The 57,671-nt window shown below is 71.8% G+C and carries 47 protein-coding genes and 1 tRNA gene (1 of these 48 only partly in view); 27 read left to right on the top strand and 21 right to left on the bottom strand.

The features are described from left to right. The 3 genes in view from ACFW3L_RS07075 to ACFW3L_RS07065 are tightly spaced (each overlapping or abutting the next) and all read left to right on the top strand, a layout consistent with a single transcriptional unit that may run on beyond the window. On the top strand, positions 1-124 hold the end of the coding sequence (locus ACFW3L_RS07075) for a toll/interleukin-1 receptor domain-containing protein (RefSeq protein WP_378737314.1). Its footprint begins 671 nt before the window's first position; only the last 124 of its 795 coding nucleotides appear in the window; its start codon lies off the left edge, out of view; the stop codon is at positions 122-124. Then, complete coding sequence (locus ACFW3L_RS07070; RefSeq protein ID WP_378737312.1) at positions 121-2,217, top strand: hypothetical protein; 2,097 nt, start codon at positions 121-123, stop codon at positions 2,215-2,217. The genes ACFW3L_RS07075 and ACFW3L_RS07070 overlap by 4 nt, the downstream gene beginning before the upstream one ends. Beyond that, the gene (locus ACFW3L_RS07065) at positions 2,214-3,395 is read left to right on the top strand and encodes a hypothetical protein (protein ID WP_378737310.1); all 1,182 of its coding nucleotides are present in this window, start codon (positions 2,214-2,216) and stop codon (positions 3,393-3,395) included. The genes ACFW3L_RS07070 and ACFW3L_RS07065 overlap by 4 nt, the downstream gene beginning before the upstream one ends. 127 nt (positions 3,396-3,522) lie before the next feature. Here the strand turns inward: ACFW3L_RS07065 and ACFW3L_RS07060 are convergent, their stop codons facing one another. Then, on the bottom strand, positions 3,523-4,821 hold the full coding sequence (locus ACFW3L_RS07060) for a helix-turn-helix domain-containing protein (protein WP_378737309.1): 1,299 nt from the start codon (positions 4,819-4,821) through the stop codon (positions 3,523-3,525). A 320-nt stretch (positions 4,822-5,141) separates the two neighbouring features. On the opposite strand from ACFW3L_RS07060, the gene ACFW3L_RS07055 reads away from it, so the two are divergent. After that, positions 5,142-6,188 (top strand): hypothetical protein, encoded by a 1,047-nt coding sequence (locus ACFW3L_RS07055; RefSeq protein WP_378737307.1) that lies wholly within the window; start codon positions 5,142-5,144, stop codon positions 6,186-6,188. A gap of 5 nt (positions 6,189-6,193) precedes the next feature. On the opposite strand, the gene ACFW3L_RS07050 is transcribed toward ACFW3L_RS07055, so the two are convergent. Then, positions 6,194-6,517: a DMT family transporter gene (locus tag ACFW3L_RS07050; protein ID WP_378737305.1), complete on the bottom strand. Its 324-nt coding sequence runs from the start codon at positions 6,515-6,517 to the stop codon at positions 6,194-6,196. 138 nt (positions 6,518-6,655) lie between these two features. On the opposite strand from ACFW3L_RS07050, the gene ACFW3L_RS07045 reads away from it, so the two are divergent. Together ACFW3L_RS07045 and ACFW3L_RS07040 are read left to right on the top strand one after the other, a co-directional pair. Further along, positions 6,656-7,021 (top strand): DMT family transporter, encoded by a 366-nt coding sequence (locus ACFW3L_RS07045; protein ID WP_378737303.1) that lies wholly within the window; start codon positions 6,656-6,658, stop codon positions 7,019-7,021. 43 nt (positions 7,022-7,064) lie between these two features. Further along, positions 7,065-7,637, top strand: a complete 573-nt coding sequence (locus ACFW3L_RS07040) for a TetR/AcrR family transcriptional regulator (RefSeq protein ID WP_378737301.1) — start codon at positions 7,065-7,067, stop codon at positions 7,635-7,637. A gap of 13 nt (positions 7,638-7,650) precedes the next feature. Here ACFW3L_RS07040 and ACFW3L_RS07035 read toward each other — a convergent pair whose 3' ends face one another. Beyond that, on the bottom strand, positions 7,651-8,859 hold the full coding sequence (locus ACFW3L_RS07035; protein ID WP_378737299.1) for an ROK family transcriptional regulator: 1,209 nt from the start codon (positions 8,857-8,859) through the stop codon (positions 7,651-7,653). 175 nt (positions 8,860-9,034) lie between these two features. Between ACFW3L_RS07035 and ACFW3L_RS07030 the strand changes: the two genes are divergently transcribed. The 3 genes from ACFW3L_RS07030 (at position 9,035) to ACFW3L_RS07020 (ending at position 12,207) form a co-directional block, all read left to right on the top strand. Beyond that, a complete protein-coding gene (locus ACFW3L_RS07030; RefSeq protein WP_378737297.1) occupies positions 9,035-10,396 on the top strand; it encodes an extracellular solute-binding protein in 1,362 nt (453 codons plus the stop codon). Between the two features lie 60 nt (positions 10,397-10,456). Further along, on the top strand, positions 10,457-11,293 hold the full coding sequence (locus ACFW3L_RS07025) for a carbohydrate ABC transporter permease (protein WP_378737295.1): 837 nt from the start codon (positions 10,457-10,459) through the stop codon (positions 11,291-11,293). Between the two features lie 80 nt (positions 11,294-11,373). Further along, entirely contained in the window at positions 11,374-12,207 is an 834-nt protein-coding gene (locus tag ACFW3L_RS07020) for a carbohydrate ABC transporter permease (protein WP_378737293.1), read from the top strand. 92 nt (positions 12,208-12,299) lie between these two features. Here the strand turns inward: ACFW3L_RS07020 and ACFW3L_RS07015 are convergent, their stop codons facing one another. Next, complete coding sequence (locus tag ACFW3L_RS07015) at positions 12,300-15,377, bottom strand: alpha-mannosidase (protein WP_378737291.1); 3,078 nt, start codon at positions 15,375-15,377, stop codon at positions 12,300-12,302. 412 nt (positions 15,378-15,789) lie between these two features. Here ACFW3L_RS07015 and ACFW3L_RS07010 point away from each other — a divergent pair, with 412 nt between their 5' ends. Then, positions 15,790-16,545, top strand: coding sequence for an ABC transporter ATP-binding protein (locus ACFW3L_RS07010; protein WP_378737289.1), 756 nt, complete (start codon positions 15,790-15,792; stop codon positions 16,543-16,545). After that, the gene (locus tag ACFW3L_RS07005; protein ID WP_378737287.1) at positions 16,539-19,079 is read left to right on the top strand and encodes an FtsX-like permease family protein; all 2,541 of its coding nucleotides are present in this window, start codon (positions 16,539-16,541) and stop codon (positions 19,077-19,079) included. The genes ACFW3L_RS07010 and ACFW3L_RS07005 overlap by 7 nt, the downstream gene beginning before the upstream one ends. A gap of 58 nt (positions 19,080-19,137) precedes the next feature. On the opposite strand, the gene ACFW3L_RS07000 is transcribed toward ACFW3L_RS07005, so the two are convergent. Together ACFW3L_RS07000 and ACFW3L_RS06995 are read right to left on the bottom strand one after the other, a co-directional pair. After that, positions 19,138-19,809, bottom strand: a complete 672-nt coding sequence (locus ACFW3L_RS07000; protein WP_378737285.1) for a response regulator — start codon at positions 19,807-19,809, stop codon at positions 19,138-19,140. Positions 19,810-19,833: 24 nt separating this feature from the next. Beyond that, positions 19,834-21,444: a sensor histidine kinase gene (locus ACFW3L_RS06995; protein WP_378737283.1), complete on the bottom strand. Its 1,611-nt coding sequence runs from the start codon at positions 21,442-21,444 to the stop codon at positions 19,834-19,836. 362 nt (positions 21,445-21,806) lie between these two features. On the opposite strand from ACFW3L_RS06995, the gene ACFW3L_RS06990 reads away from it, so the two are divergent. The 3 genes from ACFW3L_RS06990 (at position 21,807) to ACFW3L_RS06980 (ending at position 24,923) form a co-directional block, all read left to right on the top strand. Further along, positions 21,807-22,499 (top strand): GntR family transcriptional regulator, encoded by a 693-nt coding sequence (locus ACFW3L_RS06990; RefSeq protein WP_378737281.1) that lies wholly within the window; start codon positions 21,807-21,809, stop codon positions 22,497-22,499. A 145-nt stretch (positions 22,500-22,644) separates the two neighbouring features. After that, complete coding sequence (locus ACFW3L_RS06985; RefSeq protein ID WP_378737279.1) at positions 22,645-23,994, top strand: MFS transporter; 1,350 nt, start codon at positions 22,645-22,647, stop codon at positions 23,992-23,994. After that, positions 23,991-24,923, top strand: coding sequence for an ornithine cyclodeaminase family protein (locus tag ACFW3L_RS06980; protein ID WP_378737277.1), 933 nt, complete (start codon positions 23,991-23,993; stop codon positions 24,921-24,923). The genes ACFW3L_RS06985 and ACFW3L_RS06980 overlap by 4 nt, the downstream gene beginning before the upstream one ends. Positions 24,924-25,156: 233 nt before the next feature. Here ACFW3L_RS06980 and ACFW3L_RS06975 read toward each other — a convergent pair whose 3' ends face one another. The 4 genes from ACFW3L_RS06975 to ACFW3L_RS06960 form a co-directional block, all read right to left on the bottom strand. Further along, positions 25,157-28,144 (bottom strand): NB-ARC domain-containing protein, encoded by a 2,988-nt coding sequence (locus tag ACFW3L_RS06975; protein WP_378737275.1) that lies wholly within the window; start codon positions 28,142-28,144, stop codon positions 25,157-25,159. A gap of 298 nt (positions 28,145-28,442) precedes the next feature. Further along, positions 28,443-29,996: a tripartite tricarboxylate transporter permease gene (locus ACFW3L_RS06970; RefSeq protein ID WP_378737273.1), complete on the bottom strand. Its 1,554-nt coding sequence runs from the start codon at positions 29,994-29,996 to the stop codon at positions 28,443-28,445. Between the two features lies 1 nt (position 29,997). Next, positions 29,998-30,594 carry a tripartite tricarboxylate transporter TctB family protein gene (locus tag ACFW3L_RS06965; protein WP_378737271.1) on the bottom strand — a complete coding sequence of 199 codons (597 nt, stop codon included), beginning with the start codon at positions 30,592-30,594 and terminating at the stop codon, positions 29,998-30,000. Then, a complete protein-coding gene (locus ACFW3L_RS06960) occupies positions 30,591-31,583 on the bottom strand; it encodes a Bug family tripartite tricarboxylate transporter substrate binding protein (RefSeq protein WP_378737269.1) in 993 nt (330 codons plus the stop codon). The genes ACFW3L_RS06965 and ACFW3L_RS06960 overlap by 4 nt, the downstream gene beginning before the upstream one ends. 286 nt (positions 31,584-31,869) lie before the next feature. Here ACFW3L_RS06960 and ACFW3L_RS06955 point away from each other — a divergent pair, with 286 nt between their 5' ends. The 3 genes from ACFW3L_RS06955 to ACFW3L_RS06945 are packed head-to-tail and all read left to right on the top strand — an operon-like array spanning position 31,870 to position 34,729. Continuing rightward, entirely contained in the window at positions 31,870-32,664 is a 795-nt protein-coding gene (locus ACFW3L_RS06955; RefSeq protein ID WP_378737267.1) for an IclR family transcriptional regulator, read from the top strand. Continuing rightward, positions 32,661-33,887: a CaiB/BaiF CoA transferase family protein gene (locus ACFW3L_RS06950; protein ID WP_378737265.1), complete on the top strand. Its 1,227-nt coding sequence runs from the start codon at positions 32,661-32,663 to the stop codon at positions 33,885-33,887. Before ACFW3L_RS06955 ends, ACFW3L_RS06950 begins: the two co-directional genes overlap by 4 nt. Next, a complete protein-coding gene (locus ACFW3L_RS06945) occupies positions 33,884-34,729 on the top strand; it encodes a citryl-CoA lyase (protein ID WP_378737263.1) in 846 nt (281 codons plus the stop codon). Before ACFW3L_RS06950 ends, ACFW3L_RS06945 begins: the two co-directional genes overlap by 4 nt. 63 nt (positions 34,730-34,792) lie before the next feature. Here the strand turns inward: ACFW3L_RS06945 and ACFW3L_RS06940 are convergent, their stop codons facing one another. The 3 genes from ACFW3L_RS06940 to ACFW3L_RS06930 all read right to left on the bottom strand — a co-directional run bounded on the left by ACFW3L_RS06940 (position 34,793) and on the right by ACFW3L_RS06930 (position 36,662). After that, positions 34,793-35,281 (bottom strand): DinB family protein, encoded by a 489-nt coding sequence (locus tag ACFW3L_RS06940; protein WP_378737261.1) that lies wholly within the window; start codon positions 35,279-35,281, stop codon positions 34,793-34,795. Positions 35,282-35,310: 29 nt separating this feature from the next. Continuing rightward, a complete protein-coding gene (locus ACFW3L_RS06935; protein WP_378737259.1) occupies positions 35,311-36,000 on the bottom strand; it encodes an SAM-dependent methyltransferase in 690 nt (229 codons plus the stop codon). Between the two features lie 77 nt (positions 36,001-36,077). Beyond that, the gene (locus ACFW3L_RS06930; protein WP_378737257.1) at positions 36,078-36,662 is read right to left on the bottom strand and encodes a helix-turn-helix domain-containing protein; all 585 of its coding nucleotides are present in this window, start codon (positions 36,660-36,662) and stop codon (positions 36,078-36,080) included. A gap of 326 nt (positions 36,663-36,988) precedes the next feature. Between ACFW3L_RS06930 and ACFW3L_RS06925 the strand changes: the two genes are divergently transcribed. Further along, complete coding sequence (locus tag ACFW3L_RS06925; RefSeq protein WP_378737255.1) at positions 36,989-38,056, top strand: DNRLRE domain-containing protein; 1,068 nt, start codon at positions 36,989-36,991, stop codon at positions 38,054-38,056. A gap of 367 nt (positions 38,057-38,423) precedes the next feature. Here the strand turns inward: ACFW3L_RS06925 and ACFW3L_RS06920 are convergent, their stop codons facing one another. Then, a complete protein-coding gene (locus tag ACFW3L_RS06920) occupies positions 38,424-39,047 on the bottom strand; it encodes a dihydrofolate reductase family protein (RefSeq protein ID WP_378737254.1) in 624 nt (207 codons plus the stop codon). A gap of 125 nt (positions 39,048-39,172) precedes the next feature. On the opposite strand from ACFW3L_RS06920, the gene ACFW3L_RS06915 reads away from it, so the two are divergent. From ACFW3L_RS06915 to ACFW3L_RS06900, 4 genes are all read left to right on the top strand, one after another. After that, on the top strand, positions 39,173-39,349 hold the full coding sequence (locus ACFW3L_RS06915; protein WP_378737252.1) for a hypothetical protein: 177 nt from the start codon (positions 39,173-39,175) through the stop codon (positions 39,347-39,349). Beyond that, positions 39,319-39,567 (top strand): hypothetical protein, encoded by a 249-nt coding sequence (locus ACFW3L_RS06910; RefSeq protein WP_378737250.1) that lies wholly within the window; start codon positions 39,319-39,321, stop codon positions 39,565-39,567. The genes ACFW3L_RS06915 and ACFW3L_RS06910 overlap by 31 nt, the downstream gene beginning before the upstream one ends. Positions 39,568-39,735: 168 nt before the next feature. Continuing rightward, positions 39,736-40,200, top strand: coding sequence for a hypothetical protein (locus tag ACFW3L_RS06905; RefSeq protein ID WP_378737248.1), 465 nt, complete (start codon positions 39,736-39,738; stop codon positions 40,198-40,200). Further along, a complete protein-coding gene (locus tag ACFW3L_RS06900; protein ID WP_378737246.1) occupies positions 40,193-43,030 on the top strand; it encodes a hypothetical protein in 2,838 nt (945 codons plus the stop codon). The genes ACFW3L_RS06905 and ACFW3L_RS06900 overlap by 8 nt, the downstream gene beginning before the upstream one ends. A gap of 77 nt (positions 43,031-43,107) precedes the next feature. On the opposite strand, the gene fabG is transcribed toward ACFW3L_RS06900, so the two are convergent. From fabG to ACFW3L_RS06865, 7 genes are all read right to left on the bottom strand, one after another. Next, positions 43,108-43,863, bottom strand: a complete 756-nt coding sequence (fabG, locus tag ACFW3L_RS06895; RefSeq protein ID WP_378737244.1) for a 3-oxoacyl-ACP reductase FabG — start codon at positions 43,861-43,863, stop codon at positions 43,108-43,110. Positions 43,864-43,969: 106 nt separating this feature from the next. Continuing rightward, a tRNA-His gene (locus ACFW3L_RS06890) sits at positions 43,970-44,045 on the bottom strand. A gap of 67 nt (positions 44,046-44,112) precedes the next feature. Next, the gene (orn, locus tag ACFW3L_RS06885; protein WP_378737242.1) at positions 44,113-44,763 is read right to left on the bottom strand and encodes an oligoribonuclease; all 651 of its coding nucleotides are present in this window, start codon (positions 44,761-44,763) and stop codon (positions 44,113-44,115) included. Positions 44,764-44,836: 73 nt separating this feature from the next. Next, entirely contained in the window at positions 44,837-46,507 is a 1,671-nt protein-coding gene (locus ACFW3L_RS06880) for a hypothetical protein (RefSeq protein ID WP_378737240.1), read from the bottom strand. Between the two features lie 88 nt (positions 46,508-46,595). Then, positions 46,596-47,195 carry a hypothetical protein gene (locus tag ACFW3L_RS06875; protein ID WP_378737238.1) on the bottom strand — a complete coding sequence of 200 codons (600 nt, stop codon included), beginning with the start codon at positions 47,193-47,195 and terminating at the stop codon, positions 46,596-46,598. A gap of 159 nt (positions 47,196-47,354) precedes the next feature. Then, on the bottom strand, positions 47,355-49,109 hold the full coding sequence (locus ACFW3L_RS06870; protein ID WP_378737236.1) for a substrate-binding and VWA domain-containing protein: 1,755 nt from the start codon (positions 49,107-49,109) through the stop codon (positions 47,355-47,357). A 193-nt stretch (positions 49,110-49,302) separates the two neighbouring features. Then, positions 49,303-51,036 carry a substrate-binding domain-containing protein gene (locus tag ACFW3L_RS06865; RefSeq protein WP_378737234.1) on the bottom strand — a complete coding sequence of 578 codons (1,734 nt, stop codon included), beginning with the start codon at positions 51,034-51,036 and terminating at the stop codon, positions 49,303-49,305. 447 nt (positions 51,037-51,483) lie between these two features. Here ACFW3L_RS06865 and ACFW3L_RS06860 point away from each other — a divergent pair, with 447 nt between their 5' ends. From ACFW3L_RS06860 to ACFW3L_RS06840, 5 genes are all read left to right on the top strand, one after another. Beyond that, positions 51,484-52,083 carry a hypothetical protein gene (locus ACFW3L_RS06860; protein ID WP_378737232.1) on the top strand — a complete coding sequence of 200 codons (600 nt, stop codon included), beginning with the start codon at positions 51,484-51,486 and terminating at the stop codon, positions 52,081-52,083. 33 nt (positions 52,084-52,116) lie between these two features. Beyond that, the gene (locus ACFW3L_RS06855) at positions 52,117-52,959 is read left to right on the top strand and encodes a TrmH family RNA methyltransferase (RefSeq protein WP_378737230.1); all 843 of its coding nucleotides are present in this window, start codon (positions 52,117-52,119) and stop codon (positions 52,957-52,959) included. A 96-nt stretch (positions 52,960-53,055) separates the two neighbouring features. Next, positions 53,056-53,976: a 2-hydroxyacid dehydrogenase gene (locus ACFW3L_RS06850; protein ID WP_378737228.1), complete on the top strand. Its 921-nt coding sequence runs from the start codon at positions 53,056-53,058 to the stop codon at positions 53,974-53,976. Between the two features lie 525 nt (positions 53,977-54,501). Beyond that, positions 54,502-56,196: a bifunctional 3'-5' exonuclease/DNA polymerase gene (locus tag ACFW3L_RS06845; RefSeq protein WP_378737615.1), complete on the top strand. Its 1,695-nt coding sequence runs from the start codon at positions 54,502-54,504 to the stop codon at positions 56,194-56,196. Between the two features lie 196 nt (positions 56,197-56,392). Next, a complete protein-coding gene (locus ACFW3L_RS06840) occupies positions 56,393-57,571 on the top strand; it encodes a C40 family peptidase (RefSeq protein WP_378737226.1) in 1,179 nt (392 codons plus the stop codon). Positions 57,572-57,671 lie beyond the last annotated feature (100 nt).

Raw genomic sequence — 57,671 nt, 5'->3', positions numbered from 1 at the left:
AGACCTTAGCTCCACCGTGCACCACGTCGCCGGAGACCAGAACTCGACCGTGAACCATGTGTCCGGTGACCAGAGCATCAAGGGTCAGCACACGGGCCGCGTCGACCGGCGGGGGCGTGGGTGACCACTCAGGAGACCACTCGTCCCCCCGGTTCGCCCGCCACGTCCGTCACCGGCGACCGGGCCACCACCCACACCGGGTCGGGCGACGTCAACCAGGACGCGACGGTCAACAACGTCACCGGTGACCAGTACCTGAACCAGTACATCGTGGGGTCCGCCTACTCCGAACTGCTCCGGTCGGATTCCGACGGTGGCGTCACGTACGTCAGGGAACACCGGATCGTCGCGGGTGACTGGCTGACCACTCTGCGCGGACGGTTCGTCGCGCCGCTCGACTTCGACGAGGGCCACTGCCGAACCGTCATCGCCGAGTATGGCGCGGTCGTTCTCAGCTCCGCACCGGGCGACGGCGCCAGGACGGCGGGGCTGATGGTCCTGGCTCCCCGGGGAGCGGAGGTGAACGGGGACGTCCAGGACGACCTCGTGCGTACCGGTCCCGACGGTCAGCCGGTCCTCGTGGAGGACCCGGCTGAGGAGGGCGCTCGCCTGCTCGTGGATCTGACCAGCCAGAGCGGATACTCCCTGATCCCCCTGCGCGACGCGTTGGAAGGCCTGCGCGTGCGGTCCCGCCGGGCTGGATCCTCCCTGGTGGTGCTGGTCGGACGGGGTGACGAGGAGAAGCTCCCCTCCTCCCTGCGGGACCTGGTGGTGCGTCTCGGCCGTCCGAGCCCGCTCGCCGTGCTGGACCGGCATCTGGAATCCCGTCGTGTTCCGGGTACCGGCTCCGCCTACGCCACACCGAGGGTTCGTACCTGGGCCGACACCGCCACCATGGGCGAGATCGAGGAGGTGGCGCGCCGCACCTTCACCGAGTACAAGGAGGCCGGCCCCGGGGAGACGATCAGGATCTGGGTGGACCGGGCCCTGGAGTCGGGAGAGCCGGCTCCACCGGAGGACCTGGGAGCCGTGAAGGGGCGTGCTCGGGCGATCCTGCTCGCCACCTCCCTGATGGAGGGGGTTCCGGTCGAGCACCTGGCCGTCGGTGTGGACCGACTGTTGTCCCAGGTGTCCTTCCCCGATGACGAGACGCCCCTGCTCGACCGGCCGGGATTCCAGGACGAGCTCCGTCTCTGCGGGATCGAGACACGCTCGGAGCGCAGGGTGTACCTCACTCGGGCGGGTCGTGCCCGGATGCTGCGTTCGGCGTTCTGGGACGCGCACCCCCGGCTCCACACCTCGTTCGGCCAGTGGGTGGACGCACTCGTGGCCGACCGCTCACTGTCGCCCGTGGACCGCGAGCGGATCGCGGAGCGCTGGGCCGAGGAGACGCTACGGGTCGCGAATCACCGCGAGGTCCTGGAAAGGGTCGAAGTGTGGTCCAGGCAGCGGCGACGCACCTCCCCGCAGGCAGCCGTACTGCTGACGAGCGTGCTGCGACACGATCGGTACGGGTGGGACGGCCGCGAGTTCATCTACTCGAGGGCGAGGAACCCGGCCCTCTCCCCGGATCTCGGTCAGGTCCTGGTCGCCGTCTGCGCGCGGGAGCTGTCCGCGACCCACCCGGGACAGGCCGTCGTCCGGCTGCACCTGCTCGCCGGGAACAGGGAGGCGGCGGTGGCCGACGCGGCGCGGGCCGAGCTGGCCTCCCTCACGACCAGCCACCCCCTGTACCGCAAGCTCCTGGTCAGGGTCTGTGACCGTCTTCGGGAGCATGGCCACAAGCCGGGCTGGGACCACGGCACGGAGCGGGACCTGCTCTGGGACCTCACCGCGCCCGACCGGTTGGCGGGTGTCCTGCGGGAGCGCTCCGGTCGTACCGCCCTGGAGTGGCGGCTCAAGTCGGGGCTGGGTGTTCTGTTCCAACGTGAACGGGCCCAGACGCGGACGTACGCGGCCCGGTGGATCGGGTCGGGAAGGCGGCTGATGGAGGTGCTGCTGGCCGCCTCGGTCTCCGCCGGGACGCTGTCCACCCTCTACACCTCAGGGCTGCGTTGGGCCGAAGGGACGGCGACCCCGGAGCAACGTGAGCTGCACCGGGCGGACGGCGAGCTCCTCGTGCGCATGGTCGACGCCGCCGAGGGTCTGGACGGTCGTGAGCCACCGGTGGCGGACACCTCGACCCCGGACGGAACACCGAGGAAGGAGCACGGATGAGTCCCGCACAGCGTCGCGGCGCGATCCTGACCGCGGCTTTGGTCTCGCTGGGGGTGGTCCTGTACCTGACGATCGACTGGTGGGCCCTGGTCCTGGCGCCGCCTCTGCTGCTCATCGGGGTGCTCGCCCTCATGGTCAACAGCACCAAGGCGGCGACCCCCGGGGAGACGGTGCGTCCACCGGACCCGTTCGTGGAGAGCGGACCGAAGAACGCCCGGATCAAGGCGGCCCTGGCACCCAGTCAGGACAGGGAGTACCCGTTCGTCCTCTCCGCCATGGTCTGGTGGCGCTGGGTGGGGGAGCCGGACCACCGGTTGCGCAACCCCGAGGGCCTGGCCCGACAGCTCGTCGTGGAACAGGCCCGGCGGGTGAGCGAGGGGTACCAACCCGAGCAGCACGACATGGCGCTCCACCAGGTCGCGGCGACGCTGGGAGTGGCGTCCCACGGGTTCGGCGGAGCCGTGGAGGTGTGGGCGGACGACGTCACGCTCGCGCTCTCCGAGGAGGACCAGACCCGGCTGGCCCGCATCGCCAAGGCTCGGAAGGAGAGCGTCCTCTGGGAGGTGGAGCGCTCGGTGGAGTCCGCGAAGCGCAGGTACTACGCGGACGACGTGCTGGCGACCCCCGGCAGCGCGGTCGTGTGGGACCTGGTGCGAGGGGACGCCGACGTCGACCGGACCCACGGACTGATCGAGGTGCTCACCCGGGTCGCGGAGGCCTCGAAGGGCGTCGACTCCGCCGATCTCCTGGATCGGCTGAGGTCGGCCTCCCCGGAGTCGTTCTCCTTCCTCAACGGCACCGGGCTCCCCGTCCGCTCACCGGACAGTCCCGTGTGGGAGTGGCCGGAGGGCCGGGACTGGGCGGACGAGGTGACGGTCGCCCGGGCCTCCGGTGGCGGAGCGTCCACGAGTGTCGAGGGTGCGCTCGACGGAGCCGTCGGAAGGCTCATGGACGAGATCGAGGGCATGGAGAACGAGGACCTGCGCATCCAGGTCGTGGATCGGTGGGCCAAGAGCTTCGAACTGGCTTCCCTGACCGAGATCGCGGAGATGATCCGTCGCCGCTACCCGCTCGAGCCCGAACGTGAGGCGGACGGTGACGATCCGCCCCTGGTCGGCCTCACCTACCTCGCGCCTGAGGCGGTGCCCTCACCCAACGGTGACGGGGTGCCCTTCTGATCTCGACGCACCTCTGAACGAGAGCGGGGCCGTGCCCGGGGAGCTCTCCGGGCACGGCCCTCATCCCCTCCGCTGGTGCGGTCCCCACCCCGACTCGGGGCGCGGACCGCGCTGTGTCAGACCGTGCTCAGACCGTGCTCAGAGCGGTGAGGAGACGTGGGGAGAGCTCACGCACGGATCGGTGGCCGTGGTACCGCGCCAGGGTCTGGTGGAGGCGGCGCAGGTCCAGGCGGACGGTGGCCGAGTCCACCCTCGGCGCCACGGTCAGGAGTTCGGTGGCGATGGTGCAGGCCTGCTCCACCTCCCCGGACAGGGCGTGCGCGAGCGCGCGGCGCACCCCGAATCGGGTCCGCGCCCGAATCGCGTTCGCGGGCAGCGCCGCGCACGCGCGGTCCAGGGTCTGGGCCGCCTCCTCGACCCGGCCCAGATCGACCAGGCACCAGCCCCGGGTGACCCCGACCGGGTCGTCGACGTGCCGGGACCCCAGGATCTCCGGGCTGACACTCCCGGAGGCTCCGGACCGGTCGGCGGCGAGGTGCTCACGGGTCCGCTCCAGGGAGCGTTCACAGGACACCAGATCACCGGTCAGGGCGTGCCCCTGCGCTTCGCGCCTGGCAGCGAGACCGAGTACCCGGGAGGACGTTCCGGGTGACAGTTGGGCTCGCTGGGCCAGGGCGACGGTCTGCGGGCCGTCATGGGCGTACATGGTCAGCAGGGCTCGACGCACCAGCGCGTACTCGCCCATCTCCGAGTCGTCCCCGGCACGTGCCAGCGACACGGCGGTGTCGGTCCACCACAGTGCCCAGCGCTCCGATCCACTCTCCTGGGCCATCCACCCGGTGTACTCCGCGAACCGTGCGGCCAGCCTCAGCACGGCTGGGCGCTGGGTCGGGGGAGCGGTCCTCGCCAGCTGGCGCAGGGCGTTGGACTGGACGATGGCGATGGGGAACACCATCGACGGGGCCATGTGCTGCCCCATGGTCCTGAGCTCGCCCAACTGGTGACGGAAGCTCGTGAGCGCGGGTTCGGCGTCTGTGTGTCCCCGGGTGGTGCCACCGGGCCCGGTGGCACCACCCAGCCCCGCCCCCAGCACGCTCAGGCCGCTGAGGGAGAGGGCGGTCCGGCGGTCCATTCCGGCGAAGCCCGTCTCTCCGTCCGGGGTCATACTCATGAGCCATACCTCCTGGTCGACCGAAGGAGGCTCCGCCCGGTCGGCTCGACCCTCGGTCGGTCCGGGGGCGAGTGCGGCCAGCCGGCCCTCGGCTCCGAGGGCCACGTCGCAGGCTCTCACCAGGTCCCGGGAGGGGTTCTTCGACCCGGTCTCCACCTTGCTCAGGTGACTCTTGCTGAAGTGAACCCTCTGGTAGAGGTCCTCGAGGGTCATCCCGGCTTCCTGCCGACGGCGGCGGAGCTCCGCACCGAACATTCTTGTCACCTCACGGGGGGTGGAACGGGGGTGTCCGGTGCCTGTTGGGGGAGGCAGCGGGAAACGGCCTGGGGCGGGGCGACCCGGGGCACCGGTCGGACACAGGGGTCATATCCGACGGTCCGGGTCGGGAAACAGGTGCCGTGAGGAACTCCGTCCCGGGCGGGGGTCAGCGTTCAGGAAAGCGGAGGAGTGCGACCGAAGCGGGCTCGGGGCGGGGTCCGACTCGGCGTTGGTGACGCGTTCGCGCCGGTTCTCGGGCACACTGGCCTGAGGAACCTTCCTGCCCAGCCCCCTGCCCCCGCCCGAGGAGACACCCCGTGGCCACCTTCGCCCGTATCCGCCTGGTGGCGGTCATCGTGGTGTTGATCGTCCCCGCGGTGCTGTTTCCGCTGGTCGGGGAATGGACTCTGCTCTGGTTGCCCTTCACGATGGCGCTGCTGGGCGTGGTCCTGGCACGCCCGGACCTGTTGGTCACGGTGACGGAGCTGGTGACCGGCGGCACCGGGGAGACCGAGCGGCGGGAGGAGACCGACGTGCGAGGTTCGGGGGACGAACTCCGGGACCGCTCGGACCAGGGGGACGAGCCCGCGCCGGTCGAGGCGCCGCGTGGCCAGAGCGGGACTCGTGGCGTCCGCACGCGTCGGATCGACCTCCCGAGTGCCCTGGACGACTACGCCTTCGGGTTCTCCGCGCTCGTGCACTGGCGGTGGGCCCACCGGGTCGACCTGAGCCTGCGCAACCCGGCGGGCCCGGCGGTCCGCTCGGTCGTGCTGCGCGCCCGCGAGATCCTCCGCGACGCCCACCCCGAGGACCGTGCGGTGGCGGAGAGCGAGCTGGAGTCGGTGTTCGCGGTGGAGGAGCCGGTCGCCGGAGGCACGATCCAGGTCTGGGCGGAGAACGTCCGTCTCGAACTGGACGACGAGGACGAGGATCGTCTCGGCCGTATGGCCCACCTGCGCAAGGACCGTGCGCTGTGGGCCGCCGAGCGTGAGGCCGCGCGGACGCGTGAGGCGCTGTCCCGCGGCCCGGGCCCCGGCCCCGAGCCCGACCTGGAACCGGAGCCGAGGTTCCCCGCCCCGTCACACGAGCTGCCCGACCTGTTGGAGGAGCCCGAGCACGCTCCCACCGCCGGTAGCGGCGTGGACGAGGAGGGCTACGAGAGCTACTGGTGGCCCGCGGAGCAGGACGTGGACGAGGGCGGCATGGAACAGGACGTCCAGGTCGCCATCCTGCGCGGGCTCATCGACTCCGTCGCGGGGGAGAGCGAGCGCGCGGCGTTCGTCCGCGAACAGGTGGAGATCCTGGAGCGGAGCGGCTTCCCGGACGTCGCCGAGCGCATCCAGTCCGTCTACCCCGAGCAGTAGGTCCGTCACCCGCCGAGTTCGAGCGCCAGGACCCCGGCGACGGTCATCACGACCCCGGCGACCTGGACGCGGGTGATCCGGTCCCGCAGCGCGAACACCCCGATGAGGGTGACGGCCACGATGCCCACCGCAGCCCACACGGCGTAGGCCACGCCCAGTCCGAGCCCTTCTTCCAGGGCGAGGGCGAACAGGTAGTAGGCGCCGACGATGGTGACCACGGTGACCGCGGTGGGTGCGGGGCGGGTGAAGCCGTCCGAGTAGCGGCTGGCGATCGCGCCCACGACCTCCAGGGCGATCGTTCCGGCGAGGAAGAGATAGGCGAGGGACACGGGTTCTCCTGGGGTGCTCCGACTCAAAAACTTGAACGATGGTTCAAGTAGATCTAGCATCAGAGTACACACCTATCTGAACGATAGTTCAAGTAGTTGGTCGCGTGAGGCGTGGCCGACCGAACGAGGGGAACGAACATGGCCTGGCTCTTCCTGGCGGCCGCACTCCTGACCGAGATGGTCGGCGCCACCGCCACCGGGCTCTCCGAGGGATTCACCCGCCCTGTCGCGGTCCTGGTGGCCGTCCCGGCCGTGCTGGTCGCCTACTTCATGCTCGCGCTCGCCCTCAAGCGGGGCATGGCCGTGGGCGTCGCCTACGGACTGTGGACGTCCTCGGGGGTGGCGATCGTCGCGGTCATCGGACTGGTGCTGCTCGGTGAGGAACTCACCATGGTGCAGGTCGGCGGGCTGGTGCTCGTGATGACGGGAGCCCTCGCCCTGGAACTCGGCCGGGCCCGCACGAGCGTGGCGTCCGAGGTCCCCGGGGAGCACAGCGAGGCCTGAACCCGCTGGTATCGTCGCCGCCAGAGCACTGACGGAGGAGATCGTGAGCGGCACGACGGAGCGGGTCGACGGACGACGGGCCCGGGGCGAGCGCAGGCGGGAGGAGATCATCGCCGCGACGCTCCGGGTCGTGGAACGCGACGGTGTCGCCGGGGTCACCCACCGGGCGGTCGCTCGGGAGGCCGACGTCCCGGCCAGCTCCGCCGTCTACTACTTCAAGACCATGGACGACCTGTTGGTCGCCGCGCTGACCGCCGCCTCGGACGCCTACATCGACCAGCTCACGGCCCTCCAGGAGCCCGGCCAGGACGCCGTGCGGGCCGTCGCGGGACTGGCCCGGGTGATCTCCGGCGCGGGAGGTGAGGGCCGTGCCCGCGCCCTGGCCGAACGCGAACTCAACCTGCTGGCCGCCCGTCGCCCGGCCCTGCGGCCGGTGGCGCGGAGATGGCGCGAGGCGGTGTCGGAGGTGGCCTGGGAACAGGGTGTCGACGAACTGACGGTCCGCCGCTTCGCCGCCACCGCCGACGGCCTGTGCGCCAGGATCCTGCTCGGGGACGAGGACCTCACCGAGGCCCGCGTGGCCGAGATCCTCGGTCACGCCCTGCGCGAGGACTGACCCGCCCTCCCGCTCACACGCTGGTGACCTCGGGCGCGTACGCCGCGTGCAGCACCAGCGCGGCCGCGCCGATCGCGCCGACGTCCTCGCCGATGCTCGACGTCTCCACCCGCACCCGCCGCATGGAGCGGGCGATGGAGCGCTCGGAGACCGCGTCGAGCAGGGCGGTGCCGTACAGGTCCCCGACGTGTGACATGCCCCAGCCGCCGAGCACCACCAACGGCACGTCGACCAGGTTGAGCAGGGTGGTCGCCGCCTGCCCGAGGCGGCGTCCGGCGGCGGAGACCACCTCCAGGGCCACGGTGTCACCGGCGTGCGCCTCACGGCACACCCTGCGGTACGCCGCGACCGTTCGGGCCTGCCCGCGTTCGAAGTCCGCCGGGGCCTCTCCCCGGCGCCTGGCCGCGTCCGAGGCGACCGCGTGCGGCGCGACGTAGGTCTCCAGGCATCCCCGGTTCCCGCACGGGCACTCCGGGCCGCGCGGGTCCACCGTCACGTGGCCGATCTCGGCGGCGTTCAGGGTGGTGCCCCGGTAGACCCGTCCGTCCAGGACGAGCCCGCCGCCCACACCGGTCCCCACGTAGACGAAGGCCATGTCCGAGGAGCGCTCCTCCCCGCCGGACCACCGCTCGCCGATGGTGGCGGCCGTGGCGTCGTTGTCGAGGACCACCTTCAGCCCGGTGCCCTCCGCGAGGGCCTCCCGCAGCGGCACCGATCTCCAGCCGGGCAGGTGCGGCGGGGTCACGGCTCCACCCTCGGTGTCGAGCGGGCCGGGGGTGGCCACCCCGAGCCCGAGGATGCGGTCGGGGACGTCCGCCTCCGCCACGATGGCCCGGACCGACCTGCTGAGGGCGTCGATCACCCTCTGCGGCCCCTGCGACGTGGGGGTGCGCCGACGGCGCCGCGCCACCACCCGCCCGGCCAGGTCCGTGACGACCAGCGTGGTGGAGGCCGGGTCGATGTGCATCCCGACCGCGTAGTAGGCGCCCGCGTTGAGGCGGAGCACGGTCGCCGGTTTGCCGCCGCGCGACGTGGCGCGGCCGTCCTCCAGGACCAGCCCGTCCTCCAGGAGCCTGCGCACGATGTTGGAGACGGTCTGGGCGGTCAGGCCGGTCTGCTCGGCCAGTTCCACCCGGCTGATCCCGTCGGAGCGGCGCACGGCGTCGAGCACCCTGCTCTGGTTGAGCCCGCCCAGCCACAGCAGGTTGGTGCTTGTGCGCATACGCCGATTCCCTCCGCCCGATCGGGCCCGCTGACTGACCACCCGAGGGTAACCGCCCCGGAAGGGCCCACTTCACCCATTGTCTTTATCCAAGGTTTTTAGTAAGCAAGTGATGTGAGTCACGTGCCGGGGGCTCCGGGTGCCCGGCACCCCACTTTCTGCGTGAGGGGCCACGATGAGGAGAACCCGACGGAACATCCGTGCGGCGGTCGCCGTCCCGCTCCTGGCGCTGGTCGCCTCGGGCTGCTCGACCGGCGCCGACCGGGACGAGGACACGGTCCGTGTCGTCTACCAGAAGTTCGGCACCTTCATCGCGATGGACTCGCTGATGCGCCAGGTCAAGGAGGACTTCGAGGACGCCAACCCCGGCGTCACCGTCGAACTCAACGCCATCGAGGCACAGGCCGAGGACTACCAGACCCAGGTCAACCTCATGAACGGATCGCCCAGCGAGGCGCCGGACCTGATCTACCAGGACACGTTCACCATCAACCAGGACGCCGACGCCGGGTACCTGATGCCGCTCGACGACCGCTTCGACGCCTGGGACGAACGCGACCAGTACAGCGACCAGGAGGCGGTGGCGGTCACCTCGCTGGACGGCCAGCGCTACGGAGTGATGCTCGGCACCGACGTGCGCGGCCTCTGGTACAACACCGAGCTGCTGGAAAGCGCCGGCATCGACACTCCCTGGGCTCCGAGCACCTGGGACGACGTCCTCGACACGGCCCGTACCGTCCGGGCCGAACTCGGGGACGACGTGGTCCCGCTCAACGTCTACTCGGGCACCCCCGCAGGTGAGATGGCCTCCCTCCAGGGCTTCCAGATGCTGCTCAGCGGCACCGAGGACACCCTCTTCGACGACGCGTCGGAGCGGTGGGTCACCGGCGGCACCGGGTTCACCGACGCCCTCGGGTTCGTCCGGACCCTCTACGAGGAGGACCTCACCCTCGACCCCCAGGACGCCCTGGACGCCAACGTCGGCACGGTCAACAACGAGGAGCGGATCCCCTCCGGCGGGATGGCGATCAGCCTCGAGGGGTCGTGGGCCACCCAGTCCTGGATCGAGGAGGCCAACCAGCCCTGGCCCGAGTGGGAGGAGGTCATGGAGTTCGCCCCGATGCCCACCCAGAACGGTCAGGGAGCCGGAGCCACCAGCATGTCCGGCGGCTGGGCGCTCTCCATGGGTGCCAACGCCACCGACCCCGACCTCGCCTGGGAGGTGATGACGTACGCGCTCAACCAGGAGAACGGCGTCAAGTTCGCGATCGAGGGCGGTCAGATCCCGGTCCGCGCGGACGTCGCCGAGGACCCCGCCTTCCTGGAGGAGTCCCCGAAGGCCGAGGAGTTCGCCGCGCTGGTCGACATCACCGGTTTCCGCCCCGCCTACAGCGAGTATCCCAGGATCTCACTGGCCGTCCAGGAGGCCATGGAGAGCGTGATGCTCGGCCAGGCCACCCCGGAGGAGGCCGCCACGATCTACGCCGAAGAGGTGGAGGGCATCGTCGGACCCGACAACGTCACGACGGGCTCCTGAGCGGTGGCCACCGTCGGGTCGCGCCGGCCCCTGGCCCGGGCGGCGCGGTGGGCCGTCCCGATGGCCCCGGCCCTGTTCCTGCTCCTGGCCTTCTTCGCCGGGCCCATCCTGTGGACGGTGTGGGCCTCCCTCACCAACGCGGCCCTGACCGGCGCCCAGGCCGCGCAGACCGAGTTCGTGGGGTTCGACAACTTCACCCAACTGCTGTCCGACCCCCGGTTCCGGACCGCCACCGTCCTCACCGTCGTCTTCCTGGTGGGCTGCGTGTTCGGACAGACGGTGCTGGGCCTGGCCCTGGCCCTGCTGCTCCAGAACCGCCACGGAGCCGTGCGTGCCACCGTGGGGGCGATCGTGGTGGGCGCGTGGGTGGTTCCGGAGGTCGTGGCCGGGTTCGTCTGGTACGCGTTCCTCGAACGGGAGGGCACCCTCAACACCGTCCTGGGCTGGTTCGGCTCCGGTCCCCAGAACTGGCTGTTCGCGGCCCCGCTCCTGGCGGTGGTGCTGGCCAACGTCTGGAAGGGCACCGCCTTCTCCATGATGACCTACTCGGCGGGGCTCTCCGAAGTACCCGAGGACCTCAAGGAGGCGGCGCGGGTGGACGGCGCCTCCGCCTTCCAGGTGCTGTGGCACGTGGTGATCCCGCTCCTGCGGCGGACCCTGGCCACCACCCTGCTGCTCATCACGCTCCAGACCGTGCAGGTCTTCACCCTGATCTTCGTGATGACCTCCGGTGGTCCGGGTTCCCGGAGCACCACGCTTCCCCTGCTGATGTACCAGGAGGCCCTGCGCATGGGCGACCTCGGATACGGCACCGCCATCGCGTTGGCGCTGCTCGTCGTCGCCGGGGCGTTCTCGACCGTCTACGTGTGGATGCTCCGGAAGGAGGAGAGCCGGTGAGTGACGATCCGAAGCGTGGCGGCTCCGTGAGGCGGCACCGGAACCCGGGACACCGGAGCCCGGGCCGACGGAAACGCGCCGTGGTCAGCGCCCCGAGCCGGGCCGCCGGAGGGTTCCTCGCCCACCTCGTCCTCGGCGTGCTCGCGGTGCTGTTCCTGGTGCCGATGCTGTGGATGGTGTTCGCCTCGGTGGACCCCGAACCCTCGCTGCGCGCCAGCCCGCCCTCGGGGTTCACACTGGACCACTTCACGGCGATCATGACCCCGGAGGTCGTCTACCTGCCGATCTGGAACAGCATCCTGACCTGCGGGGGAGCCGCGCTCATCACCGCCGTGTGCTCGATGCTGGCCGCCTACCCGCTCTCCCGGTACAACCTCCGGTTCAGGAAGCCGTTCCTGTACACGGTGCTGTTCGCGACCGGGCTGCCCGTCACGGCCATCATGGTTCCGGTCTACGGGATGTTCGTACAGGCCAACCTGTTGAATTCGCTGACCGCCACGACGCTGTTTCTGGCCGCCAGCACGCTGCCGTTCGGAATCTGGCTGACCAAGAACTTCATCGACGGCATCCCCCTCGCCCTGGAGGAGGCCGCCTGGGTGGACGGGGCCTCGGCCTGGCAGTCGATCCGCTACCTGGTGGCCCCGCTGCTGGCCCCGGGGCTCGCGGTGGTCGCGATCTTCACGCTCGTCACCACCTGGGGCAACTTCTTCGTCCCGTTCATCCTGCTCACGAGCCCGGACAAGATGCCGGCGGCGGTCCGCGTGTTCACCTTCTTCGGTCAGTACGGATCCGTGCGGTACGGCGAGCTCGCCGCGTACTCGCTGCTCTACACCGTTCCCGTCGTCGTGCTGTACATGGTCGTCTCGCGGGCGCTCGGCGGCCGGTTCGCCCTGGGAGGCGCGGTCAAGGGATAGCCGGGTCGGCGCGGGGGGGGCGGGGGCCGAGGGCCGGGGCGCGGAGGCCGGGGGCCGGGCCCGGGACGGCGAGCCCGGCCCCCGGGGTCGGGTCAGCGCTCGAAGCGCAGGGTCAGGATCTGGAACGGCCGCAGCGCGGCCGACACCCGCAGGGAACCGTCCGAATCGGCGGTCGTGAGCAGGTCCGGGGCCTCCTCGTACTCCTCCTCCAGAAGGTTCACGGCGCGCACCCCCGAAGCCGGGAAGCCGGTGCTCACCGCTGCCCGCGCGCGACCGCCACGGGCCTCGTACAGGCGCACCACCACGTCGCCGGAGCGGTCGTCCGCGAGCTTGACCGACTCCACCACCACACCGGGGTCGTCCACCGCCACGAGGGGCGCCACCACGGCGTCACCGGGTACCTCCCGGACCGGGAGATTGATCCGGTAGCCCTCACGGACCGCGTCCTCGATCTCCGCGCCCGGGGCCAGGGCGTACCGGAACCGGTGCTCTCCCTGGTCGGTGTCGGGGTCCGGGAAGCGCGGCGCGCGCAGCAGCGACAGTCGGACCGTCGTCGTGGTGCCGCCGTCGCTCCGGACGTCCCGGGTGACGTCGTGCCCGTAGGTGGAGTCGTTGAGCACCGCCACCCCGTAGCCGGGCTCCGCGACGTGCACCCATCGGTGGGCGCAGATCTCGAACCTGGCCGAGTCCCAGGAGGTGTTGGTGTGCGCGGGACGCCTGACATGGCCGAACTGGATCTCCGACGACGACTCGTGCGCGCGCACGTCCAGCGGGAAGGCGGCCTTGAGGAACTTCTCCCGCTCGTGCCAGTCCACCACCGTCTCCACGTCCAGTCGCCTCGCACCCGGGGCCAGGGAGATCACCTGGACCACCGAGGAGTCCCCGAAGGAGCGGGTCACGCGCAGGGCGGCCGCGCCCTCACCGGGCGGTTCGGGGGTGACGGAGTCGGCCTCGGAGAGGTCCACGGTGGTGTTGCGGTAGAACTCGTCCACGTCCCAGGCGTCCCACTGGTTGGGCAGGTCCTGGTGCACCTGGAGCAGGTTGCCCGGCTGGCCCGGGGCGAGCACCTCCCGGCCCTTCGGGTCCCCGCCCCGGTCCAGGATCGAGGTGACCAGGCCGCGTTCGTCCACCCGGACCGTCAGGAGCGCGTTCTCCAGAACGAACCCGCCCGGGGTCCTCGGGTCCGGGCCGAGGGCGGCGTGGTCGGGGTTCCCGGCCCCCACACGCTCACTGGGGAGGGCGCCCAGGGCGGGGACGCCGTCGCGCTCGTGCGGGGTCGGGTTGAAGACCACACCGGCCGAGGCCTGGCCGGTGTGGTCACCGGCCAGCGCCTCCTGGGCCCGCGCGATGACCTCCCGGAGCTCCTCCGCGACCCGTGCGTAGGTCTCCGCCGCCTCGCGGTGCACCCAGGCGATGGAGCTGCCGGGCAGGATGTCGTGGAACTGGTTGAGCAGGACCGTCCGCCAGGCCTCCTCGATCCGTTCGTAGGGGTAGGGGACGCCCGCGCGCACCGTGGCGGTCGCCGCCCACAGCTCGGCCTCGCGCAGCAGGTGCTCCGAGCGCCGGTTGCCCTGTTTGGTCGCGGTCTGGCTCGTGTACGTGCCCCGGTGGAACTCCAGGTAGAGCTCCCCCCACCACACCGGGGCGTCCGCGTACTCCTCGTGCGCCTTGGCGAAGAACCGCTCCGGGTGCTCGATCTCCACCGTGGGCGAGCCCTCCAGGTCGCGCAGGCGCGCCGCCCGGGCCAGCATCTCGCGGGTGGGGCCCCCGCCCCCGTCCCCGTGGCCGAAGGGTACGAGGGAACGCGACGCGCTCCCCTTGTCCCGGAAGTTGCGTGCGGCGTGCGCGAGCTCGGCCCCGGTGAGCTCGGCGTTGTAGGTGTCCACCGGAGGGAAGTGGGTGAACACGCGGGTGCCGTCCAACCCCTCCCACCAGAAGGTGTGGTGGGGGAACTGGTTGACCTGGCTCCAGGAGATCTTCTGGGTGAGGAACCAGCGCGAACCGGACAGACGGACGAGCTGGGGGAGGGCGGCCGAGTACCCGAAGGAGTCCGGCAGCCACACCTCCTGGGTGTCCACCCCCAGTTCCTCGCGGAAGAAGCGCTTGCCGAAGACGAACTGGCGCGCCAGCGCCTCCGAACCGGGCATGTTGGTGTCGGACTCCACCCACATGCCACCGACCGGCACGAAGCGTCCGGCCTCGGCGGCGCGCACCACGCGTGAGAACACCTCCGGGCGGTGCTCCTTGAGCCAGGCCCACTGCTGGGCCTGTGACATCGCGAAGACGAACTCCGGGTGGTCGTCCATCAGCGCCACCACGTTCGCGCTGGTCCGCACCACCTTGCGGACGGTCTCGCGCAGCGGCCAGAGCCAGGCCGAGTCGATGTGCGCGTGCCCCACCGCCGACACCCGGTGGGCACTGGCGGCGGCGGGAGAGCGCAACGCCGGGGCCAGCACCTCCCGCGCTCGCTCCGCCGTGCGGGGGACGTCCTGGAGGTCGAGGGCGTCCAGGGTGCGGCCCAGGGTCCGCAGCAGCTCCCAGCGGCGCGGGTCTCCCGTGTCGAGTTCCCGCATGAGGCCGTCCGCGACCTCCAGGTCCAGGGCGAGCTCCCACACCTCCCGCTCGAAGACGGCCACGTCGGCGCGGGCCAGCCGGTACAGGGGCCGGTCCTCGGGGCCGCGCCCGGATCCCAGGTCGGTCCGCTGGAACGGGGGGTCGCCGAGGATGACCGGGTTGGCGGCGGCCTCCACGTGGAACTCGACGGTCTCGCCCCCGTTCACGGGGGCGCCGACCGGAATCCACGCGTTGCGCGGGTTGAGGCCCTTGACGACGGTCCCGTCCGGGAGGTGGACCAGCCCCTCGCACTGGAAACCGGGCATGGCGTCGTCGAAGCCGAGGTCGACGACGGCCTCCACGGTCCGTCCCGCCCAGTCGTCGGGGACCCGGCCGCGCAGCCGGAACCAGGTGGTGCCCCAGGCCGGGCCCCACGCGTCGCCCACCCGCGCCGGTTCGTGGGGCGCACCGATGCCCTCCTCCGCGGGGACCGGTTCCCCCGGCGCGTCCCAGCGGGCCACCTCCAGGGGGATCGACGTCGTGTACACCGCGGGCCATACGCGTTCCCTCAGGACGCGGTCCAGTCGTGCCTCGGTCAGCCGCCGGTCGTCGTGCACGGTGGGTCTCCGTTCGGTCGTCCCCTGGCAGATGCCGCGTACATTGCCAGCGCGGCGGCACTTCGTCAATGCTTTGGACGAAGTGCGTTCCCCGGTGTCGCCGGGTGAGCCGGGCGCGTTCCCCTCCTCCCTGGTCACCGGCGGTTCGGTGCCGATCGTGGCGGCGCCGCCTGGGCGAAACCGCGCCCGGCGACGGCAGCCTGAACGTTCACGTCCGGCCGGGCCGGAACGCTGGTGACGGCGTCCCACCCCGCCCCTCGATCGGCGCCCCGCGGTTCCCGTAGCAGCGTGCTCGGCGGTCTGCCCCTGTCGTTGGTCAGGGGGTCACCCCGTCAGTCGTCAGTGTTGGCGCGGGGGTGCTGATTCCTAGCGTGGATTCCGGATGCTGGGACACGTGGTGGAAGGGAACCGGATGAGCAGCACGCCGACCGAACGGCGCGACGCGGTACTCCAGGCGAGTGGACTCGTACGACGGTACGGAGCGGGCGGGGCCGCCGTCACCGCCGTGGCGGGGGTGGACGTCTCCTTCAGGGAGGCGGAGTTCACCGCGATCATGGGGCCGTCCGGCTCCGGGAAGTCCACGCTGATGAACCTCCTGGCGGGCCTCGACACCCCCACATCGGGACGGGTGCTGGTGGAGGGGCGCGACCTCACCCGACTCGACGACCGGGGGCTGACCCGCCTGCGGCGCGAACGGATCGGTTTCGTCTTCCAGTCCTTCAACCTGGTGCCGACCCTCACCGCCGAGCAGAACGTCCTGCTCCCGCTCAGACTCGCCGGGCGGCGCCCGGACCGCGCCCACCTGGAGGAGGTGGTGCGCACCCTGCGGATCGGGGACCGGCTCCGCCACAGACCGGCGGAGCTCTCCGGCGGGCAACAGCAACGGGTCGCCATCGCTCGTGCCCTGCTCACCCGGCCGGCGGTGCTCTTCGCCGACGAACCCACCGGTGCCCTGGACGTCACCACCGGACGTGAACTGCTCGAACACCTCCGTGCCGCCAGCACCGAACTCGGTCGGACGATCGTCATGGTCACCCACGACCCGATCGCCGCGACCTACGCAGATCGTGTCCTGACGATGTCCGACGGCGTTCTGCGCGACGCCCTGGAACGACCTACGACCCAGGAGGTCCTCGCCGCCATGACCCGAACGGAGCGCCCGTGCTGAACCTGGCCTGGGCGCAGATCCGCTCCCATCCCACCCGACACCTTGCCGTCCTGCTGGCGGTCGTGCTCGGCACCCTGTTCCTGGCGGCCACCTCGGTGTTCTCCTCGACCTCCGAGGCCGGGTTGCGTGCGGTGGCCGCCGCTCCGCTGACCGCCGCCGACGTGGTGGTGGACCGGGACCCGGAGACCGCCGACCCCGGATCGGACTGGCCCTCTGCGGTGGTGGAGCACCCCGACGTCGAGACCGTCACGGAGGTACACGCTCGTACCGTCCAGGTGGCCACCGACGACCTGCGTGGAACCGCGAACGTCCACGGGCTCGCGGACGACCCCGGGCTGCGCTGGTTCGACCTGGCCGAGGGCGACTGGCCCGTCGGCACGGACGAGGTCGTGGCCGACAGCGACACCCTGGAGTCACTGGGGCTCCGTGTGGGGGACACCGTTCGGTTCACCGGCTCCCCGGCCGACGCCGAGGCGGTTCCGGGAGGGGGCACGGAGGGCACCAGGGACGGGGAGGGGCTCCGGTCCTCCGGGGAGCACGTGACGGTGACGGGCAGCGTGGCGCTGGACTTCCAGCCGTTGACCGGGGTGCGGTTCACGTTCTACGCGCCCGAGGCGTACTTCGCCGGGGACAGCCCGCTCACGGTGCTGGCCAGCACGGCTCCCGGGGTCAGCCCGGAGACGGCGGTGACGTCCCTGGAGGCCGCGCTGCCGCCGGACCTGTACGTGATGACCGCCGAGGATCAGGCCCGGCTGGCCGCCGACCGGTTCGCGGGCGGTTCCCAGCAGCTGGACCTCCTCCTGCTCGCGTGCGCGCTCATGGCACTGCTCGCGGCGGCCATGGTCATCGCCAACACCTTCACGATCCTGCTCACCCAGCGCCGCCGCGACACCGCCCTGCTGCGCCTGGTGGGGGCGGACCGCGGCCAGGTACGCGCGCTGGTCGTCGCGGAGGCCCTGATCATCGGAGGCGTCGGATCCCTGGTCGGGCTCGGTGCGGGGATCGCGGTCGGGTACGCGGGCGCCTCCCTGACCGGACTGGCCGGAGCCGGGCCGCACCTCGATCCGCTCCTCCTGGCCGGGTGCGCGCTGGTCGGCGTGGGCACCACCGTGGCGGCGGCCTGGGCCCCGGCGCGCACGGCGGCCGGCACCGCACCGGTTGAGGCCCTGCGTTCGGCTCCGTTGGACGGCGCGGTGCGCTTCCGTGCCGTGCACGCCCTGGGAACCGTGTGCGCGCTGCTCGGGCTGGGTGCCATGGTCGCCGGGGCGCGCGTGGAGTCGCTGCCCCTCGCCCTGGGCGGGGGCTTCGCCGGAGCGGTCGGCGTCCTCATGGCTCTGCGCTATCCGATCTCCCGGCTGCTCCGGCTGGCGCACCGGCCGCTGCGACGGATGGGCGGTGTCGCCGACCTTGCCGGGGCCAACCTCCGGCGTGACACCGGCCGGGCGGCCACCGCCACGCTCGCCCTCGTGCTGGGGCTCGGGCTGATCTCCGCGCTCACCACGGCCGCGGCCACCGGCCGGGCCACCATCGACGGCGACCTGAACTCCCGATATCCGGTGGACGTCAGCGCGAGAGTCGACGAGGGGTCGGTGGCCGCCGGCACCGTGGAACGGGTACGGGAGATCGAGGGCCTGGCGTACGTGGAGTCCCCCCGGACCGCCCAGATGGTGGTCGAGGGCCTGGACCGGGTCACCGTGGTCGGTGTCTCCCCACGGCTCGCTGAGGTCACGGGTGCCGAAACGCTCCTGGGTTCCGCCGGGAACACCGATACCGACACCGGGTTCGACCCGGGAGGCCACCCGGTCATGTTGGTCTCCGGGGACCAGCTGGAGGCGCTTGGCGTCGAACCGGGGGAGAGCGTCGAACTCAGGGTGGACGGCACCGCGCGGGGCTTCACCGTGTACCCGTCCGCCCTGGCCACCGCCTCCGGGACGGCCGCCCCGGTGGTGCTGGCGGAGGTCCTGGAAGACCTGGCGCGGGAGAGCACCAGGGGCATGGTGTGGGGCGTGGCGGCGCCCGGGATCGATCGGGACCACCTCGCGGACCAGATGGACCTGGTCGCCGGTGCCGACCCGGAGGTCTCGCTGAGCGGGGCGCTCAGCGAGCGCGGAGACCTCACCGAGGTCCTCGATCTCCTGGTCGCCCTGGTGTTGGTGATGCTACTGGTCACCGTGGTGATCTCGGGCCTGGGGGTGGCCAACACCCTGAGCCTGTCGGTCCTGGAGAGAACCCGGGAGGTGGCTCTGCTGAGGGCCCTCGGGCTGAGCAGGGCCGGGCTGTACGGCACCCTCGCCGTCGAGGCCGTGGTGGTCTGCCAGCTCGGGGCCGTCCTGGGGGTGCTCCTCGGTGTTCCCTTCGGGCTGGTCGGGGTGGACGCGATCGTGGGTGGGACCGCACCCCTGGAGGTGGCCGTTCCCTGGAGCGCGCTGGGGCTCGTCCTCGCCTCCGCCCTCGGTGTCGGGGTGCTCGCGACCCTGGTCCCGGCCGCCCGCGCCGCCCGTGTCGCTCCGGCGGAGGGCCTGACCCATGGGTGAGTCAGCGGCAGAAGGAGGGTCGGGGAACACGACCAGCCCGGCCCGCCCGGAAGCCGATCTACCCGGCGTTCCCCGGACGGTCGTCCTTCAGACCGGCCTCGTGCGCGACCGCAGCGGCCTCCACCCTGTTGCGTACCCCCAGACGGCGCAGGATGGTGCTCACGTGCCCCTTCACCGTGCCCTCCACCATGTGGAGCCGCCTGCCGATGTCGCCGTTGGAGAGCCCCGTGGTCAGGAGGGCCAGCACCTCGTGTTCCCGAGGCGTCAACCCGGCCAGGCGTTCACGGGCGCGCAGCCGGGCGGTGGAGCGTTCGTGGCTCAGACCGTTGAGGACCCGGCGGGCCACCCTGGGGGAGAGGAAGGCACCTCCCTCCGCCACCGCGCGCACCCCGAGCAACAGCTCCCGGGGGTCGCCGGTCTTGAGCAGGAACCCGTCCACCCCGCTGTCGAGGGCCCGGACCACGTACTCCTCCTCGCCGAAGGTGGTCAGGATGACCACCCCGACCCCGGGCACGGCCCGGCGGATCTCCTCCGCCGCCTCCAGCCCGTTCATCCCCGGCATGCGGATGTCGACCAGAGCCACGTCCGGCCGGTGCGACCAGGCCAGCTCCACCCCTTCCCGGCCGCTGGAGGCCTCGGCCACCACCGCGATGTCCGGGTCGTTACCCAGTACCGCCCGCACTCCCGCGCGCACCATCGCCTCGTCGTCGACCAACAGCACCCTGATCACACTCCGACCTCCCCGCGTCCCCCGTCACCATGGCAGCACCTCGACCGAGACCAGTCTGTCCGGGTCGAAGCAGAGCCGGAATCTGTCGTCCTCTCCCGAGACCACGTCCGCACTGGAACGGTAGTAGCGGCACTCCTGCCCCTCGGGGTCCTCGGGCCAGGCGTCGGGGGTGTGGGTCCCCGGGTGGAGCTCCCGATCGGGGAGCAGGGCCTCCACCTCGGCCCGTTCCTGGCCGGGACGCAACCGCTCGAACAGCTCGGGGTCGAGGGTGGAGTTCGCCGCCTCCGACATGGTGAATGCCAGGAGCAGGCCGTACCCCACCATCGCCGTGAGGACCGGCACCAGCACGATCGTGCTGATCGCCCACAGGGTCCGGCGACGTACGCGGCGGTGCGGGTGTGCGTCCTCCTCGCGGGAGACGGCGTCGCCGGGGCCGCCGAGGAGGTCCGGTCCCGGGTGGAGGGGGTCGCCCGCGAACCCGCCCTCGGAGACCGCACCGGTCTCGCCTCGGGCACCGCCCGCCGCGTCTCTCACCGTCCCGTCACCGACCGGGCCCGCGTCGTGGGCCTCACCGTCCCGGGAGGCTCCCAGGACGGCGGCGCCCGCACCCGCGCCGAAAGGGCCTGACCCCTCGCCTGGCAGCCGGGCCGACACCACCCAGTGGCCACCCTCGGGTCCGGCACTGAACTCGCCCCCGGCCAGACGCACCCGTTCGCGCAGCCCCACCAGACCACCGCCGGTGCCGGGGACCCGTCGCGGGGCACCGTCCCGACGGAGCAGGGGGTTGGTCACCGTCACCCGCACACCGTCCCCGTCTGGGAGGCCGTGCAGAACCACCCGTGGGTCCGTGCTCGGGGCGTGCTTGGCGGCGTTGGTCAGCGCCTCCTGGACCACCCGGTACAGGGCCCGGTCCGACATCACCGGGAGCTGCACGCGGGTGCCCTCCGTCTCCAGACTCACGCGCAGCCCGGCCTCGCGTGAGTGTTCGACCAGTGCGGTGACGCCCTCTCCCCCCGGGGTCGAGGCCGGGGGCGCGGACCCGGTGTCGGCGCGCAGGACCCCGACCGCGACCATGAGTTGCTCCGCCGCCCTCCCCGCCGCCTCCCTCAGCTGTCCGGCCTGCACCCTGCGCTCCTCGGGCAGGTCCGGGGCCGTCTCCAGGGCCCCGGCGCCCAGGGTGAGCAGACTCAGTTGGTGCCCCACCGCGTCGTGCAGGTCGTGGGCGATCCGGGAGCGTTCCCGCATCCGCGCCCGCTCGGTCATCAGTCGCCACTCCCGGTCCAGGGTCCGGGCCCGTTCCCAGCCCGCCCGTTCCAGGGCGGAGGTGCTGCGCAGGTACAGGCCCAGCAGCCACGGCAGAACCACCGCGAACGCGGCCAGCACCCCGCCGGTCACCCACATGCCCACGGGGTGGCCGCCGAACACCAGCGCCGCCACCCCGACCAGGCCGACCACGGTGAACGCGTACCCGGCCACCCGTGGGTCACGGGAGAGCCGTCCGGCGAGCAGGGCCGGCGCGGGTAAGGCCATCACCAGCAGCGGCATGACCGGGGCCAGGGACAGCAGGAGAAGCACGGTGGCCAGGGCCAGGTGCCCCACGGGCGCTCGGAGGGGACGGAGACGGGGAGGGCGCATGGTGGGGAACCTAACCCGCCGGACGCGGTCGTGTCCCCTGTCGAAAGTCAGGGTGGCCCTCGCCGCTGGCGGTGCCGGTCGTGGCGGCGCCGCCTGGGCGAAACCGCGCCCGGCGACGGCAGCCTCAACGTGCACGTCCGGCCGGGCCGGAACGCAGGTGACTGCGTCCCACCCCGCCCCTCGATCGGCCCCTAGGGGTTCCCGTAGCAGCGCGCTCGGCGCCCGTCGCGGTCGTCCCGTGACCCTCCGTGTCGCACTTCCCACTTCTTCCGTGCGTGCCGGGAACGGCCTTTCGAGGGGATCGGGCCGGGGCGCGTGGCATCCTGGAACGACGCAGTCCGGTCGGGGAGGAACAACAGCACATGAGCATCGACGCGCCGCGGGACCGCTCGCGGCCGGTCCTCGGTTCGCTCACGGAGCACGCCAGTCTGCGCGCCCGGGTGACCGACGTCCTGCGTGAGGCCATGATCGCCGGTGAGCTCGAACCCGGTGTCGTGTACTCGGCCCCGGTCCTGGCCGAACGCCTCGGTGTGTCCGCGACCCCCGTGCGCGAGGCCATGATGGAGCTGACCCAGGAGGGGCTCGTGGAGACCCTCCGACACCGGGGGTACCGCGTGGTGGAGTTCAGCGACGTGGCGCTGGACGAGCTCATCGAACTCCGCGCCCTCATCGAGGTCCCCACGGTCGGCCGGGTCGCAGCGATCGCCACCGCCGGACAGATCGCCGCGCTGCGTCCGCTCGCGGACCGGTTGACGGAGACCGCCGAGACGGGACAGCTGCGCGAGTTCATCGCCACCGACATGGCCTTCCACCTCCAGATGCTGTCCATCGCGGGCAATCAGAAGCTGGTGGACGAGGTGCGCAGGCTCCGGGGGATGTCGCGGCTGTCGGCGCTGCGTGGGCTCCACGAGGAGGGCCGTCTGGTCGACACCGCGCAGGAGCACCACGCCCTGCTGGACCGCCTCGAAGCCGGTGACACAGCGGGTTCCGAGGCCCTCATGCGCCACCACCTGGGCCACGTGCGGGGCGTCTGGGCGGGCCGCGCGGAGGTCTGACGAAGGCGGGTCGGAACACGAAGCAGGTAGCTGAGCTGCGTCGATTAGGTCACGGGCCTTGCTTCGGGGAGGGTGCAATTGTACGTTGCACAAGTTCCCCTTCCTGAGGCCCCTCTTCATCGGGCCCTGATCCGAGGAGTTGTGAGTGGCCTCGCAGCACTCGGTGGTCGGTAAACCGGCCACCAACCGCCGTGTCCTCTTTGGCAGCCTCAGCGGCAGCGCGATCGAGTGGTTCGATTTCTTCCTCTACGCCACCGCCGCCGCGCTCATCTTCGACAAGCAGTTCTTCCCCAACGACGACCCCGTGATCTCGTTGATGCTGTCGTACCTGACCCTGTCGCTGACCTTCTTCATCCGGCCGTTCGGCGGGATCGTCTTCTCCCACATCGGTGACCGGATCGGTCGCAAGAAGACCCTCGTCATCACCCTGTCGCTCATGGGCGGCGCCACCGTGGCGATCGGTCTGCTGCCCACCTACGACCAGGTCGGCCTTCTCGCCCCCGTCCTGCTGATCCTGTGCCGGATCATCCAGGGACTCGCGATCGGCGGCGAGTGGGGCGGCGCCCTGCTGCTCGCCTACGAGTACGCCCCCGAGAACCGTCGCGGCTTCTTCGGCTCGGTGCCCCAGACCGGCATCACCATCGGCATGCTCATGTCGACCGTCGCCTTCGGCCTGGTCAGCCTGCTCCCCGACGGCGCCTTCGAGTCCTGGGGCTGGCGTCTCCCGTTCGTCGCCAGCATCGTCCTCGTCTTCGTCGGCCTGTGGATCCGCAAGGGCCTGGCCGAGACCCCCGCCTTCCGTGAGGCGAAGGAGAGCGGCGACGTCGCCAAGCTGCCCATCCGGGACACCCTGCGCGACCACTGGCGCTCCGTCCTCGTGGCCGTCGGCGCCAAGGTCGTGGAGACCGCCCCGTTCTACATCTTCGCGACCTTCGTCGTCAGCTACGCCACCGGTACGCTCGACGTCCAGCAGTCCGTGGTCCTCAACGCCGTCAGCGCCGGCGCTCTGGTCAGCACCCTCGGTATCCTGCTCATGGGCGCGCTCTCCGACCGCGTCGGCCGCCCGAAGGTCTACCTCGCGGGCACCCTGCTCATCGCCCTGTTCGCGGCGCCCTTCTTCATGCTGCTCGACCTCCAGATGAGCTGGGCCGTGTACGCGGCCGTCGTGATCGCCCTCGGCGTGGCCTGGCCCCCGGTCACCGCCACCCTCGGCACCCTCACCTCCGAGATCTTCACGACCCGTGTGCGCTACACCGGTGTGACCCTCGGCTACCAGATCGGCGCCGCCCTCGCCGGTGGCACCGCCCCGCTGCTGGCCACCTGGCTGCTGGCCCGCTTCGACGGCGCCTGGTGGCCGATCGCCACCTACCTGGTCGTCCTCGCCGTCATCTCCTTCGTCGCCGTCGCGTGCTCCGGCCTCGTCGTCCGCAAGGAGAGCGCCCTGATCCAGGCCCGTGAAGCCGCCGCCAACGAGAACTCCAAGGTGTCCGCATGACCGAAGCACACACCGGCCTGCCCTTCGTCAGCGCGGAGGAACTACGCGAGCGGGTCGGCCCCAAGCGGGCGTTCGAGCTGATCGAGCGCGCCCTGCTCGACGGTTTCGACCCCTCGCGGGACCCCGCGCGCACCCACGCCGGGGCCGGTGACGGCCACCTGCTGCTCATGCCCTCGACCCTGGGCGACTGGGTCGGCGTGAAGGTCGCGTCCGTGTCCCCGGACAACCCCGCCCGCGACCTGCCTCGCATCCAGGCCGTGTACATGCTGATGGACGCCCGGACCCTCACTCCTAGGGTGCTCGTCGACGGCGTCACGCTGACGTCGTTGCGGACCCCGGCCACCTCCGCCGTGGCCGTCGACCGGCTGGCCGCACCCGAGGCGTCCCGCCTCGTGGTGTTCGGCAGCGGCCCCCAGGCGGTCGAGCACGTCGTCGCCGTGGCGGGCATCCGCGAGCTCACGAGCGTTCGGATGGTCGGCCGCACCCCGCACCGTGTGGACTCCGCCCTCCGGGAACTCGCCGAGCGCGGCATCACCGCCGAGACCGGCACGGAGGCCGACGTGGCCGAGGCCGACATCGTCGTGTGCGCCACCTCCGCCAAGGACCCGCTGTTCGACGGCTCACTGGTCCGTGACGGTGCCTGCGTGGTGGCCATGGGATCGCACGAGGCCGACCGCCGCGAGCTCGACGCCGCCCTGATGGGCCGTTCCCTCGTGGTCGTCGAGGAGAGCGACGCCGCCCTGCGTGAGTGCGGGGACGTCGTCATCGCCATCGAGGAGGGCACCCTCACCAAGGCCGACCTCGTCGGTATCGCCCCGCTCGTCCGGGGCGAGGTCGCACGCCGCACCGACCGGCCCAACGTGTTCAAGGGCTCCGGGATGTCGTGGGAGGACCTGGCCGTCGCCGTGGGTGTCGCGCCCGCGCTCTGACCGGTCCGAGGGCGGACCAGTCGCCCGGGCCGGACCGTCCTGCCGGCCCGTGTGACACCGGGGCTCCGCACCGCGAGGTGGCGCGGGGGGCGGGGCCCCGCCCCGCGCCGGGGCGCGGGGGGGCCCCGGGCGCCGGGCCGGGCCGCCCCGCCCCCCCGCTGGCCCCGGGGGCCCCCCCCCGGCGGGGTGACTCGCGGTGCGGAGCCCCTCTCCGTGCCCGGGCCCGGCCCCGCTCAGTAGCTGCTGTTCTCGACCTCCGAGAGCAGGGCCCCGATCCACGCCACCATCCACCCCGGCACCACCCCCAGCCGGACCCCCTCCTCCGCGATCTTCGTGGCCCGGTTGAGGATGCGCCGCGCCTCCATCGGGTCGCTTCGGACCACGATCGCGGCCAGCAGCCGCATGGCCCGCAGCTGACCCGAACGATGCCGCAAGCCCCGGTACCCCGCGATCGCCGCCCGCGCCAGTTCCTCCGCCTCGCCGAGCCGCCCCGCCTTGTGGAGCGACTCGGCGGCCATACGCTGGGCCCGTGCCTGCCACCACTTGTCACCCAGGTCGCGGAACCCCCGCGCGGCACGCAGGAACTCCTCCTTGCCCTCGCCCTCGTCACGGGCCAGCAGCACCTGGCCCAACACCAGGCAGGTGCGCCAGCGCCCCCAGTCGTCGCCGATCTCCTCGAAGGAGCGCTCCGCCTCGCGCAGCCGCTCGACCTGGCGCTCACCCCGCCACGTGTCCCTGAGCGTCCCGCGCCGACGCAGGAGTCCGCGCGGCGGGCCGGGCTCGGCGCACCGGTACGCGTACTCCGGGTAGCCGTCGACGAACAGCTTCTCCACTGCCCTCCTCTGCTGTTCGGGCCAACCCGCCTTCCGCGCGGTCCGGTAGCGGCGGTCCCGTTCACGCTGGGGGCTGAGCAGCAGCTCGCACTTCTCCGCCGCCCGGTTCAGTTCGTTGGTGGGCAGCTGCCCCAGGGAACGCAGGTAGCGGGCCCGGTACCAGTGCTCCTCGGGCGCGTCGGTCAGCCGCTCCAGGCCGTCGGAGAGCACGAACCAGGCGTTGAGCGGGTACTCGCGCAACCGCAGCACCTCCCCGCGCTGGAGCCGCACCCGCGCCCACTGCTCGGGGACGTCCCGGGAGCCCTCGAGCAGGGACTCGGCTTGGGAGAGCAGGTCGTAGGCGCGTTCGAGGTGCCCCTGGAACCGGTCCACCTCGGCCAGGTTGCACAGGGTCCGCGCCCACCACCAGTGGTCGGTGTGCTCCTCGAAGGTCCGCACCGCCCGCTCGATCTCCGCCCGCCCGTCGTCGAGGTCGCCCCTGCGGTACAGGTTGACGCCGACCGCCCGGTGTGCCCGCGCGGACCAGCGCGGATCCACGGGCGGGTCCAGCTGTTCGAGGACGCGCAGGGCGGTGAGCGCGCGCTCGTAGCCCGTGTCGTGGTCGCCCTGGGCCCCCACGACCTCGGCGCGCTCCAGGAGGGCCACGCCGTAGGAGAAGGGGTCGTCCATCTCCAGGGCCAGCGCGGTGGACTGCCGGGTGGCCTCGCCCACGGCTCCCCAGTGCCTGCGGCCGGAGCGGGAGAGCACCGTGAAGGCCCGTCGCAGTCGGAGCCCGCGCTCGGGTGAGCGCCGTCCGTCCCCCTCTGGCGCGGTCCACCGGAAGCACACCTCGAACCCCCGGCGCTCGGACTCCAGCCAGGCCAGCGGATCGGCCGGAGCCCGCACGACGGCCGGGGCGTCCCCACCCTGCCCGACCCGGCCGGGGACGGGTGAGCCGAAGCTCCACTCGTGTGGCGCGGCGGCTCGGGCGGTGGCCTCGGCGAGACGTTCGAAGGCCCGGAGCAGGCGGTCGACTGAGGTGCGCAGCCGCTCGGCCGACCAGTCCGGTCGCTCGTCTTCGGGCACGCCGAGCACGTGGGGGCCCGCAGCCAGCAGGGTGTCGCGGACCCGGTCGTGGAGCTGGAACCGGTCGAAGCCGCCCGCACGGTACAGGTACGTCACCAGGTAGCGGTGGCTCATGTCCCACAGCATCCGCCCGGCCTCCTCCTCCCCGGTGTCGAGCAGCGCGGCGGCGGCCCAGGGCGCGAAGGTGGTCAGTCCGGCCCCGGCCAACCGGTTCAGGAGCAGACGCTCCTGGGGCGTGCACTGCTGGAGGCCGAAGGCGAGGGAACGGGCCACGGCCCTGGGGCCGGGAACGTCCAGGGTGCTCATACGGTCCAGCAGGCTCACCACGCCCGGACCGTTCTCCAGGGTGAGCTGGGTGCCCGCCAGGCACAGGGCCAGGGGGAGGCCGTGGCAGGCCGAGACCAGGTCGGGAAGGGCCCGCCGATCATCGGCGGACAACCCCCGGCCCGAAGCGCTGACCAGGCGGTCGACCAGCTCCAGGCCCTCCGGCGGTGACAGCGGGGCGAGTCCGCGCCGCAGCATCGGCGGCGGAGCGTCGGGGAATCCCGAGCGGCCGGTGATCAGGACGGCGCAGCCCGGACCACTGGGGAGCAGCGGCTCCACCTGGGCGTAGTCCTTGGCGTTGTCGAGGACGACGAGGAGCCGTCGCCCCTCCGTAGCGGTCTTCCACGTACCGGCGAGGTCGTCGAGGGAGGCACCGTCCGAGGGGCGCCCGCCGAGTTCGGCGGCCATCTGGGCGAGGACCTCCTCTGGGCGCCGTGGCTCCCGCCGTCCCGAGGAGTCGTGGTCGGCGCCGCCGTAGAGCTCGAACTCCAGCTTGCCGTCGGGGAAGCGGTCGGCGACCCGGGCCACGATCTGGGCCGCCAACTGGCTCTTGCCGGTGCCGCCCTCCCCGGTGATCGCGATGACGAGCGGTCCTCGGAGGCGCTGTCTCCGCTCCTGCCCGAACGCCCGGCGGGCGAGCCCGCGGGGCCCGGGGCGCGGGAAGCGGTCGAACTCCGCCAACAACTCCGCCATGAGTGCGGCGTGCCCGGTGAAGTGGTCCACGGGCGGGGGGAGGCGTCGGCGCAGAGCCGGCCGCTCTCGCGGCCCCGACCCCTGGGGCAGGCGTTCGAGCAGGGCTTGGGCGGTGACGGCGGTGCCGGTGCCCAGCAGCCCCACCAGCGCGAGCAGCAGTCCACCGTCGCCCGGGACCAGTTCCGGCACGCTCTGGGCCACCGTCCCGAGGCCGACCATGGTCGCGAGGACCCCGACCACCCCCGTGTGCAGCGGACGCCACCGCCGTTGCGAGGGAACACCCAGGTCTTCGGGCCGTCGGCGCACAGTCGTCCTCCGTGACCCCCAGGACTCCGGGTGTGCCGGGCCCGTGGGGGTTGGCGAGCCCGGCAGTGAACCGATCCTGGTGTGCCTGCGCCCCGGTGTCCAGACCCGGGGGGACCGGTAGCCCGGCATTCACCCCTCGGTCACCCCCAGGGCGCACGGTCCGCGTTCCGTGCGAGCCGTACCGTCCCGGGCGCGTGCCGGACCGGCGTCGCGGCACGAACCACCCCCACTCCGGGCGCACGGAGACGAGACGCCGAAGCGAACCCGCCCGCGCCCCTCGGGGCACGGGCGGGCGGGGTCACGCGGTCGGGGAGGTCGTCCGATCCGAGGGTGCGTCCGCGCGTCTGGCCGCACGCATCCGCGCCACCACGACGATGCCGACGGCCAGGAGGATGACGGCGTAGATGCCCAGGGTGATGGGGCCGGTGAACATGACTCCGACGTCCCCCTGCCCGATCGCCAGCCCACGGCGCAGCTCGGTCTCCGCGAGGGGGCCCAGGATCACGGCGATGAGCACCGGGGCGACGGGAATCGCGTACCTGCGCATCATGAACCCCAACAGGCCGAGGAGGATCAGCAGCCACAGGTCGGTGACCGAGTAGGAGGAGGCGTAGACACCGAGCACCGCGAATCCGGTGATCCCCGCGTACAGGTACCTCTTCGGGATCAGCAGCAGCTTGGCCCACAGCGGGGCGAAGGGCAGGTTGAGGATCAGCAGCATCACGCTGCCGACGAAGAGGCTGGCCAGGAGCGCCCACACGAGGTCGGCGTTGCGCTCGAACAGCAGGGGGCCGGGCTGCATGCCGTACTGCTGGAACGCGGCCAGCATGATGGCGGCGGTGGCCGACGTCGGCAGGCCCAGCCCGAGGAGGGCGCCCATGGCGGTGCCCGCCGTCGCGCTCGCGGCGGCCTCCGGGGCCGCGACACCCTCGATGGCCCCCTTGCCGAACTCGTCGGGGCGCCTGCCGCGCCGGGCTCTCAGCTGGGAGAGCTTGCGCTCCGTGCCGTAGGCCAGGAAGGTCGGGATCTCCGAACCTCCGGCCGGGATGGTGCCGAAGGGCAGACCGAAGCCCAGGCCGCGCAGCCAGGCGGGGACGGCCCGACGCAGGTCGCCGCGCTTGAGCCAGAGGGTCCCGCCGGTCCTGACCAGCTGCGCGTCGTCCCGTTCCCGGTGGATCCGCGAGGCGACGTGGAGCACCTCGCCCAGAGCCAGCAGACCGACGGTCACGGTGACGATACCGATCCCCTCGAACAGTGAGGGCACGCCGAGGGTGAACCGCGCCGCGCCGCTCTGCGCGTCGATGCCGACCATCGCGATCGCCAGACCCAGGGAGAGGGCGATGAGACCGCGGACCATGGACTGGGCCACCACCGCGGAGGTCGCCACGAACGCGAAGACCGCCAGGGCGAAGTACTCGGCGGGGCCGAACCGCAGGGCGATGTCGATGATGACGCCGGAGAAGAACGCGACCACCGCCGTGGAGACCACCGCGCCGAGGAAGGCCCCGATCGCGGAGGTCGCCAGCGCCTGGGAGGCCTTGCCGCGCAGGGCCATCCGGTGGCCCTCGATCGCGGTGGCGATCGCCGAGCTGTTGCCCGGCGTGTTCATCAGGATGGACGTGGTGGAGTCGCCGAACAGCCCGCCGTAGTAGACGGCGGTGAACATGATGAAGGCGCCCGTGGGGTCGAGCTTGAACGTGACCGGGAGGAGGAGGGCCACGGCCATCGCCGAACCCAGGCCCGGCAGGACCCCGACCGCCGTGCCGAGGACCACGCCGACGAAGGCCCACAACAGGTTCTCGGGGGTGAGGGCGGAGGCGAAACCGCCACCGAGGAGTACGAGTGTGTCCATGTCAGAGCACCCCGCCCAGGATCCCCGAGGGGAGGTTCAGGCCCAGGCCCGCGACGAACGCGAGTTGGACGACCGCCGAGTAGACCAGTGCCACCGCCGCCTCGAACAGCGAGCGCCGACCCCCGAACGCCGTACTCACACCGAAGAACAGCAGGGCGCCGGACAGCAGCCAGCCGAGGGGCTGCAGCAGCAGGGTGAAGGCGACGACCGCCCCCAGCACCAGACCGACCGTGCGCCAGTCACTGTGGGTGGCGGTGCGCCGGGCCTCCCGGCCCTCGACCAGCTCACCGACGATCCCGGCGGACTCCGCGTCCGGGTCTGCGTCGGTCGGAGGGACGGCCGGTTCGCGGGCGACCTGGACGATCAGCAGCGCTCCGAGCACCAGCATCAGTCCGGACACCAGGCCGGGGAAGAGCTGGGGGCCGGGCCCCGTGGAGGTGTCCGGGACGTGCATGGCCATGGTCTGCGCGCCCAGGAAGGCACCGACCCCGATGACGAGCAGGCCGACGAAGACCTCGCTGCGCCCCCGCAGCCAGGCACGGGCCGGGTGGGCCGCCCGCGACGACGCGGGCGGCGCTGATTCTCTCTGTGGGTTCATGACAGCCCCAGGTCCTTGGTGACGTCGGTGATGCGGGTGATCTCGTCCTTGAGGAAGGCCTCGAACTCCGGACCGGACTGGAAGGTGTCGTCCCAGCGGTTGCGTTCGAGGGTGTCCTGCCACTCGGGGGTGGCGACCATCTCCTCGACGATGGCCGTCAGCTCCGCGCGCTCCTCCTCGGTGATCCCGGGCGGCGCCATGAATCCCCGCCAGTTGGGGAGTACGGCGTCCACGCCCTGTTCGGGGAGGGTGGGGTGGTCCTCGAGTCCGGTGACGCGTTCGTGGGCGGAGACACCGAGGACCCTGAGGCTCCCGGTCTCCACCTGGTCGCTGAACTCGTTGTAGCCGGAGACGCCGACGTCGATGCTGCCCGAGAGCAGGGAGGTGAGCGCCTGGGCGCCGCCCGCGAACGGGATGTAGTTGACGTCGGTCGGGTCGAGTCCCTGCGACTGGGCCGCGAGTCCGGCCAGCAGGTGGTCGGTGCCCCCGAGCGAACCGCCGCCCACGGCCACCGCGCCCGCGTCGTCCTCCCAGGCCTCGATCAGGTCGTTCATGTCCCGGAGGGGCGAGTCGTCGCGGACCACGAAGACCTCGTAGTCGTCGGCCACCCGTGCGATGGGGACGACGTCCTCCAGGGTCTGGGCGGAGTCGTTGACGATGATGCCGCCGATCATGACGGTCCCGGTGGTCATGAGGGTGGTCGCCTCGCCCTCCCGCCGCACCGTCTGCGCGAGACCGATGGTGCCCCCCGCTCCGGGCAGGTTCACGACCTGGGTGTTGGCCACGACGTCGTTCAGACGCATCGCGTGCTGTGCCTCCCGTGCGACGAGGTCCCAGCCGCCGCCCGGGTCGGCGGGCACCACGATGTCCACCCGGGCGCGGGCCTCGGAGCCGTGCGTCTGCGAGAGCGCGGCGTTCGCCGCGGCGGCACCCACGACGAGGGTCGCGCACACGGCCCCCACCGCACGCAGGGTGCGCTGCTTGTCCATCTTCACTCCCTCTCGACCGCAATGGTCCACCAGGTGGACCACATGGGCCGCTGATTGGTTCAGAGAATGATGCAAATCACGTGAAGGCGTGTCAATGCGTCCGGGACATCTTTCCTTAACGAAGTCGTCACGCCAGGACACGTGCGTCATGCCTGGCAGGGGTCCTGTGGCGATGGAGTCGGAGGGGGTTCCTCTGGCGGTTCCTGCTGCGGTGGGTTAGCCTGACCCCCAGAACGACCATCTAGTAGACCAATGAGTCCACCAGGTGGACCACGAGGGGAGAGTGATGGCCGGGGACACCGAAGGGGGAGTGCGCAGCGTGGTGCGCGCGCTCGACCTGCTGGACCTCTACGACGAGAGGAACCAGCGCTACACCACACGCGAACTGGTGGAACTGACCGGACTGGCCAAGACCACCGTCCTCCGCCTGGTCGGCACCCTCGAACAACGCGGGTTGCTCTGGTCCGGTTCGGACGGCCGTGTCGGAGCCGGACCGGGGCTGCTCCGCTGGGCGCGCCTGGCCCACGCCGTCTGGCAGGTGCCCGAGTCGATCCGTGTGATCATGCGTGACCTCACCGTCGAGACCTCCGAGACCGTCAACCTCTACGTACGCGCGGACACCGTCCGTGTCTGCGTCGCGCAGGAGGAGGGCCCCCAACGGCTCCGACACGTCGTGAACACCGGTGACGAGATGCCGCTCTGGGGCGGAGCGGCCAGCAAGGTGCTCCTGGGAGGTGCCCCCGAGTCAGTGGTCCGGAGGGTCGCCGCGGCATCCCCGCACGGACCGCAGTACGTCGAGCGCCTGTTCACCGAGATCGCCGAGGCTCGCGCCCGGGGGTTCGCGGTCAGCCACGGCGAGCGCGAACACGGCGCCTCGGGTGTCGCCGCCCCGGTGAGCGGCTCCGGTGCGGGCCCCGGGCCCGTCGCGGCACTGGCCGTCGGCGGGCCCACCGCGCGCTTCACCGAGGCCTCCGTCCGTGCCTTCAGCGGCGCTGTGCGCGAGGCGGCGGAACGCATCGGCCGGATCGGATTCGACCCGGGGTCGGAGAACGTGGCGACCGAGGACGAGGAGAACGGATGAGCACCGCGACGGCCGCGCGGGAGCCGCTCCCCCTGGCAGGGATCCGCGTCCTGGACCTGACCAACGTGCTGGCCGGCCCCTACGCCGGATACCAGCTCTCCCTGATGGGCGCCGACGTGGTCAAGGTGGAGGTCCCCGGCGCGGGTGACCTCGCTCGACAGCTCGGAGCCTCGTCGGAACTCAACGAACGACGCGTGGGGGCGTCCTTCCTCGCCCAGAACGCGGGCAAGCGGTCCCTCACCCTGAACCTGAAGTCCCCGGAGGGGTGCCGGGTCCTGAGCACCCTGGTCAGGGACGCGGACGTGCTGCTGGAGAACTTCCGGCCGGGGGTCATGGAACGCCTGGGCTTCGGCTGGGAGACCCTGCGCGACCTCAACCCGGGCCTGGTGTACTGCGCCGTGTCCGGGTTCGGCTCCGACGGACCGCTGAGCGACCGGCCCGCCTACGACCAGATCATCCAGGGACTGTCCGGGATGATGGACGCCACCGGGACGGAGGAGACCGGGGCGCTCCGCGCGGGCTTCCCGATCGCGGACGTCCTGGGCGGACTGGCCGCCGCCTTCGCCGTTGGAAGCGCCCTCGTGCGGCGTGAACGCACGGGGGAGGGCACCCGGCTGGACGTCTCGATGCTGGAGACCGCCATCACGGCCATGGGATGGGGGGTCTCCAACTACCTCTCCGCGGGGGTGGAACCCTCCCGCATCGGCAACGAGAACGCCACCGCCGCTCCCTCGGGCACCTTCACCACGGCCGAGGGCACACTCAACATCGCGGCCAACAAGCAGGAACAGTTCGAGACCCTCTGCCAGCTCCTCCGGGCCTCCGAGCTCGTGACCGACCCGCGCTTCGCCACCCGGGAGGACCGCAAGGCCCACCGGGTCGCGCTCCGCGACGAACTGGAGGAGCGCCTGGCGAGCCGGAGCGCGCGGGACTGGGAGGTGGTCCTGTCCGAGGCGGGGGTCCCCGCGGCCCGCGTCCTCAGCGTCCGCGAGGCCCTCGAACTGGACCACGTCCGACACCGGGGCCTGGTCCGCACCCTGCCGTTCCCCGGCCGGGACGACCGCGAACTCCGTGTCCTGGGCAGCGGCGTGCACGTCGACGGAGCCTCCCTGGGGCCCGATCGATCGCCACCCCTCCTCGGGGAACACACCGACCAGATCCTCCGGGAAGCGGGCTACGAACAGAGCGAGGTCAACGCGCTCAGAGAGGCGGGTGTGGTGTGAGCGCTCCTGACACCCCGAGCATGACGCACGAGGAGATCGGTGACTGGTGGTCGACCTCCCTGACACGCGTCGCCCCGGGAGAGATCGAACTGCGGGGCTACCCCGTGCAGGACGTCATCGGCCGCCACGGCTTCGTCGAGGTGGTCTGGCTCATGCTCAGGGGTGAACTGCCCGAGCCCGCCCAGGCCCGCATGCTGGAGTCCGCGCTGGTGTCCGGGGTCGACCACGGGCCCCAGGCGCCCTCCATCGCGGCCGCCCGGATGGCCGCCACCTGCGGACTCGGACTCAACAACGCGGTCGCCAGCGGGGTGAACCTCCTGGGGGACGTGCACGGTGGCGCCGGCCAGCAGTGCGTCGCCCTGCTGAACGAGATGGCGGAGCGGCGCTCCGACGGCACCGGCGCCGACGTCGTGGCCGAGTCGATCGTGGCCGAGTACCGGGAGAGGGGCGGCTACGTCCCCGGATTCGGGCACCGCTTCCACCCCAGGGACCCCCGCCGCGACCCCCTCCTGGACATGGTCCGCGAGGCGGTCCGCGAGGGGGTCGTCGACGCCGGACCGCTGGAGTCCGCGCTCGCCCTGGAGAAGGCCCTGGAGGGCCGCCGGGGCCGAGCCGTTCCGATGAACATCGACGGGGCCACGGCCACCGTCTACGCCTCCCTCGGCTTCGCCCCCGAACTGGCCCGAGGGCTCTTCGTCCTCTCGCGGTCCGTCGGCATCCTGGCCCACGCCTGGGAGGAGGGCAACAGCGGCGCGAGGATCAAGGGTCCGCTCCCGCGTGCGGTCCTCGCCGGGTACACGGGCCCGGCCACCCGGCTCCCGGGCGGGGTCCACGCCGACTGAGACGGGCGACCCGGCCGGTGCGGGCACGCACCGGCCGGGTCGCGGGGCCGGTCGGCAGGGCGTTCAGCGGCCGGTTCGTCCGTCGATCCGCTCGCGGAGGATGTCGAGGTGCCCCGCGTGACGACCGGTCTCCTCGATCATGTGCGCCAGGGACCATCGCATCGACGGCGCGGTCCGGCCGCGGCGGCCGTCGTGCGCGGGTCGGCCGAGGTCCGTGCAGGCGGCGATGGCCGCGTTCGCGGCGGTGACGGCGTCGCGGTAGCCCTGGAGCACCTCCTCGGCGGTCCGGTCCGGGTCGGCATGGAACGTCGCCGCCCAGTCACCGGTCTCCTCACCGAGGAACACGTGGCGCTCGACCCGGGTCAGGTGCGCGATCAGACCGAGCAGGTTGGTCCCCGACGCCACGCCGGGGGTGCGCAGGTGTTCCTTCGGCGCCCCCTCGAGCTTGGAGATGACGCTCTCGCGCAGGTAGTCCAGGAATCCCGTGAGGACCTCCCTCTCCCCGGTTCCGGTCCTGGGCGGCGGACGGTCGTGTCGTGACGCGGCGGACATGGTGCCTCCTTCGTGGATGGTGCGGGCGCTCAGGTCGGTTCGGGAGCCGGTGTCGTCGGTAGTCGGCGGCGTGCCGCCACCACGTTGTCGGCCACCGTCGCGTAGCGGCCGTCGGGGCCGTGCGCGAGCCGGGTGCGCCGTTCGGCCACGACGGCGGTCCACTCCGGCCCGAGGCCGAGTGAGTGCCACAGGTCGTCCACGGTCGGGTGCTCGTCGTGCCGGTTCCATGACCAGGGCGCGCTCGAAGCGTGGTCGATGACGAGCAGCAGCCCCCCGTCGCGTACCGACCGCGCGGCCGCGCGCAGGACCGCGTCCCGGTCGAGGTCCGTCGTGGCGTGGAAGTAACTGGCGTGGACGAGGTCGAGGGGACCGGTGTCGGGCGCGGAGGACGCCAGGTCGTGGGGCTCCACGTCGAGGAGTTCCCCGACCCCCGCCAGCCGGGACCGTTCGGCCAGGACGTCGAGCACGTGTTCCGAGACGTCCACCGCCGTGACCCGCCACCCCCGCGCGGCCAGCCACAGGGCGTCCCCGCCGCGTCCGCACGCGAGGTCGAGGGCGTGGGAGACTCGCGGGCGCGGAGCCGGTACGAGCGCCAGCTCCTCCGCGAGCGCCACGAGGGCCGCGTTGGGCGGGGGAGGGGGCGTCGAGGGACTCTCGTCGCCGTACTGCCGGTCCCAGAACTCCCGTGCGGGAGAGGGGACCCCGGTTTCGGATCGCATGACGCCCATGCTGGGCGGCGGGGACCGATCCGCGCACGGTTCTGTGCGGATCTGCAACGGCGTGGGTGCGTGGTTCCTCAGGCGCCGTGCAGGTGGATGCGTTCGCCCTGGGTCCCGAAGATCGCGATGACCTCGGCCACCGCCCGCTCGGCGGGGTTGCCGATCCAGTGCGGGGTCCGGGTGTCGAACTCGGCCGCCTCCCCGGCCCGCAGCAGCACGTCCTGTTCGGATCCGAGGACCAGCCGCACGGTTCCGGTGAGGACGTAGAACCACTCGTGGCCCTCGTGCGTGCGCAGCTCGGGAGCCGGAAGGGTCCGGGACGGCGGATAGACCACCTTGTACGCCTGGACCCCGCCCGCGCGCTGTGTGAGCGGGACGAACGTCAGGCCGAAGCGGCGCACCGGGTGCAGGTGGACGCGCGGGTCACCCACTCTGGGGGCGTCCACGAGCTCGCCGATCGGCACCTGGTGGGCGCGGGAGAGGGGGAGCAGCTGCCCCAGGGTGGGCTGGAGCCGCCCGGTCTCCAGGCGGGAGAGCGTGCTCGGTGAGATGCCCGTGCGCTCCGACAGTTCGATGAGGGTCAGCTTCGCCCGCCCTCGCAGCTGGCGCAGTCGGGCACCCACGGCTCGGAGCACCTCGGTGTCGGGGTCGTTGCCTTCCATGTCCGCAACCTATCTCGTGGCGCGGCCCCGATCTGGGGAGGCGGTGGAGCGGCCCCCTGTCGTCGGTTTTCGGTTTGAAACGAACCGTATTTTGGTTCTTGCCGAATGCGGGACAGCGGAAAGCGAGGGGTGGTGTCGACTCCCCGGGTGGACTCCAGGGGTCCTCGTTTGTCTTGTGGGATAAAGGTGGTTTTGGTCCGCTCGTATGTCCCTGTTGTTTGTCGGTTCGGGTGTGAATTTGGTAAATTCCTCTTAGTCGAACGCGAGGCACGAAGCCTCGCGGAATTGCTTTCGGTCGTAGTTGGAATGTGTAGGCACTAACCGTAATGCGTCGTACCCTGACCCGCGCGACGGCGGCCTGTGCGACCTATGCCCTGGTTCTCTCGCTGGGGGTGGGCGCACCCGTCGCGGCTGACGAGAAAGCCCCCACCGTCAAGGGGAGTGCTCCGGAATCCGGTCTGATCGAGGCCTCCCCGGTCGGGGGCGGCCCATTCGGTGGGGTGGGAGTCCACTCCGAGGAGGACCCGTCCGCGATCGCGCACGACGACGGTGGTCGAATGGCGTCCGTGAGTTCGCTGTGGACTCATGTGGACCGCGCATTTCCGGACCAACCATCCAACATGACCGAAAACGGGAGTCTGGGGACGGGGCGCCTCGCCTGGGATCGTGTCTACACCCGCAGGGCCCTTTTCCGTTTCCCGGTGGAACTCGGTTCCGAATCCGTGGTGGAATCCGCGGTCCTGCGCGTCGACGTGGCATGGTCCTACGACTGTGAAAGCGACTCCGCCGTGGAGTTGCACCGGGTCGACCCGTTCGACGAGAACACCACCTGGAACGACCAACCGGCGTCCCGGGGACTGCTCGACACCCGGAACGTGCGGGGCGGGCACACCGCCTGCCCGCTCCACGGCGGTGTGGAGTTCGACGTGACCGAGGCCTATCAGCGGGCCCTGGACGACGGAGAACACCACCTCCACCTGAGGCTCGGGGCGGCGGACGAGTCCGGGAGCACCGCCTGGCGGCGCTTCGACGTCGAGGACCACCCCCCGGCCCTGGTGGTCGACCACGGCCCCGCGCCGACCGGGTACGTCGCGCCCTCAGAGAGGGCCGCACCGTGGGACGGCCTCGTCCCGCCGGACGACGACCCTCCGAACTCCGTCCCGCCCCCCGTGGTCCCTGTGACGATGGGAATCGGCGACGCCCTCCTCCGGGGCCACGACGGCCCGTCCAGCAGCGATCCGGTCCGGTCCCCTCGGGCGGAGCGGACGGACCACGCGATCGCCTCGGACGGCCACCGGTGGGCAGGAGAGACGACCCGGGCCCGGGGACCCCCATCCGCCGCACCCCTCGAGGACCGAACCCGCGGTGGGGCTACCGGGGGAATCGGTCGATGAAGGACGACACCCCTCTCCTCCGATGCTTCGTCCGGTCGGGCGGAGGAACGCGTCGGCGGCCCGTGGGGGAGCACCGTGGTGGGAGGCTCCCCGGCGGCCCGGGAGTACGTACCGTTCACGCACCGGTCACACGGCGCAGTGGTCGTGCGCGGCGGACGGTCCGGCTTCGCCGGTCGGAGAGGTGGTCGTCCCACAAACCGGACGTGCCCGAAGCGGAACCAGGTGGGGTGACGCCTCGGGAAGCCGCGGAGGCCCGTTGTCACCTGTGTGCTAGGGCGCCACAGACGTGCTTCGGGCCGCCGCGGACGTTCGCGTGCCAGGAAACGCCCAGAGGGGGGCGCTCCGGGCGTGCTGCCGCGACGTGCGCTCAGGTGAGCGCGTCGACGCCCTCGTAGTCCGCCAACGGAGCCGTTCCGGTGGTGGCGTACTCCAGCAGGACCAGACCCGAGGGGGTGTGCTCCCGCCCGACCAGACGGAACCCGGTGCTCTGCGAAGGGTGTGTGAACAGGCGGCGGCCCTCACCGACCACGGTGGGGGCGACGACCAGACGAACCGTGTCGACCAGACCCGAAGCCACGAGGAACCCCCCGAGCCGGGCGCTGCCGTGGATCTGCAACTCACGCCCGGGCTGCTCCCTCAACCTCGCCACCGAGGTGACCGGATCCCCGCCCAGCACGGTGGTGGGGGCCCAGGAGCCCTCCGTGAGGGTGGAGCTCACCAGGTACTTGGGCAGCGAGTTCATCCGTACCGTGAACGGATCGGGTTCGGTGATCTGCGGCCAGTCACGGGCGAAGGCCTCATAGGTGCGTCGGCCGAACAGCAGCCCGTCCGCCTGGTCCAGCCACTCCGACGCGGTCCTCACGAACGCCGCGTCCATGAAGGGCACGAACCAGCCGCCCCGCGTGAAGCCCTCCGAGACGTCCTCGTCGGCCGCCCCGGGGCCCTGGCTGACACCGTCGAGCGAAACGAACTGGGTGAGGGTGATCTTCACGCTGGCTCCTCTCCGACGGCCGCGCCCGGGCCGACTCGACGCCAGTCTCACACGGAGGGCACCGCCGTCCCCGTCTCCACGCCGCGAGACCCGAACTGTCACAAGGGCTCCCTATCGTTCGGGGCATGAGTTCAGGACTGATGGCCTTCAGTGTCGACATGGACAGGATCTCCCGCCCCGCCTCCGAGACGGTGCGCTCGCAGTGCGAGATGTACGGCAGGTTCCTCGACAACCGCTGCTTCTACCCGGTGAGCACTGGTGGCTCGAGGAGGTGGACCAGACCCTCTCGGCCCTCGGCGTGAACGAGGTGCGGGTCGAGTACCTGGCGGGCGACCAGGACGACGGCGACTCCTGGTCCGCCAAGTCCGTCAGTCTGGCCGACGAGCAGGCCCGCGCGGTCACCCCGGAGCGGATCGCGGAAATCGAGGACCCCTACACGCGTGAGGCGGTCACCGCGGTCCTGGGCTGGATCCGCACCGCCGCCGGCCGCGGACACGGCATCATCGGCTTCTTCCACTGACGCCGACCCCGGTCACCGTTCGGGAGCGTGGATCCAGTACGGAGCAAGGGTTCCCGTGCTCCAACGAATGGTAGACAGTCAGTGGTCGCGTTCGGAGACCATGCTGTACCGGGCGCCAGGAGTGCGTTCGCCGTGGTGATACGCGAAGACTCGGACGGGGAGATGGGCATGCTCGAAGAAGCTGTCAAGGACGGAGTGATCGCGCTGGTCAGGGCCATGGCCACCGATGCCTGGCCCGCCGCTCGCAAAGGGGTCCTGCGGCTGTTCCGAGGCAGGAACGAGGACGAGCGGAAGGTCGTCGCCAACCGTCTGGACAGGGACGCGGCCCGGGTTTCCGACAGTGATCCGGACCAGTCCGAGCGGGTACGGGGCGTCCTCGAGACCCAGTGGCAGGCGCGCCTTCAGGACCTCGTGGAACTCAATCCCGGCCTCACCGAGGAGCTCCGTGCCCTGGAGGGGGAGATCAGGCGGAGCCTGCCTTCCCGACCGGACAGCGGAACCCAGATCAACGTCGCCCGCGAGGGCGGGCAGGTCTTCGCGGCGCAGAACGGCAGTGTCACCGTGAACCAGTTGCCGCCGCAGCCTCCGGACCGGCCTCTGGCAGCCGGTCCGGAGACTGGCGCGCATGGCTGAGTGCGGCCCTGAACAGATCGTCCTCGCGGAGAGCGGCGGCTACGCCTACGGGGTGGTCGGTGCCGACATGCACGTCTTCGAACACGGTGGCCCCGTCTACCTGCTGCACGAGCATCGCGTCACGTCGATCGACGGCCGGGTTGAGGGGTCCCTGCCCCGCCCCAGCCGAATGCTCGACGCCCGCTCCAGGGTGGTCGCCTTCACCGGACGGGAGGAAGAGCTCACGGAACTGTTCGCGTGGCGTGACGCGGACGGTCCCCGGGTCTCGGCGCTCTGGCTGTACGGCCCGGGGGGTCAGGGCAAGACACGGCTGGCCGCCGAGTTCGCTGACCGGAGCCTGGCGGACGGGTGGAAGGTCGTCACCGTCTCGCACGGATCCGGAGCCGTTCCTCCCGAACACGGCAGCCAGGATCTGCGCCTGCACGGTGCACCCGGCCTGATCCTCCTCGTCGACTACGCGGACCGATGGCCTCTCAGCCACCTGAACTGGTTTCTCAACAACTCACTACTACGCGAGCCCGTTCCGACCCGGCTGCTCCTGGTGGCCCGGTCGAACACCATGTGGAGTTCGGTTCGCCACAACCTGGAACGGGCCTTCCAGGCCGAGACCAGTGCGCTCGGCCTGCGTGCACTCGAGGGTCACCGTTCGCGAAGGCTACGGATGTTCGTCGCCGCCCGCGACTCCTTCGCCCGAGAGTACGGGCTGGCCGAACCCTCCGTGGTGGAGCCGCCCCACGACCTCGACCGTCCGGAGTACGGTCTGGTCCTGGCGTTGCACATGGCCGCTTTGGTGGCGGTCGACGCCCACGTGCACGGGGCGCGGCTGCCCGAGGACACGGTGGGGCTCTCGTCGTATCTGTTGGACAGGGAGCGGGATCACTGGACCCGCCTCTACGAGAACGGCATCTCCGGGCTGGACTTCACGACGCCACCCGGCACGATGCATCGAGTGGTGTTCACCGCCGCGCTGACAGGTGCACTGCCCACACGTGCGGGAACCGCGGTCCTTCGTCGCATCGAGTTGTCTGACACGCACCGTACCCTCGCGGACCACCGCGTCTGTTACCCGTCCCTCAACGCGCGAACCGTACTGGAACCGCCCTATCCCGATCGGTTCGCCGAGGATCTCCTGGCGATCGCCCTGCCCGGCCACGCGCTGACGGACCAGCCCGCCGCCCTCTGGGCCGAGGACACCCTGGACCTGGTCACCGGGGTCGCGGACGACGAACCCCCGCCCCCGCACACGGCCAGGACAATGACCTTTCTGGTCGCCGCGGCCGCGCGTGACCGTTGGCCACACGTGGCCGAGCACGTGGAGGACCTCCTCCGGGAGGACCCCGGCCTGGCCATCGCTGGCGGAGGGGACTGCCTGGCGGGCCTCGCGGAGATCGACGTCTCCCTGGAGGTTCTGGAAGCCGTGGAGACGCGGCTCCCCGACCACCGGCGGATCGACCTGGACGTCGGCATCGCCGAACTGGGCAAACGCCTCGCGCGGGAGAGACTGAGTCGCACCGACGACTCGGGAAAGCGGGCCAGCGAACACCGCCTGCTCGGCCAGAGGCTGGCCAGGGCGGGGCGGCACGAGGAAGCGCTCGTGGTGATGGAGCGGTCGGTCGACCTGTACTGGGCCCTGGTGGCGCGCGCTCCCGGCGGCCACGCACCCGATCTGGCGGGATGTCTGACTCTCCTGGGCCGTGAACACGTGGAGCTCGGCCACTGGGACGAGGGGTTGCGCTGTAGCGAGGAGGCGGTGCGTCTCTACCGGGAGCTCCCCGAGGAGGAGCGCCAGGCCCACGCTTTCGACCTGGCACGTGCTCTGGGACAGGTCGCGGACCTGGTGGTCGTGGACCGGCGCTGGGCGGAGGCCCTGACCGCGTGGGAGGAGGCGGTGCGCCTCCTCCGTGGCCTGCCCGACCAACAACTCTCGACGACGAGCGCCGAACTCGCCCGCACACTCGCGGGCCAGGCGGGTGTCCACGAGGCCCTGGGCCGGTGGGTGGACGCGACCACGGCCCTGGACGAGGCCGCGGTGATCTACGCCGACCTGGCCGAGAGGGAGCCCGGCGTCCACGAACCCGAGCTCGCGATCGTGCTGAACAGCCGGGCGAGTGTGCTCGTCCGTCTGCGACGTGCCCGAGAGGGACTCCCGCTGTTCGAAGAGGCGGCAAGGATGACTCGGAGCCTCGAGGAGACCAACCCCGGAGCGTTCTCCGCGGATCTCGCGGCGGTCCTCTCCAACATGTCGACGGTCCTGCACAACACCGGTGAGTGTGCTCGGGCCGCCGAGGTCGCCGCCGAGACGGTCGACCGATACCGGACCCTGGCAGCCGCGCGGCCCGCCCAGTACCAGAGCGCGCTCGCTGACTCCCTGGCTCATCACGCGCGGTGCCTCGCGCACGGGCGTCGGTGGTGGGAGGCGGTTCAGGTCAAGCGGGAGGCGAGGCAGCGCTTCTGGGACGCTGGTATGGAAGGGGGGATCAGTCCGGCGAAGATGATGTCGGAGAAGGCGGCCGAACAGGTGCGCAAGGCCGACGCCCTCCGCCTCCAACGCCCGACATGGTCCTTCGACGACCACTGGGTCAACCTCCTCAACCAGGAGGAGGTCTGGCGGGACCGGTACGACAGGGCCCACCGGATCGAGGAGATGGAGCCGTCCTACTGCTCGAACGTGATCGGTTTCGTGATGTCACAGGCAGACGGGGTGGTCGAGACCCTGATGATGACCAACAGCGACGAACCGACCGACTGGCACCAGACCGACACTCCAGAGAAATGGCTGGCCCGCCGTCCCCTGCTCTGGGCCCTGGCACGCCGGGCGAGGCAAGGGTGAACTGATCGTTCGATTCGCTTCGGGAAGGCGTTGAGACTCGCTCCCGCCTTGGGCTGAGGCGAAGGCCGACCCCCGCCTCACCCGGGAGTCGCGAAGGCGCCGCCGTCCTCGGGCAGCACCTGCCCGCCGTCGACCACGATGGCCTGACCAGTGATGAACGAGGCCCCCGGACCCGCCAGGAACAGACAGGTCGCGGCGATGTCCTCCACCTCTCCCACGCGCCCCAGAGGGATCGCCGCACGCATGCGTTCGAGGTATTCGGGCCCCATGTCGTTCAGGCCTTCGGTGCGCACGTTGCCCGGAAGCACGGCGTTGACGGTGATGCCCCGTGGCGCGAGCTCCAGGGCAGCACTGCGCATGAACCCCAACTGGGCCGCCTTGGTGGCGCCGTAGTGCGTCCACCCCGCGTATCCGGTCAGCGGTCCGGTGATGGAGGAGGTGATCACCACGCGTCCCCGCTCCGAGGCCGTCAGGGCCTCGATCGCGGCCTGCACCGTGAACACCGTGCCCTTGAGATTGGTGTCGATGACCCGGCCCAGTTCGTCCTGGTCCATCGACACCAGCGGGGACGAGGGGAAGACGCCGGCGTTGGCGCAGACCACGTCCAGACCGCCGGTGCTCCGCACGGCCTGTTCGACCACGCGCGCGCAGTCCTCGGGATCGGCCACGTCCGCGACGGCCCACTCGGCCCCCGGAACGCCATGGGCGGCCTCCCGCGCCCTGGCCTCGTCACGCCCGACGATCAGTACCCGGTCCCCGGCCTCCGCGAACGCTCGGGCGATGCCGAGCCCGATCCCTCTCGTGCCGCCGGTCACCAGAACCGATCTGCCCACGGTCGCCTCCTGTCGTTGGACCGGTGACGGTCGTACCCCGTCGGAGATCGAGGAACCCCTGGGAACGCGAGAGGCCCTGATCCGCTGGATCAGGGCCTCTCGACTCTGGGGTGAGTGACGGGACTTGAACCCGCGACTTCTTGGACCACAACCAAGTGCTCTACCGGCTGAGCTACACCCACCACGTGCGCCGGGCCTCTCGGCCCTGCGTACGTATGAAATTCTAGCGGACTCCGGGGAGTGCTTCGATCAGTTTTCCGGCTGGGGGGTGTGGAGAGCCGCGTCACGTGCGATCAGACCGGTGCCGTCGGCGACGACCTCGGCGGCGATGGCGCGGGCCGTGGCGGAGTTCGGGCCGGGCTCCGGGACGAAGGCGGCCGCGCGGAAGTACCGCAGCTCACGGATGCTCTCGGTGATGTCCGCGAGCGCCCGGTGGCCGCCGTTCTTCTCCGGGCTCGCGTAGTAGACGCGCGGGTACCAGCGGCGCAGGAGCTCCTTGATGGAGGACACGTCGACCATCCGGTAGTGCAGGAAGTCGTCGATCCGGCGCATGTCCCGGGCGAGGAAGGTGCGGTCGGTGGCGATCGAGTTGCCGCACAGCGGCGCCTTGCGGGGCTCGGTCACGTACTGGCGGATGTGCTCCAGCACGCGGTCCTCCGCCTCCTGGAGCGTCACGCCCTTGTCCAGCTCGTCCAGGAGCCCCGACGTGGTGTGCATGTTCCGGACGAAGTCGCCCATCCGGTCCAGGGCCTCCTGCGGGGGTTTGATCACGACGTCGACACCCTCGTCGAGGATGTTCAGCTCACCGTCGGTGATCAGACAGGCCACCTCGATCAGCGCGTCGTTCTCGAAGTCGAGGCCGGTCATCTCGCAGTCGATCCACACCAAACTGTCATTCATACCGGTCAGCTTAGGGGTTCTGAACGCGAACGGGGGCGGTGGGCCGACGGCCCACCGCCCCCGTGACGGGTGCTCAGTCCCAGACGAACGGGTCGGACCCGCCCTGAGGCAGACCCAGGTCGAAGATGTCGTACATCCAGTCCCACACGCCCCAGAACTGGAGGTAGAGCATGAACAGCACGATCAGGGTGACCAGGATGAGGAAGAAGCAGCCGCAACCGCAGCCGCGCTTCTTCCTGGGGGGCTGGGGAGGTGGAGGCGGCGGGCCGTACGGGTTGGGCGGACCACCGTAGGGGTTGCCGCCGCGTGGACCACCGGGAGGCGGACCACCGGGAGGCGGGCCCCAGGGGGAACCACCGGGCGGCGGGCCGCCCGGTCCGGGAGGCCCGGCCATGGGGCCGCCGGGGGGCGGACCGAACTGCTGCGGCGGCGGGCCCTGCGGAGGCATAGGGGGCCGGTTGCCCATGGGCGGGTAACCGCCCGGCGGTCCGAACTGCTGGGGCGGGGGGAAGCCCTGCTGGGGGCCGCTCGGCGGCTGCGGGGGGCCCGACTGCTGAGGGCCGGTCGGCGGGCGGTGCCCGGGGAAGGCGCCGGGCTGCGGGCCGGACGGGGGCTGGGCGACGAGGCCGGGCTGCGGGCCGGACGGGGGCTGCGGCTGGCCCGGGTTCTGCGGGGTCCAACCGGCCGGCGGCGCACCGGCGTCGGCCGGGTTGGGAGCGGGAGCGGGGGTGGGGGCGTTCCTGGCGGCCTCCTCGGCTCGCTTGCGCTCCTCCTCCGCCTGCTTCTGGGCCTCCTCGGCCTGCTTCTTGGCCTCGGCCTCGCGGAGGACCCGCTCCTCCTCGCGCTTCTTGGCGGCCTCCTCCTCGGCGTGGCGGCGCTGTTCCTTGCGCTCCTCGGAGAGGTCGGCCCACCCCTCCTTGAGGTTCCCGAGGAAGCCCTTGAACTTTCCGCCCTTGGGGTCCTCGTCGGAACCGCCGGAGAACATCGGGTCGTTCGGGTCGAAGACCGCGGTGCCGCCGGGGGAACCTCCGGGCGTGAACACGGCGGTGCCGGGGGTCTCGCCGATGGTGTTCGGATCGAACACGGCGGTGCCCGGGGTTTCACCGATGGTGTTCGGGTCGAAGACCGCGGTGCCCGGCGTCTCGCCGATCGTGTTGGGGTCGAAGACCGCCGTGCGGGGCGCCGAGTCACGGGGCGCCGCGTCGGACAGGTCGGCCGTGGGGACCTCGTCGTTGGTGAGGTCCGCCGTGGGCAGTTCGTCCTCGGAGCCGGGGAGGTCGGCGGGGTTCACCCGCATCGTGGCACCGCCCATGTCGGCGGTCGCCTCGTCGTCGGCCGACCGCGACCACGAGGGGTCGATGCGCATGGTGCTGGGTTCGTCGCCTACCGGGGTGGGGGAGGGAGGCGATGCCCAGGACGGGTCGACGCGGACGGTGCTCGGGTCCTCGGGGGGTGTGGGGTCAGGGGTGCGCCGGGCCCACGAGGGGTCGATGCGCATGGTGCTCGGGTCGTCGTCGATCGGTGTCGGGGCGCTCGTCCCCAGCCGGACCGTTCCCTCGTCGTCCTCGGAGGGGGAGGGGCCCCCGTCCTGGCCCAGATCGGTGGTGGCTTCCTCGTCGGAGCTTGCCTGGAGTTCGCTCAGTGAACGGGTATGCCTCGTCCACTCGTCACCGTTCCACCATCTGAGCGTCTGCGCGTCGCCCTGTGGGTCGGCGTACCAACCCGGCTCGATAGATCCACCCATGGGCGACAGACTAAGGGGTTGCGGAGCCGTACTTGACCAGTGGTATCCGATTCTCCACGACACCACCCCCACCCCTCTGTTTGTGTGCCTATGTGGTCACGGAGGGTCGCGATCCGAGGGTGAGGGGTTCGATCAGCACGTGCTCGGGATCCACCCGTCCGGGGGCGGTCGACCGGGACCCCGGGACCTGGTCGTGGCCGAAGTGCCCGCCCTTGGCCCACACGCGGGTGCGCTCCTCCGGGGAGTGCGCCGACCACCGGCCGGGCGGCCCGGCGGGCCAGTTCCTGGCCACACCCCACGACTCCAGCCACTCCAGGATCGCTCTCAGTTCGAGGAGCGGCCCGTCGGTGAACGGCTCCCGTTCCAGGGACACCACGGCGACCACCACGCACACCCGGCCCTCGTCGCCGTGGTCCACGAACCGGTCGAACCGCTCGGTGCGGCCCAGAGGGAGGTCGCTGCGCCGGGTGGCGGCCAGGGCCTGGGCCACCGCGCCGGTGCGCGGGTTCCACACCAGGTGGGCGGCGGTGCCCTCCTTCACCAGCCGGACCGCCTCCTCACGCGCCGACCACACGTCCGGGTCCGTTCCGGTCACCGTCCAGACGGCCCGGGGAGCGCCGATCCCCCCGGCCGTGCGGGTGGTCGCGCCCTCGATCCTCTCGGCACCGGCCATCCACGCCTTCGCCATGGCACTCCCCAATCCGACCTCGGTCTCCGACCCGTCGATTCGGGCGCGGAAGGCGACGGGTCCCCGAATCCGGGCCCTTCCCGTGGTACGCGACCGGGAGTGAGAAGTCCATAGCCGACGGTGGGTGGACAGGTTCATGTCACCTTCCGTTCCGGACCCCTATTCGTCGTCGTCCGAGACGATGCGCAGGGAGAAGGCCTGGAGGAAGATGTCCCCGATCTCGGTCGGGTCCTCGGTCATGTACGCGGCGCCGCCGGTGGCCGCCGCGATCTGCTGGAGCGGCTCCAGGTTCCGCACGTCCGGTCCGAAGGCGATCGTGATGATCGGGATCGGCCGCGACGGGCTCGACATGGACTCCAGCTGGGACATCAGCTCGTCGAGTTCCATGCCCCCGGGGTTGTCGTCGTCCCCGTCAGTGAGCATGAGGATCACGTTGGTGCGGTCCGGCCGGTAGGTGCGGGACATCTCCTGGTACGCGGCCAGGTAGGTCTCGTACAGCGCGGTGTCGCCCTCGGGCAGCGGCTGCATGCCCTGGAGCGCGGCACCCAGCACGTCCCGGTGCTCGTTCCCGGAGTCGTCGGTGGCCTGGAGCTCCCGGATCGGGGCGACCTCCTGGTAGTGGAGGTTGTTGTTGACGTTGGTGGAGAACTCCCACAGACCCAGCTCGGAGCTGTCGGAGAACATCTGGAGGCCCTCGGCGGAGGCGGCCCCGGCCACCTGCATTCGGGTCAGCCCGGTCCCGGGCACCTCGGCCAGCATCGACCCCGAGACGTCGACGATGGTGAGCACGCGGGAGTCCATCTTCAGCTGGTTCCAGAAGCGGGTCAGCTCGGTGATGGAGCCCTCGGAGGGGGCGGGCAGCTCCGAGGGCTCCTCCGCTCGGAACCCGGCGCCCTCGGTCAGCACCCCGTCGTCGAGCTCACCCTCGGGGCCGCGGAACCCCTCGTCGAGGAGGCGCTCGGCCGACTCGTCGGAGCGCACCGACGCCCGGAACACCTCGGCGGCGCGGGTGATCTCGCTGTCCTCGCTGCGCACGATGTAGGGGTAGTCGAGGAAGTAGGTGCCGTCGTCGAGGTAGCTGGGCTGTGCGGCGGCGTCTGCGTGGGCCTCGTTGTAGCGCCACACGGACTGTTCGGACATGACCATCAGGGGCGGGGCCTCCGCGTTGCCTCCGCTCAGGGCGAGGAAGGCGGAGTCCTCGTCGGCGGAGGCGCCCCGGTGCAGGGCCTGGAGCGCGGCGGTCATGTGCGCGTTGAAGGTGTCGGCATCTGGACTGGCCTCCTCCAGGGCGCCGTTCAGCAGGTAGAGGGTGGCCAGGCCGCTGGAGCTGCGTGTCGGGTCGACCACGCGGACGACCCGGTCGGTCTCCTCGCCCGGGGCGGCTGTGGGGACCACGTCGGTCCAGGTGGTGCCCTCCCGGTCGTCGGCGAACTCGGCGAGTTCGGCCACCACCAGCGGACTGCGGGCCACGGAGGTGCCGGTCTCGGTGATGACGGCGTCCCCCGCCTGGCTCTGGACCATGCGCGGCCACACGGAGGAGTCGGGGATCCACACGTGGGAGTCGGTGTCGCCGGTTGTGGCGCCGGAGCCGGTGATCTGGAAGGCGACGTCGGCGGAGTCGGCCTCGGTCACGCTGGCACGCACACAGCGGTTGTCCACGGTGTGCTCCTCGGCGTTGAAGTCACCCGCGACGTCGGCCAGAGCGGGGGCCAGCTCCGGGCTGACCGCCACGTTCAGCTCGATGTCGGAGCCGCCGCAGCCGTCGCCCTGTCCGAACATGTACACGCCCGCCACGGCGAGTCCGACCACTATCACCATCGCGGCGGCGAGCGCGGCGACGGCCCCGCCGCGCCCTCGGCGGCGTCTGCTCCGGTCGGAGGGTCCTTCTGCGTACTTTCCGCGGTGACGTCCCACAGCTTTCCTCACGAGGTGGTGTACGGACGGGGGTGCCGTACAGGGGATGGGAGTGTCGGGCGCCCGGTGTTCGCGTTACGGGCGAACCCGTGGGTACCGGCCGAGTTCCTGTGTTGTGCGACCTTCTGTGTGTTACCGGGGGGAACGTTACTCAACGCCCCGGACCACGCGAACGGGGCCCGGGGCGGGTGGGTCAGTTGTCGCAGTTGGGGACGCACAGACGCCGGGAGATCGAGCTCAGGAAGATGTCACCGATCTCGTCCGGGTCCTCGGTCACGAAGGACGACCCGCTGGTCGCCCGTGCGATCTGCGCCAGCTCCGGGCCGTCCGCCTGCTCCCCGAAGGCGATGATGAACATCGTGACCGGACGCCGGGGGTCGAAGCGGTCCTGGAGGGCGGCGACCAGCTCCTGGTGGGAGAGGTCGCTCGTGCCCTCGTCCTGCCCGGCCGTCAGCAGGATGACGCTGTTGATCTTGTCCTCGTGGTAGTTGTCCTGCACCTCGTCGTAGGCGGCCAGGATGTTGTCGTACAGGCGCGATCCGCCGCCCTCGACCTCCAGTTCCTCCGCCACCCGCACCAGTTCCTGGCGGCGGGTGACGTCGCCGTCGTCCCCCGCGCCCAGCGGGTGCATGTTCGCCGCCCGGTCGCGTCCCTCGTCGCCGAACTCCTCCGACATCAGCCAGAGGCCCATGTCCGTCTCGTCGGGGAACAGGCTCAGGCCCATCAGCGCCGCCTGCTGGGCGACCTCGACCCGGCGCGGCCCGCCGTTCAGGTTCTCCGCCATGTTCTGGGAGGCGTCGGCCAGCACGAGCGTGCGGGACGGCATGGAGAGCCGGTTCCAGTCGGTGACGGAGGCCAGCAGGGCGTCGCCGGTCAGGTCGTCACCGACGGGCGGCTGCTCGGCGATGATCCCGGGGCGCTCGGCCAGGTCCGGGGCGGCCTCCCCGTCGGGGTCGCGGAAGCCCAGTTCACGCAGGCTCCGCCGGTACTCCGTGCCCCGGACGACCTCGTACAGGTCCGCCGAGGCGGCCTGGAGCTCCGGGTCCTCGGTGGTGGTCACGTACGGGTAGTCGAGGTTGACCGTGCCCTCGCTGACGTAGTGCGCCTGGAGCGCGGGCGCGGAGTCGGCGCGGCGGTCGTTGTAGGCCACGACGGCCTGCTCGGGAACGGCGATCACCGGGTCCACCCGGTCGTTGGAGGCGGCGGAGCCGGTGAAGACGTTGGTCAGGTCGATCTCCCCGAACGCGCTGTCCAGCTGGACGTCGCGCACGAAGTCGGTCATGGCGGTGTCGGCGGCGTCCCCGGAGCCCAGGTGCTCGCGGATCGCGCGCATCACGGTCATGCCGTCGGCTCCCCGGTTGGGGTCGACCATCACCACGGGACGGTCCGGGTCGCGTTCGTCGGGCATCAGCATGGTCCAGCTCGCGTCGTCCTGGTCCGGCATGCCCTCGGTGTCCGGGGGAGCGGCGAGCACGACCGGTGAACTGGCCAGCGAGGGCGGGTCGGTCTCGATCCCGTGTGCCCCTCCGTCGGAGACCCGCGCGAGCTCGACCCAGGCGGAGGACTCGGGCACCCACACGTGGGGGGCGATGGTGGAGTCACCGGGCTGGCCGCCGGTCAGGGCCGCCATGATCCGGTGCGGCGCGATCTCGTCGACCTGCGCGAACACGCACGCGCCGCCGTAGCTCGGCCGGTCCGCGTTGAACTCCGTCGCCGCGGCGCGCATCACCGGGGCGACGCTCTGGGTGGTCGAGACGCGCAGGTAGTGGGTCTCGCCGCAGCCCAGGGCGTTCAGGGTGACCGGAACGGTGATCGCCGCGACGGCGATGAGGGCGACGACGATCGCGGTGATCCCCAACGGCGACCGCACCACCCTGCGGGTGTTCGCTGCGGTCGGTGAAGGATGGCGGTGGCGTCCACTGGACACGGGATCTCCGGGGGTGTGGCTGGCTCCGGTCCCGGGGCGGGAGACTCCCGGGGGCCGGTCTTCAGGGGGCGGTCGCGGGGTTCGGCGCCGGTGCCCGCGGTGGGATCTCTGAGAACCATCGCGGGGCGGAGGGCGTCACACACTGTGGATGTGATCGACCGACCGGTGGCACACGAACGATTCCTCACCAGGACCTTACTCGTTGGTAATGCGGGAGCGGAAGGGGAGGGGTGGTCCGGCTCACAGTGCCCCGGGAACCGGCCCCGCCACCGCGTGGGGTGATCGCTTTGTTACGGTGCCGGGCGGGTAGCACTCCTCGCTCCCGGCTACCATTGCCCGGTATTCGCTTGACCGATACTTGGCGTCCGCTTGGCGGTGCGCCCCGGGAACGGGGCCTCGCGCGTGGCGGTCGTCCCCCGTGACCAACCAAACCCTGAGGGTTATGGCATGTCCCATTCGCACAGTGACCGTAGGAGCCGAGGCAGTCTCGGCACCGTGCTGCTCGCCGGAGCCTGCTGCGCCGGTGCGGTGGCCTACGCCGTGTTGGTCGCCCCCTCGATGCTGCCGCCGCAGGACGTGGAGACCACCAACGTCACGACCCCGGAGGTGCTCGGGAGCGTCATCGAACCCGAGGAGGACACCGCCGACCTGGAGGGTCCCGTCGGCCACCTGCGGATCAACGTCAGCGACCGGGGACTGGCCTGGGTGCAGACCCTGAACTGCACCGGCGACCTGACCACCGACCCCGAGCCCTGCGCCGTGATGGCCGAGGCCGCCGCGGAACTCGCCGGGGACCCGACGGGCACCGAGTCGGAGTCGGAGTCCGGAACCGACGAGGAGGAGACCGACCGGGAGGTCTCCGGCGACCAGCTGTTCACCGAGGTCCGGTCGGGCACCGTCTGCACCGACAAGGTGTACGGGCCCCAGGAGGCCGCGATCGAGGGCACCTGGGAGGGCGAGGAGATCGACACCACACTCTCCCGCAAGGGCTCCTGCGAGGAGGCCCGTTGGCAGCGCCTGCGTGCCGTCACGGAGCAGATCGGCTGAGCCACCCGGTCCCGCACGGGATAATCGCTGACCATGGATGTCATCAGGGTCAGTGACCCCGCCGACCCGCGTCTGGCCGACTACACCCGGCTGCGCGACGTCAACCTGCGCCGCCACCTGGAGACCGAGCACGGCCTGTTCATGGCCGAGGGCGACAAGGTGATCCGCCGGGCCGCCACCGCCGGTTTCGCCCCCCGCAGCTTCCTGCTCACCGAACGGCGGGCCCGCGCCCTCGACGACGTGGTCTCCGCCTCCGGCGCCCCGCTGTACGTGGTGAGCGAGGAGACCGCCGAACGGGTGGTCGGCTTCGACCTCCACCGGGGCGCGCTCGCCGCCTACCACCGCAGGCCGCTGCCCGCGCTCGACGAGGTCCTGTCCGGGGCCCGCAGCATCGTGGTGCTGGAGGACCTCGTGGACCACACCAACGTGGGCGCGATCTTCCGCAGCGCGGCCGGTCTGGGTGTGGACGCCGTGGTGCTGGCGCCTCGCTGCGCCGATCCCCTCTACCGCAGGTCCGTCAAGGTGTCGATGGGTGCCGTCTTCACTCTTCCCTACACCCGCCTCGACGACTGGTACGGCGGTCTGGACACCCTGCGCGAGGCCGGTTTCGACCTGATGGCCCTCACTCCCGGAGAGGGCTCGCTGCCCCTGCGCGAGGCCATGGACGCCCTCCCGTCCGACGCCAGGGTGGGACTGTTGCTCGGCACCGAGGGTGACGGCCTGTCCTCGCGATGGCTGGAGCGCGCCACCTCCCGCGTCCACATTCCGATGGCCGACCGCGACGTCGACTCCCTCAACGTCACCGCCGCCGCTGCCGTCGCCTGCTACGAGCTCTCGCGCTTCGGCGCCGTGGCCGCGCGGGACCACCGGGTCTGACCGCCTGGCGGACCGCGCACCCGCCCTCGGCCCACCGGCCGGGTGAGCCCCTAGGGTGTCGGGTGACACGGACCGAGCAGAAGGAGAGCGGGCGACATGGGCGGTCGAGCACTGGTGCAGTGGGAGCAGAACAGGGACAACGCGCCCCGATCGCTTCACGTCGACCTCTACACCGGGGGTCCTGCCCCCGAAGGGGGACTGGAGGACGTCACCTTCTACCAGGTGCCCTACGCGCCCTCCACCCAGGGCGTGGACGAACGGTTGGACATGATCGCGCGGATGCCCGAGCTCAGGGTGGTGCAGCTGGTCTCGGCCGGGTACGAGCAGGTCCTCGACCTTCTCCCGGACCACGTGACCCTGTGCAACGGCCGGGGGCTGCACGACGCCAGCACCGCCGAGCACACGCTCGCGCTCATCCTCGCCTCCCAGCGCGACCTGCCCCGGTGGGCGATCGACCAGCGCGAACACCGCTGGGGTTCGGTCCCGCAGCGGTCGTTGGCCGACTCCCGGGTGGTCATCGTCGGCTACGGCAGCATCGGGCAGGCGATCGAGCGGCGCCTGCTGCCCTTCGAGACCGAGGTGGTGCGGGTGGCCAGCCGGGCCCGCCCGGAGGAGGGCGTGCACGGGGTGGACGAACTGCCCGGCCTGCTGCCGGAGGCGGACGTGGTCGTCCTGGTCACCCCGCTCACCGAGCGGACGAGGGGCCTGTTCGGCGCGGAGGAGTTCGCGCTGCTGCGTGACGACGCGCTGGTGGTCAACGTGGGTCGGGGCGCCGTGATGGACACGGAGGCCCTGCTCGCCCAGAACGGCCGGGTCCGGGCGGCCCTGGACGTCACCGACCCCGAACCGCTTCCCGTGGCGCACCCGCTGTGGGACGCCCCCGGTGTGTACCTGACGCCGCACGTGGCGGGCGGTTCCGCCGCCTTCTACCCGCGCGCCCGCGCCTTCATGGACGGGCAGCTCGCCCGCTGGTCCGCCGGGGAACCCCTGGAGAACGTGGTGCGCCCCGGACGCTAGGCCCTGGCCCCCGGCCGCCCGCGCGGGTGTTGGTGGGGCGGGCGGCCACCGTTCGACCCCCTCCCGGAGGTGGCCCTGGTTTGGGAGGGGCGTCGTGGAGACACGGGCCCCCCTGCCACGGCGCCTTCGGTGACCGGGGCGGCCTACGGACCAGCTCCGGAAGCCGGGCCCTACCGGGTGGTGAGGCGCCGTGGAGGTCAGTACGGCCTCGCCCGGGGGTCGGGTCTCGGAGTCCGGGCACCTGCGGGTGGGGTGGGGACGGCCGTGGCCCAGAGAGGAGGCGGGGTCCCGTTCTCCTTGCTTTTCGCGTGTGGCGGGGGAGAGCCGGTTCATCGGCCTCGCCCGGGGGCACGGCCGCCCGGCGCCTCGGCGGGTGACGGTGACGGCCTCTCCGGCCCCCCTCGCGGAACGGGTGTGGGGCGCCCGATCTCCCCGCCCGTGCGGCGGCGCCCGATTGTCGGTCTCCCGGGGGAGACTGGTCCCATGCGGATCGCGGTGGTCGCCGACGGCGAGGGCGGTGGATAGCTGCGGGAGCTCGGGGAGGGCGGCGCGGCCCCTTCCGCACGCCGGGTGGGCGACCTCGCGGGCGCCGTGCGCGCGATCGAGGAGGACCACGGGAGCGCCGGGACGGAGGAGCCCGCCACGGAGGGCGGAGGAGGAAACACCGGGGCCGTGCCGGTCCGGTGGGTCTGGGCGGACACCGGCGACCTCTACCCCGACCTGGTCCGCGCCGGGGTGCGCGTGGCCCGCTGCCACGACGTCGGGCTGACGGAGGCCCTGCTGCTCGGCCACGAGGCCCGGCACTCCGAACCCCACTCCCTGGGCGCGGCCTGGGCACGCCTGCGCGACCTCCCGGTCCCCGACGACCCGGTGCGGCCGCTGGGGGAGGGGACCGCCGCGCAACCCGCGCTGTTCGAGGCCGACCGCTCCACCCTCCCGCCCGGCACGGACCGGCTCGCCGCCCTGGTCGAGGTCCATGACGACCAGCGAAGACGTGTCGCCGCGCTCCCCGAACCGGGGCGGATGGCGCTGCTGGTCGCCGTGGAGTCCGCGGGCGCCCTCGCCGCCGTGGAGATGAGCCACGACGGTCTCCCCTGGCGCCCGGACGTCCACGACCGGGTGCTCACCGAGATCCTCGGGCCGCGACCACGTGCCGGGGAGCGCCCGGCGGTCCTCGCCGACCTCGTGACGCGGATCGGGGAGGTCGTCGGCCACGAGGTCAACCCGGACTCGCCCGCCCAGGTCCTCAGGGCGATGGCGTGGGTCGGTCACCCCGTCGAGTCCACCCGGTCCTGGGTCCTGGAGGGCGTGGACCACCCGCTCGTCCCGCTGCTGCTGCGCTACAAGGAGCTCGCCCGCCTCCACTCCGCCAACGGATGGTCCTGGCTGGAGACCTGGGTGCGCGAACTTCCCCGCGAGGACGCGGACGGCCCCCGGCTGGGCCGCTTCCGACCCGACTACGTGGTGGGCGGGGTGGTCTCCGGGCGGTGGGCCACCCGGGGCGGCGGAGCCCTCCAGATCCCCAAGTCGGTGCGCCGGGCCGTCCGGGCCGACCCGGGGTGGGTCCTGGTCCGCGCCGACGCGGGACAGCTCGAACCCCGGGTGCTGGCCGCCGTCTCCGGGGACGCCGCCCTCGCGGCCGCGGCGGCCGAGGACGACCTGTACGCCCGGCTCGCGGTGCACGTGGGTGACGACCGCGAACGCGCGAAGATCGGCCTGCTCGCCGCCATGTACGGACAGACCTCGGGCGACGCCGCGCCGCTGCTGGCGACCATGCGCCGCCTCTACCCCCTCGCCCTGGAGTACGTGGACGCCGCCGCCCGCACGGGGGAGGGCGGCGGGATCGTCCGCTCCTGGCTGGGCCGCACCTCACCGGCCCCGCACGACTGGTCGGCCACGGTCGCCGCCGCGGACGGTGACCGACGGCGCCGCGCCCACGGCCGGTTCACCCGCAACTTCGTCGTCCAGGCCACGGCCGCCGAGTGGGCGCTGGTCCTGCTCGCCGCGCTCCGCCAGGAACTCCCCGCGACCCCCGAAGGCGGCGGCATCGTCTTCTTCGTCCACGACGAGGTCGTCCTGCACGTTCCCGAGGAACGCGCCGAGGAGGCCCTGCGCGCGATCGACCGCGCCCGGGAACGGACCCGCCGGATCCTCTTCGGGGACACCCCGGTCCGCTTCCCCCTCGCCGTGTCGGTTACGGACTGTTACGCCGACCTGTGACGCAACGCCGAAAGACGGGAAATCCTCAGGGAACGGACAAGCGGCTGATAGGTGGACGTCCGGTATCGGACGGCGTGGGCGTCTTGCAAACACGACCGGGTGCACCCATTCTTGGACCCGGACCATGTCATCTCAGGCCGTGCGCCGCAGCGGATCCCCCCGCCCGCCGCGGTCCCAGAAAGGGTGATGGAACCCCGTGCGGAACCGTCTCAGAACATGTGCGGGAACCACGGCCGCCTTCGCGGTCGCCTTCACGGCCTTCGGGGCCAGCCCCGCGTTGGCCGACCCCGTCGTCCAGGACCGTCCTCCCCTCTCCGAACAACTCCCCCACGAGGCCGCCACCCCCAGCGGCTCCGCGCCCCGAGCGGCCGATTCCCCGACCGAAACCCCCGACGTCGCGGACGTCGCCGAACTCAGGCGCGACACCTACGTCGCGCCCTTCCGCGAGGCGCGATCCGTCGAGTACTTCGCGGTGTCCCCCGAGCGGCTTCCCCGCGAGGTCGTCGACGCGGTCCGCGAGATCGACGGCGTGGACGACGTCCTCACCGTCGACGCCGCCCGGGTGGAGGTCGACGGCCAGCCCACCTCCCTGCTGGGCGTCAACCCCTCCAGCTTCCGCAACCACGCCCCCCGGCCCTCCGCCGAGTCCGACGAGATCTGGCAGGGGATCGCGGAGGGCCACGTCGCGCTGTCCAAGGACGTCGGCACCGAACGCGAACTGGACGTGGGCGGCGAGATCACCCTCGCCGGCGGCAACGGCGAGGTCCCCCTGGAGGTGTGGACGCACGCCACGTCCGGTATCGCCGGGATCGACGCGCTCGTCTCCCGGGAGCTCGCCCGCGAGCTGGGCATGCCCGAGGGCAACGCCCTGGTCGTCTCCGCCCCCGACGCCGACCTGTGGGACCTGCACGAGGAACTGGAGGAGATCCTCGGTGAGGACGCCTCCCTCCAGCTGGTGGCCGACGCCCCCGAGCCCCGGGTCGAGGGTGACGCCGTCCCCTCCTCGGTGATCGAACGGATCATCGCCAACGCCGAGACCCAGTTGGGCGTGCCTTACGTGTGGGGCGGGACCACCCCCGACGTCGGCTTCGACTGCTCCGGCCTGCTCCAGTGGGCGTTCCAGGAGGAGGGCGTGTCCATCCCGCGCGTCACCCACGACCAGTGGAACGCGGGCGAGCGCGTCGAGTGGGACGACCTCGAACGCGGTGACCTGCTGTTCTGGCGTTCGGACCCGACCGCGCCCGACTACATCTCGCACGTGGCCATCTACCTCGGCGACGGCCAGATGCTGGAGGCGCCGCGCACCGGACTGGACGTGCGGGTCACCCCCGTGCGGACCGCCAACTACGCGGGCGCGGTGCGCGTCAACACCTGACCCGACCGGCCTCCGGAAACGGGAAGGGGCCGTGGGGGGGGCCGGGGCGGGGGGGCCCCGCCCCCCACCAGCAAAAGAAAGCAACAAAACACGGCCGGGG

The organism is Nocardiopsis sp. NPDC058789, from assembly GCF_042745575.1.
Lineage (GTDB): Bacteria > Actinomycetota > Actinomycetes > Streptosporangiales > Streptosporangiaceae > Nocardiopsis > Nocardiopsis eucommiae.
This window is presented reverse-complemented; position numbering and strand designations above follow the sequence as displayed.

Coding starts and splice junctions, on each gene's coding strand:
- ACFW3L_RS07065 (WP_378737310.1), top strand. CDS start 2,214: ATGAGTCCCGCACAGCGTCGCGGCGCGATCCTGACCGCGGCTTTGGTC.
- ACFW3L_RS07060 (WP_378737309.1), bottom strand. CDS start 4,821: ATGTTCGGTGCGGAGCTCCGCCGCCGTCGGCAGGAAGCCGGGATGACC.
- ACFW3L_RS07045 (WP_378737303.1), top strand. CDS start 6,656: ATGGCCTGGCTCTTCCTGGCGGCCGCACTCCTGACCGAGATGGTCGGC.
- ACFW3L_RS07035 (WP_378737299.1), bottom strand. CDS start 8,859: ATGCGCACAAGCACCAACCTGCTGTGGCTGGGCGGGCTCAACCAGAGC.
- ACFW3L_RS07030 (WP_378737297.1), top strand. CDS start 9,035: ATGAGGAGAACCCGACGGAACATCCGTGCGGCGGTCGCCGTCCCGCTC.
- ACFW3L_RS07025 (WP_378737295.1), top strand. CDS start 10,457: ATGGCCCCGGCCCTGTTCCTGCTCCTGGCCTTCTTCGCCGGGCCCATC.
- ACFW3L_RS07010 (WP_378737289.1), top strand. CDS start 15,790: ATGAGCAGCACGCCGACCGAACGGCGCGACGCGGTACTCCAGGCGAGT.
- ACFW3L_RS06995 (WP_378737283.1), bottom strand. CDS start 21,444: ATGCGCCCTCCCCGTCTCCGTCCCCTCCGAGCGCCCGTGGGGCACCTG.
- ACFW3L_RS06990 (WP_378737281.1), top strand. CDS start 21,807: ATGAGCATCGACGCGCCGCGGGACCGCTCGCGGCCGGTCCTCGGTTCG.
- ACFW3L_RS06980 (WP_378737277.1), top strand. CDS start 23,991: ATGACCGAAGCACACACCGGCCTGCCCTTCGTCAGCGCGGAGGAACTA.
- ACFW3L_RS06970 (WP_378737273.1), bottom strand. CDS start 29,996: ATGGACACACTCGTACTCCTCGGTGGCGGTTTCGCCTCCGCCCTCACC.
- ACFW3L_RS06965 (WP_378737271.1), bottom strand. CDS start 30,594: ATGAACCCACAGAGAGAATCAGCGCCGCCCGCGTCGTCGCGGGCGGCC.
- ACFW3L_RS06960 (WP_378737269.1), bottom strand. CDS start 31,583: ATGGACAAGCAGCGCACCCTGCGTGCGGTGGGGGCCGTGTGCGCGACC.
- ACFW3L_RS06955 (WP_378737267.1), top strand. CDS start 31,870: ATGGCCGGGGACACCGAAGGGGGAGTGCGCAGCGTGGTGCGCGCGCTC.
- ACFW3L_RS06950 (WP_378737265.1), top strand. CDS start 32,661: ATGAGCACCGCGACGGCCGCGCGGGAGCCGCTCCCCCTGGCAGGGATC.
- ACFW3L_RS06940 (WP_378737261.1), bottom strand. CDS start 35,281: ATGTCCGCCGCGTCACGACACGACCGTCCGCCGCCCAGGACCGGAACC.
- ACFW3L_RS06935 (WP_378737259.1), bottom strand. CDS start 36,000: ATGCGATCCGAAACCGGGGTCCCCTCTCCCGCACGGGAGTTCTGGGAC.
- ACFW3L_RS06930 (WP_378737257.1), bottom strand. CDS start 36,662: ATGGAAGGCAACGACCCCGACACCGAGGTGCTCCGAGCCGTGGGTGCC.
- ACFW3L_RS06925 (WP_378737255.1), top strand. CDS start 36,989: ATGCGTCGTACCCTGACCCGCGCGACGGCGGCCTGTGCGACCTATGCC.
- ACFW3L_RS06915 (WP_378737252.1), top strand. CDS start 39,173: ATGAGTTCAGGACTGATGGCCTTCAGTGTCGACATGGACAGGATCTCC.
- ACFW3L_RS06905 (WP_378737248.1), top strand. CDS start 39,736: ATGCTCGAAGAAGCTGTCAAGGACGGAGTGATCGCGCTGGTCAGGGCC.
- ACFW3L_RS06900 (WP_378737246.1), top strand. CDS start 40,193: ATGGCTGAGTGCGGCCCTGAACAGATCGTCCTCGCGGAGAGCGGCGGC.
- orn (WP_378737242.1), bottom strand. CDS start 44,763: ATGAATGACAGTTTGGTGTGGATCGACTGCGAGATGACCGGCCTCGAC.
- ACFW3L_RS06880 (WP_378737240.1), bottom strand. CDS start 46,507: ATGGGTGGATCTATCGAGCCGGGTTGGTACGCCGACCCACAGGGCGAC.
- ACFW3L_RS06875 (WP_378737238.1), bottom strand. CDS start 47,195: ATGGCGAAGGCGTGGATGGCCGGTGCCGAGAGGATCGAGGGCGCGACC.
- ACFW3L_RS06860 (WP_378737232.1), top strand. CDS start 51,484: ATGTCCCATTCGCACAGTGACCGTAGGAGCCGAGGCAGTCTCGGCACC.
- ACFW3L_RS06855 (WP_378737230.1), top strand. CDS start 52,117: ATGGATGTCATCAGGGTCAGTGACCCCGCCGACCCGCGTCTGGCCGAC.
- ACFW3L_RS06850 (WP_378737228.1), top strand. CDS start 53,056: ATGGGCGGTCGAGCACTGGTGCAGTGGGAGCAGAACAGGGACAACGCG.